At 50.1% G+C, this 57133-nt stretch carries 53 protein-coding genes, 1 tRNA gene and 16 pseudogenes (2 of these 70 only partly in view); 37 read left to right on the top strand and 33 right to left on the bottom strand.

The features are described from left to right. Positions 1-560, top strand: the end of a protein-coding gene (locus tag ACQGXV_RS33140; RefSeq protein WP_440864394.1) for an isochorismate synthase. It extends 610 nt beyond the left edge of the window; only the last 560 of its 1170 coding nucleotides appear in the window; the start codon falls outside the window, past its left edge; its stop codon occupies positions 558-560. 19 nt (positions 561-579) lie between these two features. Here the strand turns inward: ACQGXV_RS33140 and ACQGXV_RS33135 are convergent, their stop codons facing one another. Continuing rightward, entirely contained in the window at positions 580-1113 is a 534-nt protein-coding gene (locus ACQGXV_RS33135) for an IS630 family transposase (RefSeq protein ID WP_440862665.1), read from the bottom strand. Then, entirely contained in the window at positions 1037-1402 is a 366-nt protein-coding gene (locus ACQGXV_RS33130; protein ID WP_440862584.1) for an IS630 transposase-related protein, read from the bottom strand. Before ACQGXV_RS33130 ends, ACQGXV_RS33135 begins: the two co-directional genes overlap by 77 nt. 114 nt (positions 1403-1516) lie before the next feature. Here ACQGXV_RS33130 and ACQGXV_RS33125 point away from each other — a divergent pair, with 114 nt between their 5' ends. Then, positions 1517-2362, top strand: coding sequence for an alpha/beta hydrolase (locus ACQGXV_RS33125; protein ID WP_440864393.1), 846 nt, complete (start codon positions 1517-1519; stop codon positions 2360-2362). A 61-nt stretch (positions 2363-2423) separates the two neighbouring features. Continuing rightward, positions 2424-3347 (top strand): IS5 family transposase, encoded by a 924-nt coding sequence (locus ACQGXV_RS33120; protein ID WP_440864392.1) that lies wholly within the window; start codon positions 2424-2426, stop codon positions 3345-3347. Between the two features lie 74 nt (positions 3348-3421). Here the strand turns inward: ACQGXV_RS33120 and ACQGXV_RS33115 are convergent. Then, positions 3422-4085, bottom strand: a pseudogene (locus ACQGXV_RS33115) (IS3 family transposase); the annotation flags it as partial. Between the two features lie 67 nt (positions 4086-4152). Between ACQGXV_RS33115 and ACQGXV_RS33110 the strand changes: the two are divergent. Together ACQGXV_RS33110 and ACQGXV_RS33105 are read left to right on the top strand one after the other, a co-directional pair. Next, positions 4153-5127 carry an IS30 family transposase gene (locus ACQGXV_RS33110; RefSeq protein WP_440862690.1) on the top strand — a complete coding sequence of 325 codons (975 nt, stop codon included), beginning with the start codon at positions 4153-4155 and terminating at the stop codon, positions 5125-5127. A 40-nt stretch (positions 5128-5167) separates the two neighbouring features. Continuing rightward, a pseudogene (locus ACQGXV_RS33105) lies at positions 5168-5542 on the top strand (transposase); the annotation flags it as partial. Between the two features lie 461 nt (positions 5543-6003). Here the strand turns inward: ACQGXV_RS33105 and ACQGXV_RS33100 are convergent. Continuing rightward, positions 6004-6093 (bottom strand) — tRNA-Ser (locus ACQGXV_RS33100). Between the two features lie 248 nt (positions 6094-6341). Between ACQGXV_RS33100 and ACQGXV_RS33095 the strand changes: the two genes are divergently transcribed. Beyond that, complete coding sequence (locus tag ACQGXV_RS33095; protein ID WP_440864391.1) at positions 6342-7079, top strand: phosphatase; 738 nt, start codon at positions 6342-6344, stop codon at positions 7077-7079. A gap of 49 nt (positions 7080-7128) precedes the next feature. Continuing rightward, a complete protein-coding gene (locus ACQGXV_RS33090) occupies positions 7129-7707 on the top strand; it encodes a TorD/DmsD family molecular chaperone (RefSeq protein WP_440864390.1) in 579 nt (192 codons plus the stop codon). A gap of 39 nt (positions 7708-7746) precedes the next feature. Here ACQGXV_RS33090 and ACQGXV_RS33085 read toward each other — a convergent pair whose 3' ends face one another. Together ACQGXV_RS33085 and mdtH are read right to left on the bottom strand one after the other, a co-directional pair. Next, the gene (locus ACQGXV_RS33085; RefSeq protein ID WP_440864389.1) at positions 7747-8313 is read right to left on the bottom strand and encodes a lipoprotein; all 567 of its coding nucleotides are present in this window, start codon (positions 8311-8313) and stop codon (positions 7747-7749) included. A 177-nt stretch (positions 8314-8490) separates the two neighbouring features. Beyond that, entirely contained in the window at positions 8491-9696 is a 1206-nt protein-coding gene (gene mdtH / locus ACQGXV_RS33080) for a multidrug efflux MFS transporter MdtH (RefSeq protein WP_440864388.1), read from the bottom strand. Between the two features lie 354 nt (positions 9697-10050). On the opposite strand from mdtH, the gene rimJ reads away from it, so the two are divergent. The 4 genes and pseudogenes from rimJ (at position 10051) to murJ (ending at position 13927) form a co-directional block, all read left to right on the top strand. Then, entirely contained in the window at positions 10051-10635 is a 585-nt protein-coding gene (rimJ, locus tag ACQGXV_RS33075; protein ID WP_440864387.1) for a ribosomal protein S5-alanine N-acetyltransferase, read from the top strand. A gap of 11 nt (positions 10636-10646) precedes the next feature. Then, positions 10647-11300, top strand: a complete 654-nt coding sequence (locus tag ACQGXV_RS33070; protein WP_440864386.1) for a DUF480 domain-containing protein — start codon at positions 10647-10649, stop codon at positions 11298-11300. Positions 11301-11341: 41 nt separating this feature from the next. Beyond that, positions 11342-12256: pseudogene (locus ACQGXV_RS33065) on the top strand (Gfo/Idh/MocA family protein). A 135-nt stretch (positions 12257-12391) separates the two neighbouring features. Further along, positions 12392-13927: a murein biosynthesis integral membrane protein MurJ gene (murJ, locus tag ACQGXV_RS33060; RefSeq protein ID WP_440867774.1), complete on the top strand. Its 1536-nt coding sequence runs from the start codon at positions 12392-12394 to the stop codon at positions 13925-13927. Between the two features lie 25 nt (positions 13928-13952). Here murJ and argS read toward each other — a convergent pair whose 3' ends face one another. Continuing rightward, entirely contained in the window at positions 13953-15683 is a 1731-nt protein-coding gene (gene argS / locus ACQGXV_RS33055; protein WP_440864385.1) for an arginine--tRNA ligase, read from the bottom strand. A gap of 450 nt (positions 15684-16133) precedes the next feature. Here argS and ACQGXV_RS33050 point away from each other — a divergent pair, with 450 nt between their 5' ends. The 3 genes from ACQGXV_RS33050 (at position 16134) to cutC (ending at position 18994) form a co-directional block, all read left to right on the top strand. After that, positions 16134-17057 (top strand): IS5 family transposase, encoded by a 924-nt coding sequence (locus ACQGXV_RS33050; protein ID WP_440864384.1) that lies wholly within the window; start codon positions 16134-16136, stop codon positions 17055-17057. A 431-nt stretch (positions 17058-17488) separates the two neighbouring features. Further along, on the top strand, positions 17489-18031 hold the full coding sequence (locus tag ACQGXV_RS33045) for a VOC family protein (RefSeq protein WP_440867773.1): 543 nt from the start codon (positions 17489-17491) through the stop codon (positions 18029-18031). A gap of 198 nt (positions 18032-18229) precedes the next feature. Continuing rightward, positions 18230-18994 carry a copper homeostasis protein CutC gene (gene cutC / locus ACQGXV_RS33040; RefSeq protein ID WP_440864383.1) on the top strand — a complete coding sequence of 255 codons (765 nt, stop codon included), beginning with the start codon at positions 18230-18232 and terminating at the stop codon, positions 18992-18994. A 387-nt stretch (positions 18995-19381) separates the two neighbouring features. Here cutC and ACQGXV_RS33035 read toward each other — a convergent pair. Next, positions 19382-19708: pseudogene (locus ACQGXV_RS33035) on the bottom strand (transposase); the annotation flags it as partial. Positions 19709-19743: 35 nt separating this feature from the next. On the opposite strand from ACQGXV_RS33035, the gene ACQGXV_RS33030 reads away from it, so the two are divergent. Continuing rightward, positions 19744-19929, top strand: a complete 186-nt coding sequence (locus ACQGXV_RS33030; RefSeq protein ID WP_440864382.1) for an IS630 transposase-related protein — start codon at positions 19744-19746, stop codon at positions 19927-19929. Between the two features lie 19 nt (positions 19930-19948). On the opposite strand, the gene ACQGXV_RS33025 is transcribed toward ACQGXV_RS33030, so the two are convergent. Together ACQGXV_RS33025 and ACQGXV_RS33020 are read right to left on the bottom strand one after the other, a co-directional pair. Next, entirely contained in the window at positions 19949-20380 is a 432-nt protein-coding gene (locus tag ACQGXV_RS33025; RefSeq protein WP_440867772.1) for an IS630 family transposase, read from the bottom strand. A gap of 25 nt (positions 20381-20405) precedes the next feature. Next, positions 20406-20771 (bottom strand): IS630 transposase-related protein, encoded by a 366-nt coding sequence (locus ACQGXV_RS33020; RefSeq protein WP_440864381.1) that lies wholly within the window; start codon positions 20769-20771, stop codon positions 20406-20408. 34 nt (positions 20772-20805) lie between these two features. On the opposite strand from ACQGXV_RS33020, the gene ACQGXV_RS33015 reads away from it, so the two are divergent. Further along, positions 20806-20991 (top strand): IS630 transposase-related protein, encoded by a 186-nt coding sequence (locus tag ACQGXV_RS33015; protein ID WP_440867771.1) that lies wholly within the window; start codon positions 20806-20808, stop codon positions 20989-20991. Beyond that, positions 20915-21448 (top strand): IS630 family transposase, encoded by a 534-nt coding sequence (locus ACQGXV_RS33010; protein ID WP_440862665.1) that lies wholly within the window; start codon positions 20915-20917, stop codon positions 21446-21448. The genes ACQGXV_RS33015 and ACQGXV_RS33010 overlap by 77 nt, the downstream gene beginning before the upstream one ends. Before the next feature lie 189 nt (positions 21449-21637). Here ACQGXV_RS33010 and cmoB read toward each other — a convergent pair whose 3' ends face one another. The 4 genes from cmoB to ACQGXV_RS32990 form a co-directional block, all read right to left on the bottom strand. Continuing rightward, positions 21638-22609: a tRNA 5-methoxyuridine(34)/uridine 5-oxyacetic acid(34) synthase CmoB gene (gene cmoB, locus ACQGXV_RS33005; RefSeq protein WP_440864380.1), complete on the bottom strand. Its 972-nt coding sequence runs from the start codon at positions 22607-22609 to the stop codon at positions 21638-21640. Next, positions 22606-23349, bottom strand: a complete 744-nt coding sequence (gene cmoA, locus ACQGXV_RS33000; RefSeq protein WP_440864379.1) for a carboxy-S-adenosyl-L-methionine synthase CmoA — start codon at positions 23347-23349, stop codon at positions 22606-22608. Before cmoA ends, cmoB begins: the two co-directional genes overlap by 4 nt. A 124-nt stretch (positions 23350-23473) precedes the next feature. Next, the gene (locus ACQGXV_RS32995) at positions 23474-23869 is read right to left on the bottom strand and encodes an MAPEG family protein (protein ID WP_440864378.1); all 396 of its coding nucleotides are present in this window, start codon (positions 23867-23869) and stop codon (positions 23474-23476) included. A gap of 191 nt (positions 23870-24060) precedes the next feature. Beyond that, positions 24061-24873, bottom strand: coding sequence for a DUF72 domain-containing protein (locus ACQGXV_RS32990; protein ID WP_440864377.1), 813 nt, complete (start codon positions 24871-24873; stop codon positions 24061-24063). A gap of 431 nt (positions 24874-25304) precedes the next feature. Here ACQGXV_RS32990 and aspS point away from each other — a divergent pair, with 431 nt between their 5' ends. The 6 genes from aspS (at position 25305) to ruvB (ending at position 30593) form a co-directional block, all read left to right on the top strand. Beyond that, on the top strand, positions 25305-27089 hold the full coding sequence (gene aspS / locus ACQGXV_RS32985; RefSeq protein ID WP_440864375.1) for an aspartate--tRNA ligase: 1785 nt from the start codon (positions 25305-25307) through the stop codon (positions 27087-27089). 6 nt (positions 27090-27095) lie between these two features. Further along, entirely contained in the window at positions 27096-27539 is a 444-nt protein-coding gene (gene nudB / locus ACQGXV_RS32980; RefSeq protein WP_440864374.1) for a dihydroneopterin triphosphate diphosphatase, read from the top strand. Positions 27540-27562: 23 nt separating this feature from the next. Beyond that, positions 27563-28306 carry a YebC/PmpR family DNA-binding transcriptional regulator gene (locus tag ACQGXV_RS32975; protein ID WP_440864373.1) on the top strand — a complete coding sequence of 248 codons (744 nt, stop codon included), beginning with the start codon at positions 27563-27565 and terminating at the stop codon, positions 28304-28306. Between the two features lie 50 nt (positions 28307-28356). After that, positions 28357-28878, top strand: coding sequence for a crossover junction endodeoxyribonuclease RuvC (gene ruvC / locus ACQGXV_RS32970; protein WP_440864372.1), 522 nt, complete (start codon positions 28357-28359; stop codon positions 28876-28878). Between the two features lie 82 nt (positions 28879-28960). Further along, positions 28961-29581 (top strand): Holliday junction branch migration protein RuvA, encoded by a 621-nt coding sequence (ruvA, locus tag ACQGXV_RS32965; protein WP_440864371.1) that lies wholly within the window; start codon positions 28961-28963, stop codon positions 29579-29581. A 10-nt stretch (positions 29582-29591) separates the two neighbouring features. Then, positions 29592-30593 (top strand): Holliday junction branch migration DNA helicase RuvB, encoded by a 1002-nt coding sequence (ruvB, locus tag ACQGXV_RS32960; protein WP_440864370.1) that lies wholly within the window; start codon positions 29592-29594, stop codon positions 30591-30593. 7 nt (positions 30594-30600) lie between these two features. On the opposite strand, the gene znuB is transcribed toward ruvB, so the two are convergent. Both znuB and znuC read right to left on the bottom strand, forming a co-directional pair. Further along, complete coding sequence (gene znuB / locus ACQGXV_RS32955; RefSeq protein WP_440864369.1) at positions 30601-31386, bottom strand: zinc ABC transporter permease subunit ZnuB; 786 nt, start codon at positions 31384-31386, stop codon at positions 30601-30603. Continuing rightward, a pseudogene (znuC, locus tag ACQGXV_RS32950) lies at positions 31383-32140 on the bottom strand (zinc ABC transporter ATP-binding protein ZnuC). Before znuC ends, znuB begins: the two are co-directional and overlap by 4 nt. Before the next feature lie 73 nt (positions 32141-32213). Between znuC and znuA the strand changes: the two are divergent. From znuA to ACQGXV_RS32930, 4 genes and pseudogenes are all read left to right on the top strand, one after another. After that, positions 32214-33297: pseudogene (gene znuA, locus ACQGXV_RS32945) on the top strand (zinc ABC transporter substrate-binding protein ZnuA). Positions 33298-33309: 12 nt separating this feature from the next. After that, a complete protein-coding gene (gene mepM / locus ACQGXV_RS32940; protein ID WP_440864368.1) occupies positions 33310-34671 on the top strand; it encodes a murein DD-endopeptidase MepM in 1362 nt (453 codons plus the stop codon). Between the two features lie 140 nt (positions 34672-34811). After that, positions 34812-35783: a lauroyl-Kdo(2)-lipid IV(A) myristoyltransferase gene (gene lpxM, locus ACQGXV_RS32935; protein ID WP_440864367.1), complete on the top strand. Its 972-nt coding sequence runs from the start codon at positions 34812-34814 to the stop codon at positions 35781-35783. Positions 35784-36084: 301 nt separating this feature from the next. Continuing rightward, the gene (locus ACQGXV_RS32930; protein WP_440864366.1) at positions 36085-36411 is read left to right on the top strand and encodes a Tar ligand binding domain-containing protein; all 327 of its coding nucleotides are present in this window, start codon (positions 36085-36087) and stop codon (positions 36409-36411) included. A 50-nt stretch (positions 36412-36461) separates the two neighbouring features. On the opposite strand, the pseudogene ACQGXV_RS32925 reads toward ACQGXV_RS32930, so the two are convergent. Further along, positions 36462-36833: pseudogene (locus ACQGXV_RS32925) on the bottom strand (integrase core domain-containing protein); the annotation flags it as partial. Between the two features lie 89 nt (positions 36834-36922). Between ACQGXV_RS32925 and ACQGXV_RS32920 the strand changes: the two are divergent. Next, positions 36923-37897, top strand: coding sequence for an IS30 family transposase (locus ACQGXV_RS32920; RefSeq protein WP_440864365.1), 975 nt, complete (start codon positions 36923-36925; stop codon positions 37895-37897). Here ACQGXV_RS32920 and ACQGXV_RS32915 read toward each other — a convergent pair. Both ACQGXV_RS32915 and ACQGXV_RS32910 read right to left on the bottom strand, forming a co-directional pair. Beyond that, positions 37883-38593, bottom strand: a complete 711-nt coding sequence (locus tag ACQGXV_RS32915; protein ID WP_440864364.1) for a pyruvate kinase — start codon at positions 38591-38593, stop codon at positions 37883-37885. The genes ACQGXV_RS32920 and ACQGXV_RS32915 overlap by 15 nt on opposite strands. Before the next feature lie 286 nt (positions 38594-38879). Next, positions 38880-39758 (bottom strand): MurR/RpiR family transcriptional regulator, encoded by an 879-nt coding sequence (locus tag ACQGXV_RS32910; protein ID WP_440864363.1) that lies wholly within the window; start codon positions 39756-39758, stop codon positions 38880-38882. Positions 39759-40125: 367 nt separating this feature from the next. Between ACQGXV_RS32910 and zwf the strand changes: the two genes are divergently transcribed. Beyond that, complete coding sequence (gene zwf, locus ACQGXV_RS32905) at positions 40126-41601, top strand: glucose-6-phosphate dehydrogenase (protein WP_440867770.1); 1476 nt, start codon at positions 40126-40128, stop codon at positions 41599-41601. A gap of 179 nt (positions 41602-41780) precedes the next feature. After that, complete coding sequence (locus tag ACQGXV_RS32900; RefSeq protein ID WP_440864362.1) at positions 41781-42422, top strand: bifunctional 4-hydroxy-2-oxoglutarate aldolase/2-dehydro-3-deoxy-phosphogluconate aldolase; 642 nt, start codon at positions 41781-41783, stop codon at positions 42420-42422. Positions 42423-42482: 60 nt separating this feature from the next. Here the strand turns inward: ACQGXV_RS32900 and purT are convergent. Beyond that, positions 42483-43709: pseudogene (gene purT, locus ACQGXV_RS32895) on the bottom strand (formate-dependent phosphoribosylglycinamide formyltransferase). A gap of 202 nt (positions 43710-43911) precedes the next feature. Between purT and ACQGXV_RS32890 the strand changes: the two are divergent. Together ACQGXV_RS32890 and ACQGXV_RS32885 are read left to right on the top strand one after the other, a co-directional pair. Next, on the top strand, positions 43912-45954 hold the full coding sequence (locus tag ACQGXV_RS32890) for a prolyl oligopeptidase family serine peptidase (RefSeq protein ID WP_440864361.1): 2043 nt from the start codon (positions 43912-43914) through the stop codon (positions 45952-45954). 168 nt (positions 45955-46122) lie between these two features. Continuing rightward, positions 46123-46692 (top strand): annotated as a pseudogene (locus ACQGXV_RS32885) (IS256 family transposase); the annotation flags it as partial. A gap of 13 nt (positions 46693-46705) precedes the next feature. Here the strand turns inward: ACQGXV_RS32885 and ACQGXV_RS32880 are convergent. Continuing rightward, positions 46706-47038, bottom strand: a pseudogene (locus ACQGXV_RS32880) (integrase core domain-containing protein); the annotation flags it as partial. On the opposite strand from ACQGXV_RS32880, the gene ACQGXV_RS32875 reads away from it, so the two are divergent. Continuing rightward, positions 47000-47131: a hypothetical protein gene (locus ACQGXV_RS32875; protein WP_440864360.1), complete on the top strand. Its 132-nt coding sequence runs from the start codon at positions 47000-47002 to the stop codon at positions 47129-47131. The pseudogene ACQGXV_RS32880 and the gene ACQGXV_RS32875 overlap by 39 nt on opposite strands. Positions 47132-47338: 207 nt before the next feature. On the opposite strand, the pseudogene ACQGXV_RS32870 reads toward ACQGXV_RS32875, so the two are convergent. The 4 genes and pseudogenes from ACQGXV_RS32870 to ACQGXV_RS32855 all read right to left on the bottom strand — a co-directional run. Further along, positions 47339-48094 (bottom strand): annotated as a pseudogene (locus ACQGXV_RS32870) (IS256 family transposase); the annotation flags it as partial. A 180-nt stretch (positions 48095-48274) separates the two neighbouring features. Further along, positions 48275-48484, bottom strand: a complete 210-nt coding sequence (locus ACQGXV_RS32865) for a transposase (RefSeq protein WP_440867769.1) — start codon at positions 48482-48484, stop codon at positions 48275-48277. Next, positions 48477-49157 (bottom strand): IS3 family transposase, encoded by a 681-nt coding sequence (locus ACQGXV_RS32860; RefSeq protein WP_440867768.1) that lies wholly within the window; start codon positions 49155-49157, stop codon positions 48477-48479. The genes ACQGXV_RS32865 and ACQGXV_RS32860 overlap by 8 nt, the downstream gene beginning before the upstream one ends. 161 nt (positions 49158-49318) lie before the next feature. After that, entirely contained in the window at positions 49319-49564 is a 246-nt protein-coding gene (locus tag ACQGXV_RS32855) for a transposase (RefSeq protein ID WP_440864359.1), read from the bottom strand. A gap of 52 nt (positions 49565-49616) precedes the next feature. On the opposite strand from ACQGXV_RS32855, the pseudogene ACQGXV_RS32850 reads away from it, so the two are divergent. Beyond that, a pseudogene (locus ACQGXV_RS32850) lies at positions 49617-49979 on the top strand (transposase); the annotation flags it as partial. 13 nt (positions 49980-49992) lie between these two features. Here the strand turns inward: ACQGXV_RS32850 and ACQGXV_RS32845 are convergent. Both ACQGXV_RS32845 and ACQGXV_RS32840 read right to left on the bottom strand, forming a co-directional pair. Next, complete coding sequence (locus tag ACQGXV_RS32845; protein ID WP_440864358.1) at positions 49993-50118, bottom strand: hypothetical protein; 126 nt, start codon at positions 50116-50118, stop codon at positions 49993-49995. A 101-nt stretch (positions 50119-50219) separates the two neighbouring features. Beyond that, positions 50220-50450, bottom strand: a complete 231-nt coding sequence (locus ACQGXV_RS32840) for a DNA polymerase III subunit theta (RefSeq protein WP_440864357.1) — start codon at positions 50448-50450, stop codon at positions 50220-50222. Between the two features lie 365 nt (positions 50451-50815). Here ACQGXV_RS32840 and ftnA point away from each other — a divergent pair, with 365 nt between their 5' ends. Then, the gene (ftnA, locus tag ACQGXV_RS32835; RefSeq protein ID WP_440864356.1) at positions 50816-51322 is read left to right on the top strand and encodes a non-heme ferritin; all 507 of its coding nucleotides are present in this window, start codon (positions 50816-50818) and stop codon (positions 51320-51322) included. Between the two features lie 251 nt (positions 51323-51573). On the opposite strand, the gene ACQGXV_RS32830 is transcribed toward ftnA, so the two are convergent. From ACQGXV_RS32830 to ACQGXV_RS32815, 4 genes and pseudogenes are all read right to left on the bottom strand, one after another. Next, positions 51574-52341: a CAP-Gly protein gene (locus ACQGXV_RS32830; protein WP_440864355.1), complete on the bottom strand. Its 768-nt coding sequence runs from the start codon at positions 52339-52341 to the stop codon at positions 51574-51576. 1074 nt (positions 52342-53415) lie between these two features. After that, positions 53416-53604 (bottom strand): annotated as a pseudogene (locus ACQGXV_RS32825) (IS5/IS1182 family transposase); the annotation flags it as partial. Between the two features lie 195 nt (positions 53605-53799). Further along, positions 53800-54090: pseudogene (locus ACQGXV_RS32820) on the bottom strand (transposase); the annotation flags it as partial. A 147-nt stretch (positions 54091-54237) separates the two neighbouring features. Then, a pseudogene (locus tag ACQGXV_RS32815) lies at positions 54238-54735 on the bottom strand (IS5 family transposase); the annotation flags it as partial. A gap of 351 nt (positions 54736-55086) precedes the next feature. On the opposite strand from ACQGXV_RS32815, the gene ACQGXV_RS32810 reads away from it, so the two are divergent. Beyond that, positions 55087-55467 (top strand): DUF4354 family protein, encoded by a 381-nt coding sequence (locus ACQGXV_RS32810; RefSeq protein WP_440864354.1) that lies wholly within the window; start codon positions 55087-55089, stop codon positions 55465-55467. Between the two features lie 275 nt (positions 55468-55742). On the opposite strand, the gene ACQGXV_RS32805 is transcribed toward ACQGXV_RS32810, so the two are convergent. After that, on the bottom strand, positions 55743-56255 hold the full coding sequence (locus tag ACQGXV_RS32805; RefSeq protein ID WP_440864353.1) for a hypothetical protein: 513 nt from the start codon (positions 56253-56255) through the stop codon (positions 55743-55745). 80 nt (positions 56256-56335) lie between these two features. Between ACQGXV_RS32805 and ACQGXV_RS32800 the strand changes: the two are divergent. After that, positions 56336-57133, top strand: a pseudogene (locus tag ACQGXV_RS32800) (IS5 family transposase). Further along, on the bottom strand, positions 57070-57133 hold the final stretch of the coding sequence (locus ACQGXV_RS32795; RefSeq protein WP_440867845.1) for a hypothetical protein. 386 nt of this gene lie beyond the right edge of the window; the window shows 64 of its 450 coding nt (coding positions 387-450); the start codon falls outside the window, past its right edge — the gene reads right to left on this strand; the stop codon is at positions 57070-57072. The pseudogene ACQGXV_RS32800 and the gene ACQGXV_RS32795 overlap by 64 nt on opposite strands.

The following is a 57133-nucleotide window of genomic DNA, read 5'->3' as shown; positions in this document are numbered from 1 at the left end:
GTATCTGGAGTAACCCCTTGGCAGGCTCAATTTGTCGTCATCAAGACCCGCAGCACGATAAACTGCAGTGTCAGCAATTACTGGATTCACATAAAGATCAGCAGGAACACCGCATGGTAGTGGACGATATTGCCCGGCATTTACGCCCTGTGTGCCGTCAACTTATCACACCCTCTGCCCCTTCATTATTGGCAACCAACACCATGTGGCACCTTTCCTCGCCTATTGAAGGTGAACTGTACCAAACGGATAATAGTGTTATACAACTGGCTTGTTTGCTGCATCCCACGCCAGCGATGTGCGGTACGCCGACGGCAGCGGCACGACAGTTGATTGCTGAATTGGAACCCTACGATCGTGGGTTATTCAGCGGTATTGTGGGATGGAGCGATGAACACGGCGACGGTGAATGGGCTATTATCATCCGCAGTGCCATCATCCGGCAGCAGCAGGTGCGCTTTTTCGCCGGTGCTGGGATCGTAGAAGGCTCTGACGCGCAAAAAGAGTGGGAAGAGATCGCGGGGAAAATGGGGACTATGCTGCGTGCGCTGGGATTATAGCCAAGCGACTTAATTTTGATTACACCATATGGACTGAGAACAAACTCTCTGTATCGCAACCCATCTCTCTTTTTTTGCTTTTTGCTTGTGCCCATTTATGCTCAATTGGGTTAAGATCTGGCGAATATGTAGGCAAATACTCCACCATATACCCTGCATCGATGATGACTTGTTGAATATTATGTTTTTTGTGAAAAGTGGCATTGTCCATCATGATTACACTGTTTTTAGGGAGTACTGGGATAAGGACTTGTGTGACCCAGGCATAGAAAACATCGCTGTTAATATTGATATCAAATAATCCGATAGCAAACAGCGTTGTGCCTAATAAAGCGCCGATAACATTTGTTCTTCCCCTAGCTCCCCAGTTCTTCAGGCCAAAACACCGTTGACCTTTTGGGGAATAGCCGTGAGTCCGTGGGGCATCGTGTGAAAAACCACTTTCATCAATAAAAACAATAGGTTTACCTTCTTTTTCATACTGTTGTTTTTTTTGTTGAAATCCCTGCCGGGCGTTTTCGTCGGCTTTCGGATGACGTAGAGTTTTTTTTATAGGTCAATCCCAGCTTTTTAAGCGCTTGCCAAATGGCCTTCTGACAAACGCCAAAACGCTCTGCACGTTCTTTTTGGTAAGCATCTGGATATTGTTCAACATCTTTTATCAACTCGGATTTATCGATCTTTCGCTGACGCGTGGTCGATGCTTTTGACTCTATTTGATTAATCCAACGCGATACAGAGGCAGGGCCAATCCGAAATTGCTTCGCTGTTTCTCGGATACTCAACCCTTCGTTTTTCCGTGTAGATATCACTTTACGTCTAAAATCAATTGAATAGCTCATTTAAATAATGTAATCAAAATTAAGTCGTTTAGCTATACAGTTGCCGGGCTGATCTGTTTTTGCTCAGCCTCTCGGTGCCTCAGGACAGGGAACAGAACAAGAGGAGTGTCATTTTTGTATCAGCATTATCCAACGCGGAAGGAGATTTTCACTTCTTCCACCTGCGGGGACTACCAGCTGTTTATCGCCTGGCCCGATGAGCCAGCGCCTGAGCAAGGATGGCCTGTGATTTATCTGCTTGATGGAGAAGTACATTTCCCGGTGGCGGAAACCCTGATGCGTACACTGGCACGTCCGCGGTGTTGTATGACGCCGGGTGTCGTGGTGGCGATCGGTTATTTGGAAGGGACGCTGCGTGAACGGGATTATCGTCCGGCAGTGGCGCAGCGGGTTCCTGAACCAAATCCTCGCGGCGGATACTACCCGAGTGGGCTGGCAGGACAGTCAGAGGCATTTCTGGCGTTCATTCAACATGAACTGAAGCCCTATATCCGACAAGCGTTCTCTGTCGATCCCAGGAGGGAAGCCTTATTTGGCCACTCCTACGGTGGGCTGTTTACGCTTAATACCTTGTTTACCTGCCGCCATGCCTTTCAACACTACTATGCCTCCAGCCCTTCGGTGTGGTGGAACGAGGGATATATCAATGAGATTGCTACAGACTTTTTGCGGGCTGAGGTGACAGAGGGGCTCTCTGCTGTACCCGTGCTGTTTTTATCCGTGGGAGAGTGGGAACAATCGCTGGAGCGTTGGGAGTTGGCGTTGCCCGAGGTACAAAGGGAAGCGTTGCGGCAGCATCGACGCCAGCGCCGGATGGTTGATGGCGTTCGTGAGCTGTCGTGGCGATTACAGGCTGCGGGCCGCGATAAGCTCGACGTTTCGCTTTTTATTCATGCCTGGCAGTCTCATCAATCTGTGCCGCTGCTTTCCTTACAGCAGGCGTTTGGCTTTGTTGAATAAATCGAACTTTCAGGGGATCGCCGGATCAAAGCACTATCATCACTCCCGATAGCAGCTCCCCATGGCAAAGCAAAAGTTTAAAATCACCAACTGGCCCACCTACAACAAAGCACTCAGACAACGCGGCTCCCTGACGGTCTGGCTTGATGAGTCGGCCATCGCTGCATGGACTGACAGTTCTTCGCCTGAAGGTCGTGGTCGGCCGCTTTACTACACCGATATGGCTGTTACCACGGTTTTGATGATAAAGCGCGTGTTTAACCTGTCGCTCCGGGCATTACAGGGCTTTGTCGACTCGGTTTTTACACTGATGAGCCTGCCACTGCGCTGCCAGGACTACTCTCTGGTCAGTCGGCGGGCAAAAACCGTCAGTATCAGCATAAAAACGCCAACGCGTGGTGAAATCTCGCATCTGGTCATCGACAGTACCGGTCTGAAGGTCTTTGGCGAAGGTGAATGGAAAGTCAGGCAGCATGGGGCTGACAGACGAAGAGTGTGGCGCAAGCTTCATCTGGCAGCAGACAGTGCGACGCATGAGATTATCTGTGCCGACTTATCGCTCAGCGGAACGACAGATGCGCAGGCACTGCCGGGCCTGATTAACCAAACCCACCGAAAAATCAGGGAAGTGTCAGCAGACGGTGCTTATGACGGCCGTTACTGCCACGATGCGTTGCTAAGAAAGAAAATCAGGCCCCTTATCCCGCCGCGAAGCGGAGCCAAATACTGGCCGGACAAGTACCATGAACGTAACCATGCGGTGGCGAATCAGCGTCTGAGCGGGAGTAATGATATGTGGAAAAAGAAAGTGGGTTATCACCGGCGTTCAGTGGCAGAAACAGCGATGTTCCGCATAAAAACTTTGCTGGGTGGCCATCTGAGCCTGCGTGACTATGAGGCTCAAGTAGGTGAAGCCATAGCGATGGTCAAAGCGCTGAACCGTATGACGTTGTTGGGTATGCCACACAGCGTCAGGATAGGATAACAGGTGTAGCAGAGGGAGTCATCCTGTCGGCTAATTCTGATTTATTCAACAAAGCCGTGCACTGGTCAAGTAAATCAGGACACTTTTTTCTCAGCCATTTGTTCATAACGCACCGGAGACAGATCCCCGTTAGCGGCATGATGCCTGTCTAGGTTGTAGTAGCGGATATACGTCGCCACATCCTGCTCCATGTAAGCCCGTGTTGGCTGGGGTACCAGCAGCAACCATTCATGTTTCAGACTGCCCCAGAAGCGCTCCATCACCGCATTATCCCAGCAGGCACCCACGTCTCCCATACTGCTCCTCAGCCTGTAGCTGCTCAGCAGCGCCTGAAAGCGTTGTCCCGTGTACTGCGCCCCCCTGTCCGTATGCACCACCAGGCCCGGCGGGGGAGTTCGCAGGTTATATGCCTTCATCAGGGCCCCGCAGACTAGCGATGAGGTCATCCGTCTGTCCACCTGCCAGCCCACTATAGTCAACCGACTTAAAAATGATTACATCCTATGCCCTGATATGCGGCAAAGAAGCATAGCTGGCTGTTATCAAAATAATGTCGCTTGGCTATATCTGCCGGGAGTACAAATCCATAATAGCCGCCAGATACAGCCAGCCTTCACCGGTCTTCAGATACGTGATGTCACTCGCCCACACCTGATTTGGCCCCGGAGGGTTAAAATTCTGGTTCAGCAGGTTTGGGGCCACCTCTGCACCCGGGCGCCCCATTCCCACTCGAAACGCAACAAAGTGACCCACTGGCCAGAGTCGGATAAAATCACCGTTCTGGCCCTACTGGAGATCCCGTTGCATGCAGGGAAAACATCTGACTCACAAAGAGCGGTTCTACATCGAAAAACGGCGTGGTGATGGGGTTAACCAGGCCACCATCGCCCGGGAACTGGAGCTTCCTCGTTCTACCATCAGCAGGGAACTCAGACGCAATACCGACGCCGCTTTCAACGGGGTCTATTCCTGCAGAAGGGCCGAAACGTTGGCCAGAGGGCGGCGGCAGAAAACTCGGCCGGACAGCGTGATTAACCAGCTTGAACCGCACATTCAGGACTTTATCAGAACGGCGCTGTCTACCCACACCTCACCTGAGGTCATCAGTGGGCGCCTGGTCCTGGAATTTGGCCTATCCGTCAGCAAGAACTCGCTCTATCGCTATATCCAGCAGGAGCGCCGGGCCGGCGGTGAGCTGTATCAGCAGCTCCCTCATCGGGGTAAACGGTATAACTATCAGACCGATGAAAACAAACGCGGTCCTATTCCCAACCGTGTTGGCATTGAGCAGCGGCCGGCCGTTGCTGACCTCAAGCAGGAACCCGGTCATTTCGAGATTGACACCATCTTTGGCAAAGATCAGAAATCATTCCTGCTGACGGTGGTCGATAAAGCCGTCAAGCTGGTCATCATTCGCAAACTGCCCAACAAGCGAGCAGAGACAGTGGTAGCGGCCTTCAGGGACATCGTTGCCAATACCTTCTGCGAGTTTAAAACCCTGACTGCTGACAACGGTTCTGAATTTTCCCAGCACGGGGAAATTACAAAAGTCACGGGGGCACCGGTCTACTTTGCCCGGCCATATCATTCCTGGGAACGCGGGTTGAATGAGCATACCAACGGGCTGATACGGCGTTTTTACCCGAAGGGAACGGACTTCAATTATGTCACCCATCGCAAGGTTGCAGCACTCGAACACCTGCTCAATACGCGAGGCCGAAAATCGCTGGGTTATCGTTCTCCAAATGAGGTATTTTTAACGCACTTACAGGCGGCATAATGCCCTACCGTTTTGTTGCGTTTCGACTGGGAATGGGGCCCTCCGCACTATCTATAGTTCCGCAACGCTAGAGGGCGCTGAAGAGGCCCTGGATGCCTTCGCGGCCAAATGGGATGAACAGTTCCCGACGATCAGCCCACCGTGGAGAAATAATTGGGAACGTCTCATCGTCATTTTTGATTTTCCGCCGGAGATCCGCAAGGTTATCTACACCACCAACGCGATAGAGTCGTTAAATGCTTCATTGCGCAAGATAACGAAAACGCGACGAATATTTCCAACGGATGACTCGGTGCTAAAATTATTCTATCTAGCCTTGCATAATATCTCGGCTAAATGGACCCTACAAATCAGAGACTGGAAACCGGCTATGAGCCAATTCATGTTGATGTATGGAGATCGGATTTCCGGTTAAGCGATGGAGCCATTTACACGAAATTCTTTACAGACTCGGTACGCAGCCCATACTCCGGCCTTAAAGCTAAGCTACCGCCCGCTGGCTTACCGCCCCAGTCTGCGGTATAGCAATCCACGCTTTCTACACCCATACCTTTGGGGTACCACCGGGTTAGTCGCTTATGGCGCCATACATTGCACAGGGTGTGTTTGACCAGCATCACGACTCCATCGACGATACCTGCACCCGGTTGAATGAGTGAAACGAGCAATCAATGTCGTCGCAGGCGGGCGCTTGTGACACATCATCGGGCTGACTATAAGGGATTGAGGAAACGGAATGCGGGTGCATTCGTGCCTGTTTCGGCTTTTCAGCAGGCCGTTCGGCACACGAGTGACACCTCATCGTGACACGGACCTTTTCGCCTCTTCTGAAATGAAAAACCCCATTAAATTCACGGGTTTTTTTTACATTAAATTTGGCGGTGAGAGAGGGGTTCGAACCCTCGATACGCTTTCACGTATACACACTTTCCAGGCGTGCTCCTTCAGCCACTCAGACACCTCACCGGATTGTCACCCATCAGCATGCTGCGGCGACGGGCGCTAATGTAGGTAAATTGCCCGGCAGCGTCAATGAGTTTGTGCGACAAAATGCGCGTTTAGCCAAACTTAATGCAATTTGCTGATTTACTGACCTATTTTAGTTTAAATAGGGTGCGATGTGTGTGTTAAATTTTCGTTATGGCTGCGGTGCAGGCTGCCAGTGCCGGCGAGAAATGGTATGCTGACGGTGAAATACCTAGCCAGGAGAGACCATGTATCCCGTCGATTTACATATGCATACCGTCGCCAGTACTCACGCCTACAGCACCCTGCATGACTATATCGCAGAGGCTAAACGCAAGAACATCCGCCTATTTGCCATTACCGATCATGGTCCTGACATGGCAGATGCACCACACTATTGGCACTTTATGAATATGCGCGTGTGGCCGCGGTTGGTGGAGGGTGTCGGCATCCTGCGTGGTATTGAATCCAATATCAAAAACCGTCAGGGCGATATCGACTGTACCGGGATCATGCTGGAGCAAATGGACGTGGTCATTGCTGGTTTTCATGAACACGTACTGCCACCGCAGGATCTTGTTACGCACACAGAGGCGCTGATTGCCACCATGGCCAGTGGCAATGTGCATATCATCAGCCATCCCGGCAATCCCAAATATCCGATTGACATTGCCGCCGTGGCGCAAGCCGCAGCGCATTATGACGTCGCGCTTGAATTGAATAACTCGTCGTTTATGCATTCACGCAAAGGCAGTGGACCCAACTGTCGCGCCATTGCTGAGGCGGTTCGCGACGCAGGCGGAAGGCTGGCGCTTGCCTCTGATTCCCATATTGCGTTCACGTTGGGCGATTTTACCCACTGCGAACGTATTGTGCAGGAAATTGATTTTCCGCAAGAGCGTATACTCAATGTGAGTCCTCGCCGCGTTTTAGATTTTCTGGAACAACGTGGCCGCCCTGCGATAGCAGAACTGGCGGCTTTGTAATTTATTAGTGACGTTGTCACTTAATCACCATAATAACAACTGGTATGACATGAACGAATTCTCACTGGTATGCCGGCTGCTCGGTACGCTGTTTAATCGGGCCCCTGATGACACCGTGGTGACCCCGTTATTGACGATGATTGAGCAGGGTAAACTCAAGCCGAATTGGCCGCTTAATCAGGATGCTTTGTTGGAGCGCATGCAGCAGAGCGTTGATATCAACGCAATCACTGCCGATTATCACGCGCTGTTTATTGAACAAGGCGGTGCAGTTTCCCCCTGGCGCTCTTCCTATGTCGAGAATGAGCCAGAGGACGCTGTTCGTGTTTTTCTACAACAGCGCGGCATGCCGCTCAAAGAGGGCGCCGTCGACCATTTTGGCGCGTTGTTGCTGGCCGCTTCATGGCTTGAAGATCAGGCAGCGGAAGATGAAAATGCTGCGCAGTTGGCCCTGTTTGACGAATTTTTGCTGCCGTGGAGCGATCGGTTTCTTGGTAAAGTCGAAAGCCACGCCACCACGCCATTTTATCGCACGCTGGCGCTATTAACACGCGAGGCGCTGGAAGCGTTACGAGAAGATTTGCTGGAAGAAGACGACGAGCACGCGCCGTATAGCCCAGAGGCGTAAATCGGTTCGTCAGGGCGGGAAACCCGCCCTGATAACGGCTTAATCCGTCAACTGAATAGCAATTTGTCCCGGTTTTACCTCAATGCCTTTTGCCAGTTTTTTGGCTAAGGCTTCCGTTTTGCTATTTTCATCACTGAGCTCATAGGCCGGTTTTTGATCAAAATAGTTCTTCAGCGCCTGGTTCAAATAGGGTGTCAGCGTTTTGAACACGGTATCCATCTTCTCAGGCGTCACCTGATAATCCACCAACTCCATCTCTTTGAGGTAAATGGCGCTGTTAGTTTTATCAAACACCGGTTGTGCTTTCAGAGTAAGCACAGCATCCGCTGACTGGGCACCCAGTAGCGAACTGATATCCACCTTGGCATGGCCAGACAGCGTGACCTTGCCCGGTTCAGCACGTCCTATCTGGCTGCTGAGATCGTTTAACACGATGGTGGCATCAACTACGCCTGGAATGCCGATCTGTTTTTTAAAATCATTGTGTTTTTGCAGATAACGGTTTACATCTTGCTCGCTAAGCGAATATTGCGTGAGCCGATCGCAGCCACTAACAAGTAATGTCAGCGCCACTGCGGCAATGGCGGCTATCCCTGATTTTTTCATTGATGTTCCTCTGCACGTGCTGTGTTTCTAAAGTATGGCGGTTTAACGATAGAAATGTGCCCTGAGCATAGCAGAAAATCTGCGGGGCTAACGGGCGTAGAGATACAGTGCCTTATAAGCCCCGGGTTAACTATCAGATAGCGCTGAAAGCACAGAAATTGCCAGTCAGCGTTAACCTTAATGCTCTCCCAGCATCGCCGGTGTTATCTTGCGCAGATTGAACTGCCAATACAGGGTCGCCAGCGTGAGTAAACCGATAATGCCTAACATAAACCACGGCAGTTCGGGCATATGCAGCCGATGCCCGGTATCAAACAACCAACCGCCGCCGCTATAGCCCAGCGCGCCGCCCAGTGCCAGTCCCAAACGGCTGAATCCCATGTAACTACCGCGCGCACGCGCATCAGCCAATGACGCGCTCAATGTTTCACGGGCAGGCTCTGCGATAATTGATCCCATGTAAAACAGGCTGATAAGCATCAGTAGCGTCGGCAGTGTGGTTGTCATGCCGATGGGAAACAGACTGAGAGTCATAATAAATAACCCTACCATCAGACGCTGTTCCAGACGGAAGCGTTTTTCACTCCAGCGTGCAATCGGATAGAGCAAACTGAGCGATAGCGTGGCTTCAATGGCATACATCCATTTCACTGCCGAAGGGGTGCCCGCAATCTCATTGACCATGATCGGGAGCATTAACAGAACTTGCACGCCGAGCATGTAGTAGCCGGTCAACGTCAGGACATAAATCAGGAAGCGTCGATCGCGAATGACGCGCAGCAGGCCTTCTGAAATTGGCGTACGCACGGTCGAGATGCGATAGGCGGGTAACAGCCAGGCGTTTAAGGCCGCCGCCAGCACGAACAGCACAGCGCCGCCCCAGCACACGACGGTAAAGTCATATTGCAGCAGCCAACTGCCAATCAGCGCACCGATAACTGCCCCGGCACTGTCTTGCATCATCAGCAATGAGTAAAAGCGCCCGCGTTCCTGTGGACGAACCAGTTTTACCACCAGTGCGGTGCGCGGAGGATCGAACAGTGTTCCGCCAAGGCCAGACAGCGCGCAGGAGAGCCAAAGCAGCCAAGGTTCGGTGGCGATAGCCATAAACACAAAACCGGCGGCACGCAACAACATACCGGTGATGATCATCGGTTTCGCACCAAACTTGTCGGCAATGGCACCGCCAAAAACACCTAATCCCTGTTGAATAAACTGACGTAATCCGAGAGCGATGCCCACCAGCAAGGCCGCCCAACCCAAATCATCAACAAAGCGTATGGAAATAAGCGGGAATACTACAAAAAAACCCAGAACCACCAGCATATTATCTAATAACAGGAAATATTTGCCGAGACTCCGAGCTTGTGACATCAGGGGCATGTTTCACCACAAGAGAAAAAAAGAAAGAGTTACAACACGTCTATTTTGTACCCTAATCAAATGGCAGGATAGTCTTTACAGAACAATATTTTTTTATCGTCCTGAACATCAGTGGGTGCAGTTTGAATGGCTTTTTTTTAGCCAAAGAGCGGCAATATTGTAGTAATTGCGCAATAAGTCACCGCAGGAGGTTTTACGCCAGATGATTGATGCGGTTATAGTAGCAAGTATCGACGTTTTTTGTGGTTAGGGGTGTGGTTCCCTGTTGGGAAGACGGTTTTTCCCAGTTAAACCTGTAGTGCAAATTATCGCGATAAATTTTTCTTATCGAACAACGCAAAAAATGAGGCAGAGATGTTTGGCTATCCTTCAACCCCGGCACGGGTATATATGACTACAGACAGGCTGGTCGTGCGTTTAGCCCACGAACGTGATGCCTGGCGTCTGGCGGAATACTATGCGGATAATCGTGATTTTTTAAAACCCTGGGAGCCGGTGCGCGATGCCAGCCATTGTTATCCTTCCGGCTGGCAAGCGCGGCTTAGTGTGATCAACGACATGCATAAGCAAGGGGCTGCTTATTACTTCTTGCTGCTCGATCCGAATGAAAATGAGGTGCGGGGTGTTGCCAATTTCAGTAACGTCCTGCGTGGTTCCTTCCACGCGTGCTATCTGGGCTATTCGCTCGGCGAGAAATGGCAGGGGCAGGGCATGATGTATGAAGCCTTACAGCCTGCGCTGCGCTATATGCAGCGCCAACAGCACATGCACCGTATCATGGCCAACTACATGCCGCACAATCAGCGCAGCGGTAATCTGCTGACGCGACTGGGCTTTGAACGTGAGGGCTATGCTAAAAAATACTTGTTAATCGATGGCACCTGGCAGGATCACGTACTGACTGCCTTGACGAATGAACAGTGGACGCCTCAGCGATAGGAGCCCAGAGAATGAAATATCAGTTTGATGCCAAAGCGTTGCGTGTAGTGGGTTGTTTATTGGAAAAACAGGTCACCACGCCAGAACAGTACCCCATGTCGTTGAATGGCGTGGTAACAGCCTGCAATCAGAAAACCAACCGCGAGCCGGTATTGGAACTCAGTGAGAGTGAGGTTCAACAAACGCTCGATGTGCTGGTTAAAAAGCACGTTGTCAGAACTCTCAGCGGCTTTGGTAATCGCGTGATGAAGTATGAGCACCGGTTTTGCAACTCAGAGTTCGGCGATCTGAAGTTTTCCTCCGCAGAAGTTGCATTGGTCACGACGCTGTTGCTGCGCGGGGCGCAAACGCCGGGTGAATTGCGCACTCGAGCGGGGCGCTTGCATGACTTTGCGGATGTCGATGACGTTGAGCAGACGCTCACACTGCTACAAACGCGGGAGGATGGCCCCTTTGTGGTGCGTTTGGCGCGTGAGCCAGGTAAGCGGGAGCACCGTTTTATGCACCTGTTTGGCGATGATGACGCCGTTGCAACCGCCACTGACAGCGCGCAAGAGCGCATGGACGCTGCCATGCCGGATCTCGCACAGCGTGTGCGTGTGTTGGAGCAGGAGGTGGACGAATTGAAACAGCAATTGGCGCACTTGCTGTCGCAGCAATCCTGAGTATTGCCCGGGGGCATCGCCCTCTGACTGAAGGTGACACAATGAATACAGCGAAAACGGATGGAGGGCGGATCCGCATCGGCATGGTTGGGCTTGGCTCGATTGCGCAAAACGCCTATCTGCCGGTACTGAGCCGGGAAACACACTGGACGTTTGCCGGTGTTTTTTCACCGGATCAGCAAAAAATGCGCACGCTTTGCCAGCAATATCGCCTGTCAGGTTATTCATCTCTGGAGGCACTGGTGAACGTGTGTGATGCCGTGATGGTACACAGCAGCACGGCCAGCCACTACGAAGTTATCAGTACGTTACTGCATCTTGGCGTGCATGTGTATGTCGATAAGCCGTTGGCGGAAACACTGCCGCAGGCTGAAGCGCTGTTAGCGTTAGCCGAACGACAGGGAAAAACCGTGATGGTCGGATTTAACCGCCGTTTCGCCCCTGGTTATCAATCGCTGAAGTCAGCGTTACCGCATCCGGATTCGGTTCGGGTGGAAAAACACCGGGCGGATAACGTGGGTCCGCAACCAGCGCGCTTCACCCTGTTGGATGACTACCTGCACGTGGTTGACACGGCACTGTGGCTGGCGGGTGAGGGCGCGACGTTGCAAGGTGGTGTCGTTCGCAACAATACAGAGGGACAGCTTGTTTTTGCTGAACATCTGTTTAGTTCTCCAACCTGAGGGGTTGTCACCAGCATGCATCGGTGCACGGGCAGTCAGCGCGAATCGGTCCAGATGATCGGACAGGGCGCCATTCACCACGTGGATAATCTCGGTGATTGCTGGCAGGAATGCGGTGGCATTATCACGCGATCCCCAGCACCGTCCTGGCAAAGTATTTTGGAACAGCGCGGTTTTGTGGGGGCGGTTCACCATTTTGTCGACGCGCTGGAGAGAGGTATTCAACCCCAAACATCAGGCGAACAGGCGATTCTGGCGCAGCGAGTGGTTTAATCACTGCTCACATCATGCTGAATTCCTCAGTGATCTCTCATCAAGGGTGGCTATTCTGCCCCTGATGCGTAGACTGTCGCCACGCCCGGCGGGCTGCGTTCCGCCGTAACTCTCGACACAACAGAATTGAATCGGATGAACTTATTAAAATCATTGGCTGCGGTCAGTTCAATGACCATGCTATCGCGCATTTTGGGCTTTATCCGCGATGCCATTGTCGCACGGGTATTTGGTGCTGGCGTGGCGACAGACGCCTTCTTCGTCGCCTTTAAACTGCCGAATCTGCTGCGCCGTGTTTTTGCAGAGGGAGCCTTCTCGCAGGCATTTGTTCCGATACTGGCTGAATACAAAAGCCAGCAAGGGGATGAAGCAACGCGAACCTTTCTTGCCTATGTGTCAGGCATGTTGACGCTGGTGCTGGCGCTGGTGACCGTAGCGGGGATGATCGCCGCGCCCTGGGTTATCATGGTAACGGCGCCAGGATTTGCCGCCACGCTCCATCGGTTTGCACTGACTTCGGCGCTGTTGCGCATCACCTTCCCGTATATTTTGCTGATATCGCTAACCTCGATGGTAGGGTCGGTATTAAACACCTGGAACCGTTTCTCCGTGCCAGCGTTTGCGCCGACCTTTCTCAATATCAGCATGATCGGTTTTGCTTTGTTCGCTACACCCTATTTCGATCCGCCGGTATTAGCGTTGGCCTGGGCGGTGTTGCTGGGCGGGGTGCTGCAATTGGTTTACCAACTGCCTCATCTCAAGAAGATAGGGATGTTGGTCTTGCCGCGCTTTAAATGGCGTCACCCCGGCGTCGGGCGAGTGATGAAACTGATGGCCCCAGCGATTCTGGGCGTATCAGTGAGCCAAATCTCGTTGATCATAAACACTATATTTGCCTCTTTTCTCAGTGAAGGAGCGGTCTCGTGGATGTACTACGCTGACCGACTGATGGAGTTTCCGTCCGGTGTGCTGGGCGTCGCTTTAGGCACGATTTTGCTGCCTTCTCTGGCGAAAAGCGTCGCCAGCGGCGATCAGGAGGCCTATTCGCACCTGATGGATTGGGGGCTGCGTCTCTGCTTTCTGTTGGCGTTGCCAAGTGCAGTGGCATTGGGGATTTTGTCGAAGCCGTTGATTGTTGCACTGTTCCAGTATGGCAAGTTTAGCGCGCTGGATGCATTGATGACTCAGCGGGCGTTGATTGCTTACGCCATTGGATTAATGGGACTGATTGTCGTTAAAGTGTTGGTTCCGGGGTTCTATTCTCGACAGGATATCAAAACGCCGGTGAAAATTGCGCTGGTGACGTTGGCGCTGACGCAGGTCATGAACCTGATTTTTATCGGGCCGTTACAGTATGCCGGGCTGGCACTTTCCATTGGATTGGCCTCTTGCCTGAATGCCGGACTGCTTTATTGGCAGTTGCGCAAACAGCAGCTTTTCCAACCACGTCCGGGGTGGGGCGCGTTTCTGGTCAAACTGGTTATTGCCGTGCTGGCTATGTCAGCGGTATTGGTAGCGTTGTTAGCGTGGATGCCTGCTTGGGACATTGGCGGCATGACCGTGCGTATTTCGCGCCTGCTGCTGGTGGTGGTGGCTGGGGCGAGTACCTACTTTGTGATGCTTGCGCTGCTCGGCTTTCGTCCGCGCGATTTTGCGCGTCGCGGTATGTGATAGAACCCATAAAAAACGCCGTTGATTACATTTTATCGACGGTTTCAATGCCCAGAGTGCCTAACCCTTGTTTCAGCGTTTCTGCGGTTAACAGGGCCAGTTTCAGACGGCTTTGACGCACAGCATCACTGTCGGCATTCAGAATCGGGCAATGCTCGTAGAAACTGGAGAATAAGCCTGCAAGATCGTATAAGTAGGCACACATCACGTGCGGCGTCCCTTCGCGTGCCACGGTAGTGATGGTTTCTTCAAACTGCATCAGGCGGGTTGCCAGCGCCGTTTCTTTCCCATCATTCAGTACGACAGGCTGCGTCAGAGCGGCTTTATCAAGATTGGCGCGTTTGAAAATCGAGGCAACGCGCGTGTAGGCATACTGCATATAGGGAGCTGTATTCCCTTCAAACGCAAGCATGTTATCCCAGTCAAACACGTAGTCAGTGGTGCGACTTTTGGATAGATCCGCGTATTTCACTGCTCCGATGGAAACGACGCGCGCCAACTCACGCAACACGTCTTGGTCCATATCGGGGTTTTTACCTGCGATCAGCGTTAATGCACGCTCATAGGCTTCGTCTAACAGATCTACCAGTTTGATGGTGCCGCCCGCGCGGGTTTTAAACGGTTTGCCATCTTTGCCCAGCATCATGCCGAACATATGATGTTCCAGTGATACTGATTCGGGTACATAGCCCGCTTTGCGCACGATAGTCCATGCTTGCATCAAATGTTGGTGCTGGCGGGAATCAATGTAGTAAAGAACGCGATTGGCGCCCAGCGTCTCATACCGGTACTTGGCGCAGGCAATGTCAGTGGTGGTATAGAGATAGCCGCCATCTTTCTTTTGCACGATGACGCCCATCGGTTCGCCGTCCTTGTTTTTAAACTCATCAAGGAAAACCACCGTCGCCCCTTCACTTTCAACGGCCAGACCTTTTGCCTTAAGATCGGCAACAATCTCCGGCAGCATTGCGTTATAGAGGCTTTCACCCATTACATCTTTTTTGGTCAGGGTGACATTCAGACGATCGTAGGTGAGCTGGTTTTGCGTCATGGTGACATCAACCAGCTTGCTCCACAGTTCGCGGAAATAAACGTCGCCGCCCTGTAATTTCACCACGTAGTGGCGGGCGCGTTCAGCAAAGGCGGCATCTTCATCGTAACGGAGTTTCGCTTCGCGGTAGAAGGCTTCCAGATCGGGTAATACCAACTCGCCGGAGGTATCTTTCTGCACATCTTCCAGATGAGCGATCAACATACCGAACTGTGTTCCCCAGTCACCCACGTGGTTGGCGCGGATAACCTTGTGTCCGAGAAATTTAAGCGTGCGTACCGCAGCATCACCAATGATGGTGGAGCGCAGGTGGCCGACATGCATTTCTTTTGCAACGTTGGGCGCAGAATAGTCAACCACGATGGTTTGCTGTGTGACAGGTGTGATACCCAATTTGGGTGCGTTCAAAGCCCGTTCGGTTTGTTGTGCCAACCACTGCGCATCCAGAAACAGGTTGATAAACCCCGGACCAGCGATCTCTGTTTTAGCGACAATGCCTTCTAATGCCAGATGCTTAACTACCGTTTCTGCCAGTTGTCGCGGAGCAAGCCCAAGTTTTTTCGCTGCCGCCATGACACCATTGGCCTGGTAATCACCAAACTGAGCCTTGGCGGACTGGCGCACCTGCGGGTCTGTGCCGTTGGGCGCATCCGCTGCAACCAATGCCTGGCTGACTTTTTCCGAAAGAAGAGCCTGAATATTCACCTGGATACCTTTAATAAAAATTTAGCCCCCGCTTATACCATATTTGGGCTGAAACGTCAGCAGGGCGAGCCTTCCCCGCGAGAATTTTCCTGAGAAAATGCAAGGGGTATAGAGCACGAAGAGGAGGGTAACGCGTCGAAAAAGGAGGAAAAAAGTACCAGCGCTAGCGAAAAATAGTTAACGCTTTCTTCCCCGATGGTTGGTTCCGATACGTTGACTTTCCCTTATTTTAAAATGTTTAAAAATTGCATATGCCGCAATGGCAATAAGCAGAACCGATAAAATAGCTAAAATCATAATTATTTCTCTGTGTACTATTGCGATACGTTAACAAATTACCTGTTTTTGTTAGGTGTGACAATGTAGGTCAAGAGGGCTTTGTTGAATAAATCGAACTTTCAGGGGATCGCCGGATCAAAGCACTATCATCGCTCCCGATAGCAGCTCCCCATGGCAAAGCAAAAGTTTAAAATCACCAACTGGCCCACCTACAACAAAGCACTCAGACAACGCGGCTCCCTGACGGTCTGGCTTGATGAGTCGGCCATCGCTGCATGGACTGACAGTTCTTCGCCTGAAGGTCGTGGTCGGCCGCTTTACTACACCGATATGGCTGTTACCACGGTTTTGATGATAAAGCGCGTGTTTAACCTGTCGCTCCGGGCATTACAGGGCTTTGTCGACTCGGTTTTTACACTGATGAGCCTGCCACTGCGCTGCCCGGACTACTCTCTGGTCAGTCGGCGGGCAAAAACCGTCAGTATCAGCATAAAAACGCCAACGCGTGGTGAAATATCGCATCTGGTCATCGACAGTACCGGTCTGAAGGTCTTTGGCGAAGGTGAATGGAAAGTCAGGCAGCATGGGGCTGACAGACGAAGAGTGTGGCGCAAGCTTCATCTGGCAGCAGACAGTGCGACGCATGAGATTATCTGTGCCGACTTATCGCTCAGCGGAACGACAGATGCGCAGGCACTGCCGTGCCTGATTAACCAAACCCACCGAAAAATCAGGGAAGTGTCAGCAGACGGTGCTTATGACGCCCGTTACTGCCACGATGCGTTGCTAAGAAAGAAAATCAGGCCCCTTATCCCGCCGCGAAGCGGAGCCAAATACTGGCCGGACAAGTACCATGAACGTAACCATGCGGTGGCGAATCAGCGTCTGAGCGGGAGTAATGATATGTGGAAAAAGAAAGTGGGTTATCACCGGCGTTCAGTGGCAGAAACAGCGATGTTCCGCATAAAAACTTTGCTGGGTGGCCATCTGAGCCTGCGTGACTATGAGGCTCAAGTAGGTGAAGCCATAGCGATGGTCAAAGCGCTGAACCGTATGACGTTGTTGGGTATGCCACACGGCGTCAGGATAGGATAACAGGTGTAGCAGAGGGAGTCATCCTGTCGGCTAATTCTGATTTATTCAACAAAGCCGGTCAAGAGGTTTAAGATTAATCTTTTCTTTTGAGAATATTCCCTAAATCAGTATAATTTACGTATGAATTAGGCGTAGTAGGTTATTGTGCACCATTTGCGTGTTGTGCTTATAAATTCCGCTGCCGTTCGATATCCTTATCAAACACGCTGATGTGATTAACAATGAAGGGATATTGCATAGGGTGATTTTTATCACGTTATGTTTCAGAATATTACAGTATCGGTTGCATAAACCCGTAAGCATTTTGTGCTGTGGACGATGATCCAGAGCGCGCTACACCTGACGTGTGTCGCAATGGTATTCAAAACGCGTGCATAGCGTTACTATTTGAAGGTTAATTATTATTAATATTAGGAAATGCAATGTCCGGAATGCTTACCCCTGCGCTTCAACACGATTTGGCCCGTTTTGAGCGTGCGTTGTTACAGTTAGCGGAGACGCTGTCATTAGATTTGTCGCAATTCGAAGCCGATCATATTGCATTGCGCTGCAACCAAAATACGACAGCTGCGCACTGGAAAGAAACGTTATTAACGCTAGGGGTATTAATTTCTGAAAATCAAATTAACGGACGTCCTATTTGCCTTTTTTCGCTTAACGAAAAAATAACCCTCGGTCCGTTGAATATTGATTGTATTGAACTACCTTGGCCTGGTGAGCGTTTTTATCCCAATGAAGGTTGGGAGCATATTGAATTAGTGTTAGCTGGCAATCCAGAGACCTTGCATGCTCGCGCTTTGGCTTGTCTTTCTGATAGCGCGCTGGCCTCACCGCGCATTACCCTTAAATTCAGCCAACCCGGCAGCGATAAAGAACGTTTGCCCAATCCCACGTTAGCCGTGAGCGATGGGACAACCACTATCAAGTTTCATCCGTATTCGATCCGTGAAGTCATCGCCAGCGAGCAGGAATAAGCCTGTCCCCGATCGCTGTTGACGGCTTTTGGTAAAATTTGTGTGACGCGTAATGGATAGCCTTGGGGCAATCCTGCCCTCTGTGACTCGGCTCTTCTTTGCATTTTTATTCAGATGCCATATTTATCCTAAAGCTATAGCGTGCTAGTTGATGGTGCAATGGTCACAGCGCAATGTGACGCAGGCGGGAGAGATTACATGTCAAAGTTGGAAGTATGCTGTTACAGCGTTGATTGCGCGCTCACGGCGGAACTGGCGGGAGCAGACAGGATTGAGCTCTGTGCTGGCCAGCGTGAAGGCGGTCTGACACCAAGCTATGGTGTTCTGGCCGAGGCGAGAAGCAGGGTGCGGCTACCGGTTCATCCTATCGTACGCCCGCGCGGCGGGGATTTCTGCTACAGCGACAGTGAGTTTCGCACCATTCAGTACGATATTCAGCGCATTAAAGAAATGGGTTTTCCCGGCGTAGTGGTTGGTGTGCTGGATGAAGAAGGGCATATCGATCTGCTGCGCATGAAAGTGTTGATGGCACTGTGTGAAGGGATGGCAGTGACATTTCATCGTGCCTTCGATCTGTGCCTCAATCCGCATATGGCGTTGCAACAGCTCACCGATTTGGGCGTGGCGCGCGTGTTAACATCCGGTCAGCAGCAGCAAGCGGAAAACGGCTTAACATTATTGCGTGAACTAATTCGGGCAAGCCGTGGTCCAATTATTATGGCGGGAGCAGGTGTGCGTTTGACCAACCTGCATAAATTTCAGCGAAGCGGTATTCAGGAATTGCACAGTTCAGCCGGACACTGGCTGCCTTCGGCGATGCGGTTTCGCAAAGTGGGTGTCTCGATGTGTTCAGACGCGGAAAGCGATCTGGACGAATTCAGCCACTATTGCGTCGACGGCGACATCGTTGCTGAAATGAAGCGAGTGCTGAATGCGGGGTGCCAGACAGTCCCTGTCCCCTGATGACGCGGAAAATTCGCCCAACGAGTCCTTTACCGCGCAGCATCGCTTCGGGTTTGCTTGCGAGTACCAAGCCCCGGCGTGTTGCCGGGGCTTTTTTTCTGATACATTGCCTCTACCCCTCATGCAGTGGAGCAAAAGAGATAAGATAAATAATGAGCAACATTTTCGTCTGCTAACGTGCAAACAAACAGGGCAACGAGGATCAGGTTTTTTACGGGCTGGAGTGCGAAAACACATTTAATAGACACCCATAACGAAGTGTTTATTCTTAAACTATCCCATTGAGTATACAATTATTGGTCCTGAATAATCAGTATTTTTCTCGGCGAGGGGCTTTGTTGAATAAATCAGAATTAGCCGACAGGATGACTCCCTCTGCTACACCTGTTATCCTATCCTGACGCTGTGTGGCATACCCAACAACGTCATACGGTTCAGCGCTTTGACCATCGCTATGGCTTCACCTACTTGAGCCTCATAGTCACGCAGGCTCAGATGGCCACCCAGCAAAGTTTTTATGCGGAACATCGCTGTTTCTGCCACTGAACGCCGGTGATAACCCACTTTCTTTTTCCACATATCATTACTCCCGCTCAGACGCTGATTCGCCACCGCATGGTTACGTTCATGGTACTTGTCCGGCCAGTATTTGGCTCCGCTTCGCGGCGGGATAAGGGGCCTGATTTTCTTTCTTAGCAACGCATCGTGGCAGTATAGCTAAACGACTTAATTTTGATTACATTATTTAAATGAGCTATTCAATTGATTTTAGACGTAAAGTGATATCTACACGGAAAAACGAAGGGTTGAGTATCCGAGAAACAGCGAAGCAATTTCGGATTGGCCCTGCCTCTGTATCGCGTTGGATTAATCAAATAGAGTCAAAAGCATCGACCACGCGTCAGCGAAAGATCGATAAATCCGAGTTGATATAGCCAAGCGACTTAATTTTGATTACACCATATGGACTGAGAACAAACTCTCTGTATCGCAACCCATCTCTCTTTTTTTGCTTTTTGCTTGTGCCCATTTATGCTCAATTGGGTTAAGATCTGGCGAATATGTAGGCAAATACTCCACCATATACCCTGCATCGATGATGACTTGTTGAATATTATGTTTTTTGTGAAAAGTGGCATTGTCCATCATGATTACACTGTTTTTAGGGGGTACTGGGATAAGGACTTGTGTGACCCAGGCATAGAAAACATCGCTGTTAATATTGATATCAAATAATCCGATAGCAAACAGCGTTGTGCCTAATAAAGCGCCGATAACATTTGTTCTTCCCCTAGCTCCCCAGTTCTTCAGGCCAAAACACCGTTGACCTTTTGGGGAATAGCCGTGAGTCCGTGGGGCATCGTGTGAAAAACCACTTTCATCAATAAAAACAATAGGTTTACCTTCTTTTTCATACTGTTGTTTTTTTTGTTGAAATCCCTACCGGGCGTTTTCGTCGGCTTTCGGATGACGTAGAGTTTTTTTTATAGGTCAATCCCAGCTTTTTAAGCGCTTGCCAAATGGCCTTCTGACAAACGCCAAAACGCTCTGCACGTTCTTTTTGGTAAGCATCTGGATATTGTTCAACATCTTTTATCAACTCGGATTTATCGATCTTTCGCTGACGCGTGGTCGATGCTTTTGACTCTATTTGATTAATCCAACGCGATACAGAGGCAGGGCCAATCCGAAATTGCTTCGCTGTTTCTCGGATACTCAACCCTTCGTTTTTCCGTGTAGATATCACTTTACGTCTAAAATCAATTGAATAGCTCATTTAAATAATGTAATCAAAATTAAGTCGTTTAGCTATAAAAGATGTTGAACAATATCCAGATGCTTACCAAAAAGAACGTGCAGAGCGTTTTGGCGTTTGTCAGAAGGCCATTTGGCAAGCGCTTAAAAAGCTGGGATTGACCTATAAAAAAAACTCTACGTCATCCGAAAGCCGACGAAAACGCCCGGCAGGGATTTCAACAAAAAAAACAACAGTATGAAAAAGAAGGTAAACCTATTGTTTTTATTGATGAAAGTGGTTTTTCACACGATGCCCCACGGACTCACGGCTATTCCCCAAAAGGTCAACGGTGTTTTGGCCTGAAGAACTGGGGAGCTAGGGGAAGAACAAATGTTATCGGCGCTTTATTAGGCACAACGCTGTTTGCTATCGGATTATTTGATATCAATATTAACAGCGATGTTTTCTATGCCTGGGTCACACAAGTCCTTATCCCAGTACTCCCTAAAAACAGTGTAATCATGATGGACAATGCCACTTTTCACAAAAAACATAATATTCAACAAGTCATCATCGATGCAGGGTATATGGTGGAGTATTTGCCTACATATTCGCCAGATCTTAACCCAATTGAGCATAAATGGGCACAAGCAAAAAGCAAAAAAAGAGAGATGGGTTGCGATACAGAGAGTTTGTTCTCAGTCCATATGGTGTAATCAAAATTAAGTCGCTTGGCTATATCAGATTATCGCCTTGTTTCATGTAACGCATTTATAAGCTATGAAATGACTCGAAAGTAACTATCACGCTCCGTCGGGAATACCAATGAGTAGATATTCTGTAGCGAGAATCTGCTGTCGCGATAAACCGAGAGTATAACCCCGGCATGGCGCCGGGGCGAGGTACTAAGGATTACGAGCCACAATCACCGCACGCAGTGGCGCGGGGTAACCTTCGCAGGTTTTGCTGTGATCGTTAGGATCGAGGAAATAGGCCAGTGATTTCGTGGTCATCCATGAGGTCCTGCGCTGTTCCTCGAGGGTAGTGACGCAATGATCGACGATACGCACGTCGACAAAACCGCATTTTTCCAACCAGCGTACCAGCGCAGGGGCTGAGGGAATAAAGTAAACATTGCGCATCTGCGCGTAACGTTCGCCCGGCACCAGCACGGCATTCTCATCGCCCTCGATAACCAGCGTCTCCAACACCAGTTCTCCGCCTGACACTAACTGGTTTTTCAACTGCCAAAGATGATCGAGCGGCGAGCGGCGATGGTAAAGCACGCCCATGGAGAACACGGTATCAAAGGCAGCGTGTTCCGGCAGCTGTTCGATGCCAAGCGGTAATACATGCGCTCGTTGATCGTTACCCAGCAGTTTGCGAACGGCTTCAAATTGGCAGACGAAAAGCTGCATCGGGTCGATGCCCACGGCCAGATGCGCACCGGCACCAATCATGCGCCACAGGTGATAACCGCTGCCGCAGCCGACATCCAATACCAGACGGCCTGCTAAGGGGCTGATATGGGGCGTCAGACGTTCCCATTTCCAGTCAGAGCGCCATTCGGTATCGATATTGACACCGTAAAGGGAATAGGGACCTTTACGCCACGGCATCAGTTGACGCAGACGCACTTCCAGCCCTTCACGTTGACCCTCGCTGAGGCCCGGCAGTGAGGCGGCAGTGACGCTGTGTTGCACATCTAACTGGGAGGGTGTTAATTCGGGCAAGGCTTCAACGGCATTGAACCATTGTTTAAATTTGCCGTGCAAGGATTCCCGTTGCCAGGCACTCAGTTGGGCCGGCAGCATATTTAACCAATGGCTTAATGGACCTTTCGCGATAAGCTGATAAAAATTGCCGAAATCGATCACGCCTTATCCTCAGCTTTTAACGCCAGTAACGAACCAAAATTAAAGCACTGGAACCACACTTCGCTGTGTTGAAATCCGGCGTGTGCCAGACGAGATTTATGGGTTTCCACCGAATCGGTCAGCATGACGTTTTCCAGCATGTTACGTTTTTGGCTGATCTCTAATTCGCTGTAGCCATTTGCCCGCTTGAAATCGTGGTGCATGTTAAATAACAGTTCACCTACCTTGTTATCTTCAAAGCTGAACTTCTCCGATAACACCAGCGCACCACCGGGATTCAAGCCTTGATAGATACGTGTTAACAGCGTTTGCCGTTCTTCCGGTGCCAGGAATTGCAAGGTGAAATTGAGCACCACCAGGGAGGCATTCTCGATGACGATATCGCGGATATCCGCTTCGATCACCTGGACGGGGGTGGCAGCGCGAAAAGCATCAATGTGGCGGCGACAGCGTTCAATCATCGCAGGTGAGTTGTCAACGGCGATAATGTTGCAGCCCGTGGCCTGAATATTACGCCGCATCGACAGCGTAGCGGCTCCGAGCGAGCAGCCCAGATCGTAAATCTGCGTATCGGGTTTGGCGAAACGTTCGGCCAACATGCCGATCATGGAAATTATATTCGAATAGCCGGGGACGGAGCGCTGAACCATATCGGGAAAGACTTCAGCGACGCGTTCGTCAAAAGTCCAGTCACCGAGGTGGGCTATGGGAACAGAAAAAAGCGTATCGCGATTTGGCATGATGGACACTAAATTACAGTGAGGTTAATAAAAAAGGTTGCACAGTTTAGCAAATACCAATAAGAAAGTCTGTTTCCTTGCGGCGCGCCATAATACGTACGGCGCACCAACTTCACAGGCGCGGTTAATACAGGGTGAGTACCAATTCCCAGGGAAGGTAGTAAAGATTGAACAGCGACATCAATACCAGTGAAGCGTAGGTAGCGGACATGCCGGTTCGGCGCCAGCGGAATTCACGTTGACGCAAGCCTACGTAGTGAAAGAGTCGGCCAACAATTAGCAAGATACCGCACAGATGAATCATGACGATCAACGCACCGTTCATTTCCATCAGCACCAGAAGAATAGCGCCGATGGGGAGGTATTCTACGGCATTGCCGTGAACCCGAATGGCGGTCTGTAATTCATAAAAACCACCGTCTCCGTAGGCCACGCGGTATTGCATACGCAGTTTCACCACATCGAGAGACAGTTTTACCAGCAACAATGCGCCAAGCACCACATAGAGCGCGCTTACCATGTTCCACTCCATTGTCGGGCAAACATTGCCTGACAGAAAATATTAACCGACTTCGGCTGGCAGAATGATAACTGTCTGCTGTCAGACTGTCGCCTGTAATGTCTGCTTTTAAAAAAAAGCAGTTCAAAACCTGAACTTATAATAAAAAATGCTAAAAAAAACCTTTTAATACGTTGCTGTTTTATATTTGTTTAAAATAAGGCGTCTTGTTGCGGCCAGTCAGGGCGCGGCGGACAGGCAGTGATAACCGGTTCTAACAACGGCCATAGTGCTTGTGCCAGCGGGAGCACATTGCCAATGTCAGGCGTATGGATAAACAGATACGGAGAATGCTCCTGCCAGAGTTTCAGTTTATCAATCCAGGGTGCAAACCAGCGCAAATTGTCTGCAATATCTTCGTTGCCAATGAAACGGATGGCGGGTCGCTGTGCGGTCAGCAGTGCATGAACCGGCAAACGCGGTTTTTTCCGTTGGGCTTCCCGCAGGGCGGGCGTATCTGGCGGTGCGTGGTGTACCGGGCGGCTGTCGAGCATGATCCTGTCGATAGCGCGCTGTGAAAGCCCTTGGTTCAGTTGGCGTTCATCCTCACCTTTGGCAAAAAATGCAAGGTGGCGAACTTCCACCCCGTAGCTGAATTCCTGAGTCAGTGTATCGATAAAACGCCATAAATCGGGGAGTTGCTCGGGCGAAAAAGCCGCAGGAAGCTGTAACCAGAATTGTCCGACACGCGAGGCGAGCGGTTGCAGGCAATGAAAGAACTGACGCGTTTCCTCTTCACAGTGGCGCAATCCCGCATGATGACTGATGGTGGCAGGAAATTTGAAACAGAAACGGAAACTGTCAGTGGTCATGTCCCGCCAACGCAATACGCTATCGGCGCTGGGCAGCGCATAAAACGTAGTGTTGCCTTCCACACAGTTGAAATACCGCGCGTAGTCAGCCAGCGTGCGCAGTCCGAACTTGTGCCAGGCGGGATGTTGCCATTGTGGTAAGCCGATAAACATTCCGTTGCAACCCATTAACAGAGTGAGAGACAGTAAAACATTTTTTTAACCGAGAGGGAATTCTCACAATTCTTGCGACATATCACTGCCCTGAAACCGCTTCACTCTTATCGTTCCGGGGAATATCCTTTATAATAGCAACCTTTTTTTACTGAACAGCAATCCAGAACAACCATTCCGCGCAAAAAAAACACCGTTGTGATCGGGTGCGTGGGGAAACGCCGCTGTGTTTGTGGAACCTGTGTGTTTTGTAGCATCGATGCGTTTTATGAAACCGGTGTGTTTTGTGAAACCGATATGTTTTATAAAACCAGCGTTTCGTACTCACTGTGACGATGCGGTTTGGCCGGTGCGCTCAGGCGTGGTTGTTGTAGGTGTGATTATATCTCGTTGAGATGGTTTCTAGCGTGATTGCTCAAAAGGACATCGTAATGCGTACTGAATATTGTGGACAACTAAACGCGTCCCATGTGGGCCAGGAAGTGACATTGTGCGGTTGGGTTAACCGTCGCCGCGATCTGGGTGGTTTGATTTTTATCGATATGCGTGACCGCGACGGCGTGGTCCAGGTGTTTTTCGACCCCGATCGGCAGGATGCTTTCACTTTGGCGTCAGAACTGCGTAACGAATTCTGCATTCAACTGACCGGTGTGGTGCGTGCGCGCCCTGAAAGCCAGGTGAATAAAGATATGTCTACGGGTGAAGTGGAAGTGTTTGCGACCGCGTTGACGATTATAAACCGCTCAGAGCCGTTGCCGCTGGACGCCAATCAAACCAACACCGAAGAAGCGCGCTTGAAATACCGCTATCTCGATTTGCGTCGCCCTGAAATGGCGACGCGGTTAAAAACGCGTGCGCGTATTACCAGCTTTGTGCGTCGCTTTATGGACAGCCACGACTTTCTGGATATTGAAACGCCGATGCTGACCAAAGCGACACCGGAAGGGGCGCGCGATTACCTGGTGCCAAGCCGAGTGCACAAGGGCAAATTCTATGCGCTGCCGCAATCGCCGCAGTTGTTCAAGCAATTGCTGATGATGTCCGGCTTCGACCGTTACTACCAGATTGTTAAATGCTTCCGTGATGAAGACCTGCGTGCGGATCGCCAGCCGGAATTTACCCAGATTGACGTCGAAACCTCCTTCATGACGGCACCGCAGGTGCGTGAAGTGATGGAAAAACTGGTGCGTGAACTGTGGCAAGAGATTTTGAGCGTCGATTTGGGGGATTTCCCGATCATGACGTTTGCTGAAGCCATGCGCCGTTTTGGCTCCGACAAACCTGATCTGCGTAACCCGCTGGAACTGGTGGATGTCGCCGATCTGCTCAAAACGATCGATTTTAAAGTGTTCTCCGGCCCGGCGAACGATGCCAAAGGCCGTGTAGCAGTGATTCGCGTACCGGGTGGTGCACAGCTGAGCCGCAAACAGATTGATGAATACGGCAAGTTTATCGAGATCTACGGTGCCAAGGAACTCGCTTATATTAAAGTGAACGAGAAGGCGAAAGGGCTCGAAGGAATTTCCAGTCCGGTTGCTAAATTCCTGAACGAGACACTGCTGGCAGCGCTGTTAGAACGCACTGCGGCTGAAGACGGCGACATTCTGTTCTTTGGCGCGGACAGCGCGAAAGTGGTAACGGATGCATTGGGTGCGCTGCGCCTTAAACTGGGACGCGATCTCGGCCTGACCAATCTGGCAAGCTGGAAACCGCTGTGGGTCATCGATTTCCCGATGTTTGAAGACGATGGCGAAGGTGGGCTGGCCGCAATGCACCATCCGTTTACTTCACCGCGTGATATGACGCCTGAAGCACTGGAAAGTAACCCGGTTTCCGCCATCGCTAACGCGTACGATATGGTACTGAACGGCTATGAAGTGGGCGGTGGTTCCGTGCGTATTCACAGCAGCGTAATGCAACAAACGGTGTTCCGTATTCTGGGCATTAACGAGCAAGAACAACGCGAAAAATTTGGCTTCTTGCTGGATGCCCTGAAATACGGTACACCGCCGCATGCTGGCCTGGCGTTCGGGCTGGATCGGCTGGTGATGTTGTTGACCGGTACGGAAAACATTCGTGACGTGATCGCCTTCCCGAAAACGACCGCAGCAGCCTGCCTGATGACGGAGGCGCCGAGTTACGCCAATCCGGCATCGTTAGCAGAACTGTCTATTGCTGTGGTGGCGAAAGCGAAACCTGCGCAGGATGCGGAGTAACCGCCGATGGCTTATAAGCGTCCCGTTTCGGCCCTGATCGTTATCTATGCGCAGGACACCGGGCGGGTGCTGATGCTTCAGCGTCGCGACGATCCCGATTTTTGGCAGTCGGTTACCGGCAGCCTTGAGGAGGGCGAAACCGCGGCGCTTACCGCACAGCGCGAAGTGAAAGAAGAAGTTAACATCGATATCGCCGCTGAGGGGTTATCACTGTTTGACTGTCAGCGCTGTGTCGAGTTTGAGCTTTTTGCTCATTTGAGACGTCGCTATGCCCCTGGCATCACGCACAATATGGAACACTGGTTCTGTCTGGCGTTGCCACGTGAACGCGCGGTGGTTCTCACCGAGCACCTTGCCTACCGTTGGTTAGCGGTGCCCGAGGCGGCACAACTTACCAAATCGTGGAGCAACCGGCAGGCGATTGAAGAATTTGTTATTTATCCGGCCTGAAGAGGCTTTTTTCGGAGATTTTTATGGCAGGTCATAGTAAGTGGGCCAACACAAAACATCGTAAAGCGGCGCAGGATGCAAAACGCGGCAAGATCTTTACCAAAATTATCCGCGAACTGGTGACGGCCGCGCGTTTGGGCGGCGGCGATCCGGGCTCCAACCCGCGTCTACGTGCGGCTATTGATAAAGCGCTCTCCAACAACATGACGCGCGATACCCTGAACCGTGCTATTGCGCGTGGTGTCGGTGGTGATGAAGATAACAACATGGAAACCATCATTTATGAAGGTTATGGTCCTGGCGGCACGGCGGTGATGGTGGAATGTCTGAGTGACAACCGTAACCGTACCGTATCCGAAGTGCGCCATGCATTCACTAAATGCGGTGGCAATCTGGGCACCGATGGTTCTGTTGCCTACCTGTTCACTAAAAAAGGCGTTATCTCTTATGCGCCTGGCTTGGATGAAGATCAGGTGATGGATGCGGCGCTGGAAGCCGGTGCTGATGACGTGATGACCTATGACGACGGTGCGATTGATGTCTTTACGCCGTGGGAAACCTTCGGTCAGGTGAAAGATGCGCTGGATGCTACCGGTTTGAAAGCCGAATCCGCAGAAGTCTCCATGATCCCGTCGACCAATGCCGACATGGATGTAGACACTGCACCAAAACTGATGCGTCTCATCGATATGCTTGAAGACTGTGATGATGTGCAGGAAGTGTATCATAACGGTGAAATTTCCGACGAGGTAGCGGCGACACTGTAATGGTGTTTTCGCGGCTTGCGGTTAACGCGTTTACAGGGGGGCGATGCGCTATGACGCTAATTCTAGGCATCGACCCCGGTTCTCGTATTACCGGCTATGGCATTATCCGCCAGCAAGGGCGTCAGCTCAGCTATGTAGGCAGCGGCTGTATTCGCACCGGGGTGGATGATCTCCCCACACGATTGAAACTGATTTATGCTGGGGTGAGCGAGATAATCACCCAGTTTCAGCCCGACTGTCTGGCAATAGAACAAGTTTTTATGGCCAAAAATGCGGATTCAGCCCTGAAGTTGGGGCAGGCGCGCGGTGTGGCGATTGTGGCAGGTGTCAATCGAGGGTTACCCATTTTTGAATACGCTGCCCGACAAGTAAAACAAACGGTGGTTGGCACCGGTGCGGCAGAAAAAAGTCAGGTGCAACACATGGTGCGTACCTTGCTGAAACTGTCGGCGAATCCGCAGGCGGATGCTGCCGACGCGCTCGCCATTGCCATTACGCACTGTCATTTGAGTCAGAATCTGACACGCATCGGCCCCGACAGGTTGAATTTAGCACGTGGGCGACTGCGTTGAACATCAGGCTGGATATTCATCCAGCCTTTTTTATGCTATAAACTAGCGAAAAGGTTTTAACGTAACGAAAAGGAAGGTCAACGTGATTGGTCGTCTCAGAGGCATAATTCTGGAAAAACAACCGCCGCAGGTGCTGATCGAAGTCAACGGGGTTGGCTATGAAGTCCACATGCCGATGACCTGCTTTTATGAACTGCCTGATTTGAACCAGGAAGCGGTCATTTTCACCCAGTTTGTGGTGCGGGAAGATGCACAGTTACTGTTTGGTTTTAACAACAAGCAAGAACGCGCGTTATTTCGTGAGTTGATCAAAACCAACGGCGTTGGGCCGAAACTGGCGCTGGCTATTCTCTCAGGGATGTCCGCGCAGCAGTTTGTGAGCGCCGTTGAGCGCGAAGAGATCGCTACGTTGATCAAATTGCCGGGGGTCGGTAAGAAAACGGCAGAACGGTTGGTGGTAGAAATGAAGGACCGCTTTAAAGGGATGAGCGGAGACCTGTTTAATCCCGCCGCCCTCGATGTCCCTCTCAGCAGTTCAGCACCCACCGCGGCGCCCGAAGATGATCAGGAAAGTGAAGCGGCCTCAGCGCTGGTGGCTTTGGGATACAAACCGCAGGAAGCCAGCCGGATGGTATCCAAAATTGCCCGACCCGGTGCCGATTGTGAAACACTGATCCGCGAAGCGCTGCGCGCGGCACTGTAAGGGGATTGCCATGATTGAAGCCGACCGCCTGATCTCCGCGCAAGAAATACCTGAAGAAGAGATCATTGACCGTGCGATCCGCCCACGCATGCTGGCGGAATATGTCGGGCAACCCGTGGTGTGCGAACAGATGGAAATCTTTATTGAGGCCGCGCGCAAACGGGGTGATGCGCTGGATCATCTACTGATTTTTGGCCCGCCCGGTTTAGGGAAAACCACGCTTGCCAATATCGTCGCCAATGAGATGAACGTGAACCTGCGTAACACGTCAGGTCCGGTGTTGGAGAAGGCTGGCGATTTGGCCGCATTGTTAACCAACCTCGAACCGCATGACGTGCTGTTTATCGATGAGATCCACCGTTTGTCGCCCGTGGTGGAGGAAGTGCTCTATCCCGCGATGGAAGATTACCAGCTGGATATCATGATCGGTGAAGGGCCTGCCGCGCGTTCTATCAAACTTGACCTTCCTCCGTTTACCCTGATTGGCGCGACGACCCGTGCGGGTTCTTTGACCTCACCACTGCGCGATCGTTTTGGCATCGTACAACGACTCGAATTCTACAAGGTCGAAGATTTACAGCATATTGTCGGTCGCAGTGCAGCTTGCCTTGGGTTGGAGCTTACCGATGAGGGCGCGCTGGAAGTCGCTCGACGTTCTCGCGGCACGCCGCGTATTGCCAATCGTTTGCTGCGCCGAGTCCGTGATTACTCGGAGGTAAAATCGAGTGGCGCTATCAATGCCGAGACGGCGAGGCTGGCGCTGGACATGCTGGCGGTAGACACGGAAGGCTTTGATTACATGGATCGTAAATTGCTGTTAGCCATCATCGATAAATTTACCGGTGGGCCGGTAGGTCTGGATAACTTGGCGGCGGCCATCGGTGAAGAGCGGGAAACTATTGAGGATGTGCTGGAGCCTTACCTGATTCAGCAAGGGTTTATTCAGCGCACGCCGCGCGGACGTATTGCCACCGCGCACGCGTATCGCCATTTCGGTATAGACAGAACCTGACCCGCCTTCAGGCGGGTTGTTTGCGAATTAGACTCAGCATAAACAGAAACGAGGCGCTGAGTACCACGGAAGGGCCAGCAGGGGTGTTGTACAAGGCGGAGAAAATCAGGCCGCCAGTCACGGCGAGCATCCCCAGCACCACGGCCAAACCCGCCATCTGCTCCGGCGTGCGCGCAAAACGGCGCGCGGTGGCGGCAGGAATGATCAGCAGTGAGGTGATGATCAGTGCACCGACAAATTTCATTGCCAGCCCGATGGTCAACGCAGTTACCAGCATCAGGATCAAACGGGTGCGCTGTAAATTGACGCCGTCCACGTGTGCCAATTCCTGGCTGATGGTCATGTAAAGCAATGAACGCCATTGCCAGCACATGATGGCGATCACCACCAGCACGCCCGGCCCAATCAACCATAAATCCTGCGTCGTTACCGACAGCAAATCACCAAACAGGTAGGCCATCAAATCAACACGAATGTTGTTCATCAGGCTAACAACTACCAGTGCTAACGACAGCGCGCTGTGCGCCATGATGCCAAGCAGAGTGTCAATGGCAAGATAGGGTCGACGTTCAAGCCACACTAAGCCCAGCGCCAACAGCAATGTGACCAGAATAACGGCGTAATAGACGTTGATGTCCAGCAGAAAACCGATAGCAACACCCAGCAGAGAGGCATGGGCCAGGGTATCACCGAAGTAAGACATCCGTCGCGAGACTACGAATGAACCGATCGGACCCGCCGCGCACGCGAGAAACATACCGGCCAGCCAACCGGGAAGCAAAATGTCAATCATGCGTCGTTGCCGCCCTGTCGTTTTAAAGTAATGCGTCCGTTTAAATCGTGACGATGATTATGGTGGTGGCGATACACCGCCAATTGTTCTGCGCCACGCGGGCCGAACATGGCGATAAATTGAGGATGCAGAGAGACGACCTCTGGTGCACCCGAACAGCACACATGTTGATTCGGGCACAGCACTTCATCAGTCTTAGCCATCACCAGGTGCAAGTCGTGCGAGACCATCAACACGCCGCAATCAAACTCCTGCCGCAGTTGGTTGATAAGGTCGTACAGCGCCAGCTGTCCGTTGACATCCCCCCCTGCGTGGGCTTATCCAACACCAGCAATTGAGGCTGATTGAGCAGTGCGCGTGCCAACAGCACCCGCTGTGTCTCGCCACCCGAGAGCTTTTGCATTGGTTGATCCAACAAATGGGCGTCCTGCACCCGCTTGAGCGCGGGCAGGATATCCTGTTGCTTGACGCTGGGACGTAACCGCATAAAGCGACCCACGGTCAATGGCAGGGTAGCATCCAGGTGCAGTTTTTGCGGCACGTAGCCAATACGTAAATTCGGCTGTTTGTGCAGGGTGCCTGCCGTGGGCGACAGCAGTCCAAGCACCACGCGTACCAGCGTGGATTTTCCTGCGTCATTGGGCCCAAGCAGCGTGAGAATGCGGCCCGATTGCAGGTTCAGCGAAATGTCGCTAAGCACGTTACGTTCACCAAAGGCGACGGATATGCGATCGAGCGAAACGAGTGTAGACATAAAATTCAGTTTGCAGAGTGTCTGTGACGTTATAATATTACAAAATTAACGGTAAATGAATGAGAAAACACACATGTCAGCCAACTTCACACCGAAAAAATCGCCAAATGAACAAAAAATGAAAGCCCTACTTGTCGCGGGTGCACTATGCATTGCGGGTATGACTGTCGAAAGTGCCCAAGCAGCGGTCGTCAGTTCTGTTCGTCCTCTCGGGTTTATCGCGGCCGCCATCGCTGATGGGGTAACGTCCACGGAGGTGCTATTGCCGGATGGCGCATCGCCGCACGATTATGCCCTGCGCCCGAGAGATGTCCAGCGTTTACAGTCGGCAGAGCTGGTTGTATGGGTTGGGCCGGAAATGGAAGCGTTTTTAACTAAACCGCTGGCATCCCATGCCACATCACCACAGATTTCATTGGCAAGTTTGCCTGCCATTAAGAACGCGCTGATAAAAGAAAATGGGCATCATGATGATGAGCATGCTGAAGCAGCAGAACACGAACATCATGAGGCCGCTGGTCATGATGACGCCGATCACCAGCATGAGCATGAATACGCGCATGAAAGTGCTGATGCGCACCACGATCACGGTGCCGATGAGGTCGCAGATGCCCATGAAGGGCACCACCATGGCGAGTACAATATGCACATTTGGCTGTCACCAGCGATGGCAAAACAGACAGCAATCGCAATTCATGCAAAATTATTGGAACTAATGCCACAAAAGAAAGACAAACTAGACGCGAATCTGCTTAATTTTACAGATCAACTCGCGCAGACAGAAGAAAAAGTTGTTAATATGCTGGCACCTGTCAAGGGGAAGGGCTACTTCGTGTTTCACGATGCCTATGGTTATTTTGAAAAGCGTTTCGGGTTAAGCCCGCTAGGCTATTTCACTATCAACCCTGCCATTCAACCCGGTGCACAGCGTTTACACCAGATACGAACACAACTGGTTGAGCAGAAGGCCGTATGTGTCTTTGCTGAGCCACAATTCAGGCCAGCGGTTATCAACGCTGTTGCCAAAGGAACGGATGTACGCATTGGCGTACTGGATCCATTGGGAAGCAACATTGCGCTAAGTAAGGACAGTTATGACGATTTTTTTATTACAGCTGTCCGATCAGTATAGCCGCTGCCTGGAGAAGAGATCATGAGGATGCCGATAAGTGCAGCAGATAGTCCGAACTATCGCTATAGCGTATAACAACTTGCAGCGACCCCATCGCATAATGCTGGGGTCGTTGAGTGTCATCACCCTGGCCGTCGCCGTTTGGCGGCCCGTTGTCTATCCCCCCGCCGATGATACGCCTGTTACTGTCAAAGAAGCCCCGATTAGCACCGCTCCTACGCCAAATCAAACCATTATGTCACCGCAGACGATCGCGCCTGAGGCCAGTGAGCCGATGGATAGCGAAAGCATCGAGCAACCGACGCCGCCGGTAGCAATCCCGGCGGATGAGTTGGGTACCACCGGCAGTGATGACAGCAGTGTGCATGAGTATGTGGTTTCGACGGGCGATACGCTGAGCAGTATTTTAACCCAGTACGGCATTGATATGGTTGATGTGGCGCTGCTGGCAGATAAACACGACGACTTACGAAATCTCAAAATCGGGCAGCAGCTCTCCTGGGCGGTCAACGATGACGGTGAGTTGCAAAGCCTGACATGGCAGATGTCGCGCCGTGAAACCCGAATCTATGAACGCGGCGATAACGGTTTTAAAGAACGCGTTGAGATGCAGAAGGGTGAATGGCACAACCGCGTTATCAACGGTCGCCTGAGTGGCAGTTTTGTGCAGAGTGCCAAAGCGGCGGGTCTGACGGACAGTGAAGTGAGTGCGGTGATCAAGGCACTGCAATGGCAGCTCGATTTCCGAAAATTGCGCAAAGACGATAATTTCTCGGTATTGCTGTCTCGCGAAATTCTCGATGGCCGCAGTGAACAGAGCGAATTGATCGGTGTTCGTCTTAACACCGGTGATAAAGATTACTTTGCTATCCGCGCAGCGGACGGCAAGTTCTACGATCGGGAAGGCTCCGGGTTAACCCGTGGCTTCATGCGTTTCCCTACCATGAAGCAATTCCGTGTCTCTTCGAATTTTAATCCGCGTCGCCTCAATCCGGTCACCGGTAGAGTGACATCGCACCGCGGTGTGGATTTCTCCATGCCAGTCGGGACCCCAGTGCTTTCAGTCGGGGACGGTGAAGTGGTGGCCGCATCGCGTGGGCCGGATACGGGTAACTTCGTTGAGATCCGCCACGGGCGCCAATATACCACGCGCTATATGCACTTAAATCGACTGCTGGTGAAACCTGGGCAGAAAGTGAAACGCGGCGATCGTATTGCTCTCTCCGGCAATACCGGGCGCTCAACTGGCCCGCATTTGCACTATGAGTTCTGGATCAATCAACAAGCAGTGAACCCGTTGACGGCGAAACTACCGCGTTCGGAAGGGTTGGCTGGGCATGATCGTCGCGAGTATCTGGCGCAGGTCAGAGAAGTGACACCGCAACTCAAGTTTGATTAATATCCGGTACAGTTCATCTTCAGCCGACAGCTTGCTGTCGGCTGTTTTATTTATACCGATCATGCGTTTATCGGGAATATGATTGCAAAACCTGAGCGGACAATTATCATTACCCTATGTTGTATATGAAGAGTTAAGGCATGAATACAGAGAAAAAAAATAGCGCCGAGTTTATCCCCGAGTTCAAACGCGAGTTTTATCTACCGCGTTATTGGGGGGTCTGGCTAGCCGCAGGAGCCATGGCGGCCACTACCTACGTACCTGCCCGCTGGCGCGACCCGGTGTTGGGCCAGTTGGGCAAACTGGTAGGACGGTTTGCCAAAGGCGCGAGAAGACGAGCCAGAATCAATCTGCTCTATTGTTTTCCTGAACTGTCGGAATCAAAGCGGGAAGCGATTATTGACAGGATGTTTGCTACCGCACCCCAGGCAATGGTGATGATGGCTGAGGTGGCGGTTCGCGGTCCGGCACATGTGCAGAAAAAACTGCGCTGGCATGGCTGGGAAACCGTCGAAGCGCTTCAGCAGCAACAACGCAATAGCATCTTTTTGGTACCTCATGGGTGGGGCGTCGATATTCCTGCCATGTTGATCTCTGCCAAAGGCCAAAAAATTGCGGCAATGATGCACAATCAAAAAAATCCGCTGGTGGATTATCTGTGGAACAGCGCACGCCTTTGCACTAATGGTCGCGTTCATGCCCGAAATGATGGTATCAAGCCCTTTGTGAGCTCAATCCGTAATGGTTATTGGGGCTATTATCTGCCCGATCAGGATCATGGCCCTGAGCACAGTGAATTTGTTGATTTCTTTGCCACTTATAAAGCAACCTTACCTGCCATCGGTCGTTTGATGAAGGTCTGTAAAGCCTCCGTGGTGCCGTTGTTCCCAGTGTATAACGCCGCAGAAGGGGTACTGGATGTGGTGATACGTCCACCGATGGATGATTTACTTGAGGCGGATGACACCCAGATTGCGCGACGGATGAATGAGGAAGTCGAACAACTGGTTAGCCCAAATCCAGAGCAGTACACCTGGATTTTGAAGTTGCTGAAAACCCGCAAACCGGGTGAGACCGAGCCCTACTGCCGGGACGATCTGTTCCGCGACTAAGTTGCTCCCTTGCCAACGCGGCGGTAACAGGCGCAAGCCTGTTACCACATATTCTGCATTGCCCTCTGCTGTCCCTCAGTGTAGCTACCGCTAAATTGCATGTTTTTTTTAATTACAAAAAAATATTTTAATATACACCTCAAGTGTATCAATAACATGCCGATAACTTTAACGCATTGAGCGTTACACAACTATGGACAATCACGGCCCGCAGGTAGACTTGCGCGCTTTCCACGCAAGGAAGCATGGATTTGGTTCACTCCGATGAACCCCTAATCATTACCTTCCCAGGGCAGATATTATGAATTTTATCCGCGATACCAAAATAAGAACCATGCTGGTGCTTATCCTGATCCTGTTTTCTTTGCTGTGGGGCGGCGTTTCGGCGTTCGCACTCTACTCGCTTAGTCAGCTTAACGATGAAATTGATCTCACCAACGTACAGCAAATTAATGGCGACATTATCAACGGCGCCAGTGGTCAATATTACCGTGCGAAAAGTGCATTGGATCGTGCTGCTGAAGCGAAAACCAGTAACAACTCAACGTTACTCGCTACTGAATTACGCACGGCAGAGGAAGAGTTGGCCCGTTTAAAACAAGGGCTGGACACGTTTAAGGTGTACTAGCTCAGACATTATCTGACAGTTACCGGTTATTTATACAGGTGTCTGTCAGATCACATCCGGTTCAGATCCTTTTCTGCCCAGACCCGTTTTCCATCAAGTAACGTGGCCATTGGCGTTCGCCCGCAGCACATTTTTCCCTGATGAGTTCGCTCATTATTGTAATGCCACAACCAGTTGTCCAGATCTGCCTGCAGGCTCTCCAGGTACCCATATAACTTCTTGCGGAACGTAACCTGATAAAAATCCTGCAAAATCGTTTTATGGAAGCGCTCGCAGATGCCGTTCGTCTGCGGAGACATCGCCTTCGTTTTTGTATGGTCGATATCGTTGATGGCCAGATACAGCTGGTAATCATGCCGCTCCACCTTACCACAGTACTCCGTTCCCCTGTCTGTCAGTATTCTCAGCATCGGCAGTCCCTGGCCCCATTCCCACTCGAAACGCAACAAAGTGACCCACTTGCCAGAGTCGGATAAAATCACCGTTCTGGCCATACTGGAGAGCCTGTTGCATGCAGGGAAAACATCTGACTCAGAAAGAACGGTTCTACATCGAAAAGCGGCGTGGTGAAGGTGTCAACCAAGCTACCATCGCCAGAGAGCTTGCTCTGCCTCGCTCTACCATCAGCAGGGAACTCAGACGCAATACCGACCCTACTTTCAATGGTGTCTACTGCTGTAGAAGGGCGGACACTCTGGCCCGGGAACGCCGTCATAAGCCTCTGCCAAACAATGCTTTTTACCCGTTGGAGCCACACATTCAGAACTTCATCAGGCAGGCGCTTTCCACGCACTCTTCACCTGAAATCATCAGTGGCCGTTTGCACCTGGAATTCGGTATATCTGTCAGCAAGAATACGCTATATCGCTATATCCTGCAGGAGAGACAGGCTGGCGGGGAGCTATATCAGCAACTTCCTCATCGGGGAAAACGTTACAGGTACAATGCCGAAAACCTCAAATCAGGCCCTATTCCCAACCGTGTTGGTATTGAGTATCGCCCAGCTCAAGCCGAGCTTAAACAGGAGCCTGGCCACTTCGAAATTGACACTATTTTTGGCAAAGACCAGAAGTCATTCTTGTTAACCATCGTAGATAACGCATTGAAAACCGTCATCATTCGCAAACTGCCTAATAAGCGTGCGGAGACTGTGGTTGCTGCTTTCAGGGACATTGAAGCTAATACCTTTTGCAAGTTTAAGACCCTAACAGCTGATAACGGCCCTGAATTCGCTCTGCACGAGCAAATTACTCAAATCACAGGGGCGCAGGTCTACTTTGCCCATCCTTATCATTCCTGGGAGAGGGGCTTGAATGAGCACACCAACGGGCTGATACGACGTTTTTACCCAAAGGGAACAGACTTCAGTCAGGTCAGTCATCGTAAGATTGCCGAACTCGAACACATACTCAATACAAGGGGCAGAAAATCGCTGGGCTATCGTTCCCCCAATGAGGTATTTTTAACGCACTTACTGGTGGCATAAGCCTCTACCGTTTTGTTGCGTTTCGAGTGGGAATGGGGCCTTTGCCTGGCTGCCAGCATCGCGTGCCAGTCGGCGTTCGTAATTGAGGTCTTCTCCACAGCGCGGGAAAGACACGGCCAGATAATCGACGCTAATTTTGGCCGCTGTGATTATATCGGCTTTGTCTTTCTCGGTTAAGGCTTCGGCAGAAAGACCGCCACCGAGCTTGTTAATCCCTTTATTATTGGACAGTGGGCCGCCAACGGTCACTTCGGTAAACACCTTCATGCCATCCACGCGCAACACTTTTAACTGTACGCGACCATCGTCAAGCAACAAGATGTCACCCGGAACCACATCGGCTGGCAAGCCTTTGTAGTCGATGCCCACTTTTTCTTTATCGCCTTCGCCTTTGCCCAGGTTGGCATACAGCAGGAATTTGTCGCCAACGTTCAGGAAAACTTTGCCTTCCTTGAAGGTTGAAACGCGAATTTTTGGCCCCTGAAGGTCGCCCAGAATTGCCACATGACGGCCCAATTTTGCTGCGATTTCCCGCACTTTGTCCGCACGCAACTGATGGTCTTCAGGCGTACCGTGCGAAAAATTCAGGCGGACTACGTTTGCGCCTGCGGCAATAACCTTTTCCAGATTATTGTCGCGGTCGGTAGCTGGCCCCAGCGTAGTGACGATTTTGGTTCTTCTGAGCCGTCTGGACATGTATAACTCCGTTGACTTGTGAAGCAATAGTGAAGTGAGTAGTGCCGAACCACGCTTTCGCATCAGGTAAAGCGCAAACGCGGCCCGCCTCCGTGGTTAAGTTCGGGTGGCTGTACCGGGCAATGGTCATGTATAGCAGCCATTATTCCTTAAGGATAGCCAACCCTTCCCCTTGTTATGGTTATGGTGTTGGGTAAATCGTTAAATACAAACGCATTGTACTAACAAAAACAATATGTTAGTAAAAACACCTGTTTATATAAACACAAAATTATAAAACAAATGCTCAGTGTTCGTTACCGTAGGAACCCCCAAATCGGTCGCTTTTGTCAAAGCGCGACTCCCGTAAGGCTTCTTTGACGCGCTTGAGGTTATCCCTGAATTTGGCACCGCGCCGCAGCGTAAAGCCGGTCGCCAATACGTCAATCAGCGTTAACTGCGCGATACGGGATACCATCGGCATATAAACATCCGTGTCCTCGGGCACATCGACTCGTAGCGTCAACGACGCTTCATGGGCGAGGGGACTGGCGTCTGAGGTGATGGCGATAACCGTTGCATCGTTTTCCCGCGCTAACTGGGCCATTTCAACCAGACTTTTGGTCCTGCCGGTATGGGAGATCAGCACCACAACATCCCCATCGCTGGAGTTCATGCAACTCATACGCTGCATAACAATGTCATCAAAGTAGACGACAGGAATATTAAAGCGGAAGAATTTATTCATCGCATCGTGCGCGACGGCGGCAGAAGCACCAAAGCCGAAAAACGAAATTTTCTTCGCTTGCGTCAGCAGATCGACGGCGCGGTTGACCGCGGTGATGTCCAGATTTGATTTAGCGTGCTCCAGACCAGCCATCGTGGATTCAAAAATTTTGCTGGTATAGGAATCGACGCTGTCATCTTCATCGACGTTACGGTTAACATACGGCGTGCCATTGGCAATGCTTTGCGCCAGGTGCAGTTTAAAATCGGGAAAGCCTTTGGTTTCCAAACGACGGCAGAATCGGTTGACGGTGGGCTCACTGACCTCCGCCATGCCAGCCAGTGTGGCAATACTGGAGTGGATGGCGGTGTGTGGTGCCGCCAAAATAACCTCTGCAACTTTTCGTTCTGACTTGCTGAGGAGCTCAAGGTGGCTCAGAATTTTGTCCAGCATTTTCATATAATGAGACCATGTGCGGTTTTATCGATTTCAACCAGAGGGAAACCGATGCAGAATTCATGGGAATATACTACGCCCCATGTCGGGTTGGCAGGGAAAACTGCGTAAGCCTGCGCATTTTTTTTCTGAGAACATGACGTGAGTCTAACTTTCAAAAAAGTAACCGACTGTCAGAAAAGACAGAAAATTTCTCTTTTGGAGGAACGCCTAAACCGTTTCAGTCATTCATACAGTGGATTTTTTTCATCATTACGTGATGCACATTATGAAACTTAATGACATTTATTGACGGGTTTACGGGGCCTAGCCAAAAAGAGTACATTATTGCTGTAATAAAATTACAGCATCCTGCAGCGAGGAGATGAACATGGCGGTAACTTCAACAGCCCAGGCGTGTGATCTGGTTATTTTCGGTGCGAAAGGCGATTTGGCGCGCCGAAAATTGCTGCCGTCTCTGTATCAATTGGAAAAAGCCGGTCACATTCATCCGGACACGCGCATCATCGGCGTGGGACGTGCAGAGTGGGATAAGGAAAAATACGTTAGCGTAGTCCGTGAAGCATTGGACACCTTCATGAAGGTGTCTATCGATGACGGACTGTGGCAAACGCTGAGTGGTCGGCTGGATTTTTGCAATCTCGATGTACAGGATACTGCCGGTTTCAAACGTCTGGGCAAAATGCTCGATCAAAAGAACCGTACCACCATCAACTATTTTGCCATGCCGCCCAGCACCTTCGGCGCAATCTGTCGCGGGTTGGGTGAAGCGAGGCTTAACAAGTCGCCGTCGCGCGTGGTGATGGAAAAACCGCTGGGTTCGGATCTGGCGTCTTCTCGCGAGATCAACAATCAGGTCGCCGAATATTTCGACGAGTGTCAGGTATACCGCATCGACCATTATCTGGGTAAAGAGACGGTACTCAACTTGTTGGCACTGCGTTTTGCCAACTCGTTGTTCTCTGCCAACTGGGATCACCGCACCATCGATCATGTGCAGATCACCGTTGCGGAAGAGGTCGGTATTGAAGGGCGTTGGGGCTATTTCGACCAGGCTGGGCAGATGCGCGACATGATTCAGAACCATCTGTTGCAGATCCTGACCATGATTGCCATGTCCCCGCCGTCGGATCTGAGCACCGATCGCATTCGTGACGAAAAAGTGAAGGTACTGCGTTCACTGCGTCGCATCGATCGTTCCAACGTCCATGAAACCACCGTGCGTGGCCAATATACTGGCGGCTTTGTTCAGGGCCATAAAGTGCCGGGCTATCTGGAAGAAGAGGGCGCCAACAAAAAGAGCAACACGGAGACCTTTGTTGCCATCCGCATGGATATTGACGACTGGCGTTGGGCGGGCGTGCCGTTCTATCTGCGCACCGGCAAGCGTTTGCCAACCAAGTGCTCGGAAGTGGTGGTGTATTTCAAAAACCCGGCGTTGAACCTGTTCCACGATTCTTACCAGCAACTGCCGCAGAATAAATTGATCATCCGCTTGCAGCCCGACGAAGGCGTTGAAATTCAAATTTTGAACAAAATTCCCGGGTTGGAGCATAAACACCGTCTGCAAACCGTGAAGTTGGACTTGAGCTTCTCGGAAACCTTTAACCAGCAGCATTTGGCCGATGCCTACGAACGCCTGTTGCTGGAAACCATGCGCGGTATCCAGGCCCTGTTCGTGCGCCGTGATGAGACGGAAGAGGCGTGGAAATGGGTTGACTCCATCATGGAAGCCTGGGCGATGGACAACGATGCGCCGAAGCCGTATCAGGCAGGTACCTGGGGGCCGGTGGCCTCTGTCGCCATGATTACCCGGGATGGCCGTTCCTGGAACGAAGTGGAATGAGTGATTGGTTTCTGCCGTGTGTGGCGACATGTGGCAGTGACCGGTAATCGATTGAATTTTTGTTTGTAATGTTTGGCTAAAACTCGGTGCGGTCGGACGTCTGCTTTTGGCAGATCACTGTGGCAGGGGCGCGCTATATGACTAATGATGCCTCCGGGCATGACAGGAGAAGATGACGAATGAAAAACTGGAAAACGAGCGCAGAGCAAATTTTGACCACAGGTCCTGTGGTTCCAGTGATTGTAGTGAACAAACTGGAGCACGCGGTGCCGATGGCGAAAGCCCTGGTAGCGGGTGGCGTTCGCGTTCTGGAAGTCACGTTGCGTACCGACTGCGCAGTAGAAGCGATCCGTGCCATTGCCAAAGAAGTACCTGACGCGATTGTCGGTGCTGGCACAGTAACCAATCCGCAGCAGTTGGCGGATGTGATTGCTGCTGGCGCACAGTTCGCTATCAGCCCCGGCTTGACAGAGCCTTTGCTGAAAGCTGCCGTGGAAGGCCCGATTGCGTTGATTCCGGGTATCAGTACCGTTTCTGAACTGATGCTGGGCATGGACTACGGTTTGCGTGAGTTCAAATTCTTCCCAGCGGAAGCGAACGGCGGCGTAAAAGCGCTGCAAGCGATTGCAGGTCCGTTCTCCCAGATCCGTTTCTGCCCGACTGGCGGTATCTCACTGAAAAACTACCGCGATTACCTGGCACTGAAAAGCGTGCTGTGCGTGGGCGGTTCTTGGCTGGTGCCGAACGATGCGCTGGAAAGCGGTGACTACGCGCGCATTACCGAACTGGCGCGTGAAGCAGTTGCAGGCGCAACAGCCTAAAACGCGGTTACTACAAAAAAGCCACGCGTTGCGTGGCTTTTTTTTTGGGGATGAAGGCGGTTATCCGGTCACTTTTACAGCACTGGCGACGGAGACAGCCAATCCTACGGCATCATCGATATTACCCGCCACAGCCAGCGCCACGCCCATTCTGCGCTTACCTTCGATACTCGGTTTGGCGAACAGGCGAACTTGCGTACAGGGGCGCAGAGCATGTTCTAATCCACTGCAGCTGACATTATAGCCAAGCGACATTATTTTGATAACAGCCAGCTATGCTTCTTTGCCGCATATCAGGGCATAGGATGTAATCATTTTTAAGTCGGTTGGCTATATCACTCACCAACTCAGGCAAATAACGGCAGAGGCGGCAGGGCAGTATTGGCGTACAGCACCGACAGGCAAGCCTAAAAAAGCGCGTACGTGTAGGGCAAACTCAGAAAGGTCTTGCGAGATCAACGTGACCATGCCGGTATCATGTGGGCGCGGAGAAACCTCGCTGAAGATGACCTCATCGCCGCATACAAACAGCTCTACGCCAAACAGACCATATCCCCCCAGCGCACTGACGACATCGCGGGCGATCTGTTGTGCACGCGCCAAAGCCAGTTCGCTCATCTGCTGCGGTTGCCATGATTCGCGATAGTCGCCGTCCTCCTGACGGTGGACGATGGGCGCGCAGAAGTGGATACCGTCGTTGGCGCTGACCGTTAATAACGTGATTTCGAAATCAAAGTTGACCAGACCTTCCACGATGACCTGACCGCCGCCCGCACGTCCACCTTCTTGTGCGTATTTCCAGGCTTGATCCCGTTGTTCTTCCCGACGGATAAAACTCTGCCCTTTTCCTGATGAACTCATCACCGGTTTAACGATACAGGGGTAACCGATTTCGGCAATGGCCTGTTGAAAAGTATCCTCGCTGGCGGCAAAACGGTAGGACGAGGTGGGCAAATTCAGGGTTTCCGCTGCCAGACGACGAATGCCTTCGCGGTTCATGGTCAGACGCGTGGCTTTGGCACAGGGCACCACATGGTGGCCTTCCTGCTCTAACGTCTCTAGCATCTAGGTAGCAATGGCTTCAATTTCCGGCACAATGTAATCGGGGCGCTCAAGTTCGATAACGGCACGCAACGCTGCACCATCCAGCATGTTAATGACGTGGCTGCGGTGAGCGATATGCATGGCGGGAGCATTGGCATAACGATCGACACCGATCACTTCGACGCCCAGCCGCTGGCATTCTATCGCCACTTCTTTACCCAGTTCTCCGCAACCTAATAACATGACGCGCGTAGCGCTGTTCCAACCATTAACATTCTGCTTTCCCGCTCTGTATTGACATGGCGCTCAGTATAAAGGAAAACGTTTGCGTACGCATCAGCGACGAGAATATCGAAGTCAACATGCTCTACCTACAAACAGCACCGCTTGGCTTTCTCAGAGAATCGTGCCACGATTTTCTTTCCAGAAAACATGATGGCACGCAATGAAAGCACCTCAGGCAGAAAAACGTCCGCACTCCCTCACGACCCACGGTGATACCCGCCTTGATCATTACTACTGGCTACGCGACGATACGCGGGAAGATCCGGCCGTGTTGTCGTACCTGCAAGCAGAAAACGCGTATTGCGCTTCCCATATGCAACCCTGCGATGCGGTGAAAGAAACGCTGTATCAGGAGATGGTGGCGAGGATCCCGGCGCAGGATGTCTCAGTGCCCTATGTTAAACGGGGCTATCGCTATCAGACGCGCTACGAATCGGGGAAAGAGTACGCGCGCTATGTGCGGCAGCCTGCCTCAGAAACAGAACAGTGGCAACTGTTGCTGGATGAGGATGAGCGTGCCGCAGACAGCGAGTTCTATAATCTGGGGGCGTTATCCGTTAGCCCGGACAACCGACTGTTGGCGCTGGCTGAGGATAAAATTTCCCGCCGTCAGTATGACATCCGGTTTCGCAACCTGGAGAGCGGGGAGTGGTTACCGGACGTCATTGAGCACGTCTCGGCAAACATGCAGTGGAATGCCGATTCCACCGCAATCTACTACGTGCGCAAGCATACGCAGACGCTGCTTCCCTATCAGGTGTTCTTGCACCGTCTCGGCGATGATGTCAGCCAGGATCGGTTGGTCTATGAAGAGCAGGACGATACTTACTATGTCAGTCTGGGGGAAACCACCGCTGAAGCGTATATCGTTATCTTTCTGAGCAGTACCACCAACACGGAAGTTCGCTTACTGGATGCGCACCACAGTGACGCCGTGCCCCAAGTGTGTATTCCGCGCCGCAAAGATCATGAGTATGGCGTGGACCACTATCAGGGGGCGTTTTATCTGCGCTCGAACCGTGAGGGCAAAAACTTCGGCCTGTATCGCACTACCGACTGGGATGAATCCGCGTTGGAAACGCTCATCGCGCCGCACAGCAGTCGCGTGCTGGAAAGCTTTGAGCTGTTCCGCGATTGGCTGGTGCTGGAAGAACGCGAGAAAGGCTTAACCTCGCTGCGGCAGGTGCATTGGCAGACCGGTACCGAAAAAAACATCAGCTTTAACGATCCCAGCTACGTTACCTGGCTCGCTTACAATCCGACGCCTGAGACGTCACTGCTGCGTTTTGGTTATTCATCAATGACCACGCCGACCTCGCTGTACGAGATTAATCTGGACAGCGGCGAACAGAGCCTGCTCAAACAGGCGGAGGTCAAACACTTCTCCGCTTCGGATTATTGCAGCGAACGCCTGTGGATCACCGTGCGCGATGGCGTTGAGGTGCCGGTGTCGCTGGTGTACCGCCGTGACTGCTACCAGCCCGGCAATAATCCGTTACTGGTGTACGGCTATGGTGCCTACGGTAGCAGTATGGAACCGGATTTTAGCGTGAGTCGTCTTAGCCTGCTCGATCGAGGGTTTGTATTTGCGTTGACGCACATTCGCGGCGGCGGGGAATTGGGGCAGCAATGGTACGATGGCGGGCGTTTGCTCAATAAGATGCACTCCTTTACTGATTTTATTGATATCTCTCGAGCATTGGTGGCGCAGGAATATGGTAATGAAAAGCAGCTTTATGCCATGGGCGGCAGCGCCGGAGGTTTGTTGATGGGCGCGGTCGTCAATCTGGCCCCTGAGTTGTTCAAAGGTGTGGTCGCGCAGGTCCGAGAGTGTAAAAAGATCTGTGTAAATGGCATTTTGAGGAAAACCTTCAGAGGACAAAAAATGCCTATCAGCAACGAACTTATTGACCAACTGCTTCAGGATTGCCACTCCCCTCAGGAGCTTCTGGGTGAATCAGGCCTACTCAAGGAGCTGACTAAAAGACTGGCGGAACGGGTTCTTCAAGCTGAGATGGAGATACACCTTGGGTATGCTAAGCATGACCCGGCTGGTAATAATTCAGGCAACTCCCGCAATGGCAAGACATCCAAGAGCTTACGTAGCCAAAATGGGGCGCTCGAGCTCGATATTCCGCGCGACCGCAACAGTACCTTCGAGCCGACACTGATCGGTAAGCACGAAAAGGGCTTTGTTGAATAAATTAACCGTTTGATTTACATCTTCTTTAGTTAGAATGCATTTACAGAGAATGTATTTTGTTAGAACGACAAATCAAATAGTTAGCACAATAAAAAGCATTCCGAGAGGAAAAATTAGTCGTTGAAATTTTATAATGCTTATATAAATCAGTATCTTAAATTATTCAACAAAGCCCACGAAAAGCAGCTTAACGGCTTCGATGACCGCATTATTTCTCTCTATTCCAGAGGGCTATCAACCCGTGATATTCAGGCTCACTTTAAAGAAGTCTACGGGGTCGATGTTTCCGCTGGCTTCATTTCTCAAGTGACCAATGCCGTGATGGATGACGTTAAGCGCTGGCAGCAACGGCCGCTTGATGCGTTTTATCCCATTGTTTACCTTGACTGTATTGTGGTCAAAAGCCAGGACGGCGGAGCCGTGGCCAACAAGTCTGTTTACTTGGCTCTAGGCATCAACGGCCAGGTCGAAAAAGAGCTGCTGGGGCTATGGATAGCCAAAACCGAGGGGGCCAAGTTCTGGTTATCTGTAATGACAGAACTGAAAAATCGTGGGCTACAGGACATCTTCATCGCCTGCTGCGATGGCCTGAAGGGCTTTCCTGATGCCATTGAAGCTGTTTACCCGCATACGAGGGTACAGCTCTGCATCGTGCATCAGGTGCGGAACTCGCTGCGCTACGTCGGCTGGAAAGAGCGTAAAGCCGTTGCTGCTGACCTCCGCACTATCTATAGTGCACTGGTCAAGTAAATCAGGACACTTTTTTCTCAGCTATTTGTTCATAACGCACCGGAGACAGATCCCCGTTAGCGGCATGATGCCTGTCTAGGTTGTAGTAGCGGATATACGTCGCCACATCCTGCTCCATGTAAGCCCGTGTTGGCTGGGGTACCAGCAGCAACCATTCATGTTTCAGACTGCCCCAGAAGCGCTCCATCACCGCATTATCCCAGCAGGCACCCACGTCTCCCATACTGCTCCTCAGCCTGTAGCTGCTCAGCAGCGCCTGAAAGCGTTGTCCCGTGTACTGCGCCCCCCTGTCCGTATGCACCACCAGGCCCGGCGGGGGAGTTCGCAGGTTATAGCCAACCGACTTAAAAATGATTACATCCTATGCCCTGATATGCGGCAAAGAAGCATAGCTGGCTGTTATCAAAATAATGTCGCTTGGCTATAACAGTGAATGACCTGAAGGGGGAGGTGAGTGCTCGATTAGAGTTAGCTGCATATTGCCTGCTTTAGCGCTTCGTAATCATCCTTTTTGTCTACCAGTACGTCTGCATCAGTTGTTGCTACAAAATGATTGGTTTACCTCTTCATTAAGCTACGTATTTTGCATTTCAGATAGAGTCTGTAAAGAATTTTGTGTAAATGGCTCCATCGCTTAACCGGAAATCCGATCTCCATACATCAACATGAATTGGCTCATAGCCGGTTTCAAGTCTCTGATTGGTAGGGTCCATTTAGCCGAGATATTATGCAAGGCTAGATAGAATAATTTTAGCACTGAGTCATCCGTTGGAAATATTCGTCGCGTTTTTGTTATCTTGCGCAATGAAGCATTTAACGACTCTATCGCGTTGGTGGTGTAGATAACCTTGCGAATCTCCGGCGGAAAATCAAAAATGACGATGAGACGTTCCCAATTATTTCTCCACGATGGGCTGATCGTCGGGAACTGCTCATCCCATTTGGCCGCGAAGGCATCCAGGGCCTCTTCAGCGCCCTCTAGCGTTGGGAGGTCAGCAGCAACGGCTTTACGCTCTTTCCAGCCGACGTAGCGCAGCGAGTTCCGCACCTGATGCACGATGCAGAGCTGTACCCGCGTATGCGGGTAAACAGCTTCAATGGCATCAGGAAAGCCCTTCAGGCCATCGCAGCAGGCGATGAAGATGTCCTGTAGCCCACGATTTTTCAGTTCTGTCATTACAGATAACCAGAACTTGGCCCCCTCGGTTTTGGCTATCCATAGCCCCAGCAGCTCTTTTTCGCCCTGGCCGTTGATGCCTAGAGCCAAGTAAACAGACTTGTTGGTCACGGCTCCGCCGTCCTGGCTTTTGACCACAATACAGTCAAGGTAAACAATGGGATAAAACGCATCCAGCGGCCGTTGCTGCCAGCGCTTAACGTCATCCATCAAGGGGCTTTGTTGAATAATTTAAGATACTGATTTATATAAGCATTATAAAATTTCAACGACTAATTTTTCCTCTCGGAATGCTTTTTATTGTGCTAACTATTTGATTTGTCGTTCTAACAAAATACATTCTCTGTAAATGCATTCTAACTAAAGAAGATGTAAATCAAACGGTTAAATTATTCAACAAAGCCCCATCACGGCATTGGTCACTTGAGAAATGAAGCCAGCGGAAACATCGACCCCGTAGACTTCTTTAAAGTGAGCCTGAATATCACGGGTTGATAGCCCTCTGGAATAGAGAGAAATAATGCGGTCATCGAAGCCGTTAAGCTGCTTTTCGTGCTTACCGATCAGTGTCGGCTCGAAGGTATAGCCAACCGACTTAAAAATGATTACATCCTATGCCCTGATATGCGGCAAAGAAGCATAGCTGGCTGTTATCAAAATAATGTCGCTTGGCTATATATGCCTTCATCAGGGCCCCGCAGACCAGCGATGAGGTCATCCGTCGGTCCACCTGCCAGCCCACTATCTGCCGGGAGTACAAATCCATAATAGCCGCCAGATACAGCCAGCCTTCACTGGTCTTCAGATACGTGATGTCACTCGCCCACACCTGATTTGGCCCCGGCGGGTTAAAATTCTGGTTCAGCAGGTTTGGGGCCACCTCTGCACCCGGGCGGGGTTTTGTCGTGACCTTATAAGTCCGGCGCTGTCGGCAGACCAGCCCCTCTTCCTGCATGAGTTTCCTCACCCGCCAGCGGCTGATTATGATGCCTTCTCCACGAGGCCTTTTGACCAGCGTCCGGCTTCCTGCTCCCTGCCTGCTGGCGGCGAACAGCGCCTTTAACCTGACCCGGACCTCCACGTCTTTTTGCAGCGGTTCGGCGGGCTTTTTTCGCCATGCATACCAGGCAGAGGCGGTCACACGCATGACCCGACAGAGTGTACGAACGCTGAAGTCAGTGGCATTGTCGAGAATGAACCGGTATCTCACGACATATGTTTCGCGAAGAAGGCACTCGCCTTTTTTAGTATCTCCTTCTCTGTGGCTTTGTTGAATAATTTAACCGTTTGATTTACATCTTCTTTAGGTAGAATGCATGTACAGAGACTGTATTTTGTTAGAACGACAAATCAAGTAGTTAGCACAATAAAAAGCATTACGGCTGGAAAACTTAGTTGTTGAAGTGTTATAATAATTATGTAAATCTGCATGTTAAATTATTCAACAAAGCCCTTCTCTGTACGTAACTCTTTGTTTTCCTTTTGTAACCGTTTTAACTCTGCACGTTCATCATCGCTGAGTACGCCGTTGCTCTGCTCGCGTGCCAGCGAGACCCATGTATGCAGGGTTTTGTTGCTTATGCCCAGCGATGCTGCTGCCCTGGCTATCGTATAGCCCTGCTCTGTTACCAGGGCAACGGCTTCCTTTTTAAACTCAGGGGTAAATTGTCGTTTATGGTTCACTAAACACCTCCGTTTTGGATGTAAGTTTAGTGTCCTGATTATTCAACCACTACATAGTTCCGCAACGCTAGAGGGCGCTGAAGAGGCCCTGGATGCCTTCGCGGCCAAATGGGATGAGCAGTTCCCGACGATCAGCCCATCGTGGAGAAATAATTGGGAACGTCTCATCGTCATTTTTGATTTTCCGCCGGAGATTCGCAAGGTTATCTACACCACCAACGCGATAGAGTCGTTAAATGCTTCATTGCGCAAGATAACGAAAACGCGACGAATATTTCCAACGGATGACTCGGTGCTAAAATTATTCTATCTAGCCTTGCATAATATCTCGGCTAAATGGACCCTACCAATCAGAGACTGGAAACCGGCTATGAGCCAATTCATGTTGATGTATGGAGATCGGATTTCCGGTTAAGCGATGGAGCCATTTACACGAAATTCTTTACAGACTCGGTTTGCTGGGCACGTTTTGACCGTTTATCCGCCCGTTTTTCTGCTGCGGTCTTTGCCGGTTTTTTCTTGCTGTTCTTCTTGCTGTCCATACCTTTACTCATTTGATTTGCCTCTTTTGGTAAAAGGTGGTGTGCCTTACCATTAACCGCTTGTTGGGCATAACATGCAAGCAAAAAAAGTGTTTTGGACAGCAGATTCCAGACTATTTCGCCTTGGGTTCGTAGGGAAGGCGGGAGAACTGCAACGAACGTTGGCGGTAGAAAGCGACGCGTTCACGAAAATAGTCACGCAGATGCTCAGGTTGCTCTCTTTCAACCACTTCTGGGATAACTGGCATGTTGTACCGTTCCTTGAACGCCACGCCAGAGGCCGCGAGATCAACATTCACTTTATCCATCTCTTGCGCAGGAAGGTTAGCCAGATTATACGCCATTATTCTTATCCTTAGAGCCGTCGGTAACGCGTGCATGATAGCATTTTTTTCCTTGCTGGGCATACGCGGGTATTACTGCATAATCTGATGCTAAAAAAGAATGATTATTTTTTAGGTTATTAAATTGAGGTGGTGATTTTTATAAATATCCAGCAGGTTGTTTTTATTAAATAAAAACCATTCTCAAATGGATGAGGTAAATAACTCATTCATGAAATTGAAAATCGTTATCATTTAATTTATTTCATTGATTAATAACAGTTTATTTTGATGTTAATTATATTGATAATAAAATGTTTTTTATTTTTTAACAGCAAGGCATAATGGAAAAAATTGACTCACCTGCCAATCAGAAGGAATGAAAGATGCTTAAAAAAGAGATGATTCAACAATTAAACGATCAGCTAAACCTAGAATTCTATTCTGCTAATTTGTATCTACAAATGAGCGCATGGTGTGGTGATAAAGGGTTTGAAGGTGCGTCAGCATTCCTGAAAACGCATTCTCAAGAAGAGATGGAGCATATGCAACGGCTCTTCAATTATCTGGATGACACCGGCAGCATGCCCGTACTGGGGGCTATCGCTGCGCCACCGGTCAATTTCGCATCTCTGGCTGATGTGTTTGAGCAAACCTATGATCATGAGCAATTAATTACTCGGAAAATCAATGGACTGGCTCATGCGGCAATGACACAGCAGGATTATTCAACGTTCAACTTCTTGCAATGGTATGTGGCTGAACAACATGAAGAAGAGAAATTGTTTAAGTCCATTCTCGACAAGTTGGCATTGGTGAGTCCCGCGCAAGGGGGTCTGTTCTTTATCGATCAAGACCTGAAGAAAATGACGACTGCAACGACGCAACAGTAATGCTTTACTACATACCCTTCAGGTTAAGCCTGAAGGGTATGTGTATTTAACACACGCCGAAATCGCCTTCCTCGCGGTAAAGCGAGACGCTATCAACGCTGATTTCTACTTCTTTCTCAATAGGATCGTCAATTCTCGCACAGTAAAGCCTATCGTCCTCTACGCTAAGAACCCGCATGCGTAGCCGCCCGTTTTACTTTGAACGATATCCCCAGGTTTAAACATCGCAGCCACCTCTTGCCTGACTCATACTACACATGACGTTTACTCTTCGCGCCCCAAGCACCCGCAAGAGTACTGATTACGGCACCGATCAGCAGTGCGAAAAAGGACCATAACGCTGCTTTTGCCGCTGCTTTTGACATCTGATCAGCTTGTTCAACCGCCTGTTTTTTCCAGTCCTCATAACGCTGCTGAGCCTGCTGTATATTTTGTTGTGCTTCGCTGAGGCGCTCGCTTACTTCTTTCACCATGCGATCACGAGTACTGATAATGTTTTCGACCGTCCGGTCTGCTTCAACGGGAGTCAGGTCGGTGTTTTGCGCTAACGCCCGCTTGATATCATCGCGGTTAATACCGGCCGCAATCGCCTTACTCCGTTGAGCAAGTTTCTCGGTTAATTGGGTTGCGACCTGTTCACTCGATTCAGTACCCACCGCCATGCGGCGCGCAGCCAGTATGATATCCTGTTTGGCACCTTGTAATTGTCGTTTGAGATAATCAGGTTGTAATGTGGGAATACCCGATTTCACTAGCGCATTTTCTACTTCACTCTGCAAGCCATCACTTGAAAGGTGCGTATCAAGCATGATCTCCTCAAACCAATTTTGCCCTGCATCCCTCACGCGAGAAAGTCCGTTGCCCAGAGATTCACCACCGCTGGATATCATCGAGCCTGTGGCTGATGCGATAGAGCCAAGCGCACTTCCCGCTGTTTTTATTGATGAACTCACCAGCATGGCTCCCAACACTGAAGCAACCAGTAACGCGCTAGCCCAATTTAAAAAGCCGTGAATCATGCCATCTTAACCCGCCAACCGGCCAGCGATAAACGATCCCGAAAATAAACTAATAACAATGGAGAACACGGTCCATAGGCCGACAGCCATTCCCACGCCATTTACCGGATCGTCTGACTTCGGCTCGACCATTGCGAAACGGCTTTGTTGAATAATTTAAGATACTGATTTATGGCTTTGTTGAATAATTTAACATGCTGATTTACATAATTATTATAACACTTCAACAACTAAGTTTTCCAGCCGTAATGCTTTTTATTGTGCTAACTACTTGATTTGTCGTTCTAACAAAATACAGTCTCTGTACATGCATTCTACCTAAAGAAGATGTAAATCAAACGGTTAAATTATTCAACAAAGCCCTGATTTATATAAGCATTATAAAATTTCAACGACTAATTTTTCCTCTCGGAATGCTTTTTATTGTGCTAACTATTTGATTTGTCGTTCTAACAAAATACATTCTCTGTAAATGCATTCTAACTAAAGAAGATGTAAATCAAACGGTTAAATTATTCAACAAAGCCTTGCGAAACCTAAGCTGCTGCCCAGGGTAGATAATAATATAGACACGGCCATCACCGTCACTATACCTGCAATGATACTGCCCCATGATATTGTCTTAATATCTTTCGCTTCATATGCAACGCTCATGTTTTCTCCAGCTTATTGATGACGATTTATGGATAAATATCAACGAGTATAGGTGAGCGGCGATGAAGGCTAACGGTTTGGATTGAAATATGAAACTTGAACATAAGAAGACAATTAGTTGCTATTTGGGTTAACAGATAATGATGTATAACTAGTGTTGGTATTACCCCAGTCTATTCATTAATTGCTATTTAATTTTCAGTATCCTTATCTATCTTATCTGGTAAGGTAAGAACAGTGATGTTAATCAAATGATAAATAAAAACCTGCGTTAACTAACGAAACAGAGAGGGAAGGGCACAACCCCTTGGCCAACGCTAATGCCAATCGCCATCAAAAGTTCGGTGATAGTCTCGTCAAACATGGCTTTGTTGAATAAATCAGAATTAGCCGACAGGATGACTCCCTCTGCTACACCTGTTATCCTATCCTGACGCTGTGTGGCATACCCAACAACGTCATACGGTTCAGCGCTTTGACCATCGCTATGGCTTCACCTACTTGAGCCTCATAGTCACGCAGGCTCAGATGGCCACCCAGCAAAGTTTTTATGCGGAACATCGCTGTTTCTGCCACTGAACGCCGGTGATAACCCACTTTCTTTTTCCACATATCAGGCTTTGTTGAATAATTTAAGATACTGATTTATATAAACATTATAAAATTTCAACGACTAATTTTTCCTCTCGGAATGCTTTTTATTGTGCTAACTATTTGATTTGTCGTTCTAACAAAATACATTCTCTGTAAATGCATTCTAACTAAAGAAGATGTAAATCAAACGGTTAAATTATTAAACAAAGCCCACATATCATTACTCCCGCTCAGACGCTGATTCGCCACCGCATGGTTACGTTCATGGTACTTGTCCGGCCAGTATTTGGCTCCGCTTCGCGGCGGGATAAGGGGCCTGATTTTCTTTCTTAGCAACGCATCGTGGCAGTAACGGGCGTCATAAGCACCGTCTGCTGACACTTCCCTGATTTTTCGGTGGGTTTGGTTAATCAGGCCCGGCAGTGCCTGCGCATCTGTCGTTCCGCTGAGCGATAAGTCGGCACAGATAATCGGCTTTGTTGAATAATTTAACCGTTTGATTTACATCTTCTTTAGTTAGAATGCATTTACAGAGAATGTATTTTGTTAGAACGACAAATCAAATAGTTAGCACAATAAAAAGCATTCCGAGAGGAAAAATTAGTCGTTGAAATTTTATAATGCTTATATAAATCAGTATCTTAAATTATTCAACAAAGCCCAGATAATCTCATGCGTCGCACTGTCTGCTGCCAGATGAAGCTTGCGCCACACTCTTCGTCTGTCAGCCCCATGCTGCCTGACTTTCCATTCACCTTCGCCAAAGACCTTCAGACCGGTACTGTCGATGACCAGATGCGAGATTTCACCACGCGTTGGCGTTTTTATGCTGATACTGACGGTTTTTGCCCGCCGACTGACCAGAGAGTAGTCCGGGCAGCGCAGTGGCAGGCTCATCAGTGTAAAAACCGAGTCGACAAAGCCCTGTAATGCCCGGAGCGACAGGTTAAACACGCGCTTTATCATCAAAACCGTGGTAACAGCCATATCGGTGTAGTAAAGCGGCCGACCACGACCTTCAGGCGAAGCACTGTCAGTCCATGCAGCGATGGCGGACTCATCAAGCCAGACCGTCAGGGAGCCGCGTTGTCTGAGTGCTTTGTTGTAGGTGGGCCAGTTGGTGATTTTAAACTTTTGCTTTGCCATGGGGAGCTGCTATCGGGAGCGATGATAGTGCTTTGATCCGGCGATCCCCTGAAAGTTCGATTTATTCAACAAAGCCGTCAAACATGTGACGAAGGCCTTAGCGCCCTGAGCGTAAACTGACACGCTACGTTAAGCCTAGGTCGCCCAGATTATGACTGTAAGACATAACCGGCACCCGTAAGCTTTCCTATTTTTCCTTAACAATTAACCCGTTAGATTCTAAAACCAACGATCTTTAAATAGCAAAACATCCCTTTAATAATGGTTTAGGTTAGCTGATGTACTATTTCAATATTCTGTATCTTGTATATATACAGTAATCAAGACTAAAACCTACTGAAAGGAATGGATATGAAAGTTTCGATGATCGTTGCCACTATGGTTCTGGCTGGTTTTAGTTTTGCTGCAAATGCGTCGATGCCGGATAATATAGCGGTATACGCTACAGCACAATCTAACGGCTCAATCTCTATTGGAAGCAAAATGGTTTACACCAAAAGTTTCGAGGTGGCAGTGGTTAAGCTATCTGGTGATGACGTCAATTTGTCTACGCTATGTTTAAAGGCGTACTCTCCTGATAATAAAGCGTTCAGGCTTGATACAGTGGATGAGGCATTGACCACCGGTATCTTGAAAGAGGGAAAACCTGTCAAAGGCATTGCCATGTTTGCCTCTGAAAATGCTACTGTGCTCGATGCCGCCGTTGTGAAAATAACTGATGATTGTAAATGACCTGCGAAGATGGTTGTATAATAATCGCACTTAACGGCTTTGTTGAATAATTTAAGATACTGATTTATATAAGCATTATAAAATTTCAACGACTAATTTTTCCTCTCGGAATGCTTTTTATTGTGCTAACTATTTGATTTGTCGTTCTAACAAAATACATTCTCTGTAAATGCATTCTAACTAAAGAAGATGTAAATCAAACGGTTAAATTATTCAACAAAGCCGCACTTAACTATCCCCCCACCTTGTTATTACAAGTGGGGGGAAGCTAATATTTATGTTTTAATTTCAGGGCCATTATAGTGTTCATTCGCCTGCAAATTGATTATTTTTGATTTTTCTTTTTCAGATAATTTGTTATTCCTTAAGTCAATTTCCATTCCATCATTGAAACTGGGTGATTTTCCTAAAATTGCCGTAATATTGTTGTTTAATTTTAAATGAGTAATGGCTTGTGGTAGGTTATCGGGGAAGGATTCTATTTTATTAAAACTAAAATCTGTAATGCGAATGTCTTTTGGTAATTTGTAAGGAATGCAAGTCAACTTATTATTGCTTGATTGAAGGTTGTCAAGGGTGTGGGGTAACTTATTTGGGAGTTTGTTTAATTTGTTATGATGAACCATCAAAAGATCGATGGAGTCTGGTAACTTGTCGGGCAGATTGGTTAGTTTGTTATGACTTACGTCAAAAACCTCAAGGGAATCTGGTAACTCATTGGGAAAAAATGTTAATTTGTTATGGCTTGTGTCTAGAACTTTAATTGAATCGGGTAATATTCTGGGCAAAGCGGTTAATTTGTTATGACTAAGAACCTATCCCAAAAGGAATTGTCAGTTAATAAGTAATGGCAATTTCTGAGGGAAGTATGGCAAGCAATAAGTGGCAGATCAGCGATGAACTCTGGGGGAAAATGGTTCCGTTGCTCGCGGAACACAAAACCCACCATCCGCTGGGTACGCATCGCAGGCGGGTTGATAATCGTGCCGCAATGAACGCCATTCTCTTTGTGCTCAGAACGGGTTGCCAGTGGAATGCCCTGAATGCCACCGGGATATGCTCGTCAAGCTCCGCTCACCGCCGCTTCCAGGAGTGGCAGGATGCAGGAGTTTTTGAACGGTTCTGGCAGAACGGGTTGCTGGCCTGCGAGCAGCTGGATGCTATCGACTGGTCATGGCTGTCGATGGATGGTTGTATGACGAAGTCACCGCTGGCAGGCTCAAAAAAACAGGACGGAATCCCACAGATCGGGGGAAACAGGGTGTAAAGCGTAGCCTGATGACCGATGCGAACGGGCTTCCCCTCTCTCTGTTTGTCTCAGGGGCAAATACCCACGACATAAAGCTGGTTGCTGATACTCTCGACGCACTTCAGACCCTGCAGAAAGCTCCGCCTCTGTCTGGACAAAGGCTATGAAGCCGGATGGCTGGAGGCCTGTCTGAAAAGTCGTCGTTACGAACCTCATATCCAGTCAAGGAAAGAGGAGTCGGAAGCCATCAAAAACACGGATTTTAAAGCTCACCGCTGGGTAGTGGAGAGAACGCACAGCTGGATGAATCGCTTTCGTCGGGTTCTGACTCGCTGGGAGAAGAAAGTCGAAAATTATGAGGCGATGCTGCATTTTACCTGCGGCATCATTGTCTGGAATAAAATCCTTTTGGGATAG

Origin of the sequence: Symbiopectobacterium purcellii (assembly GCF_052050035.1) — a bacterium.
GTDB classification, from domain to species: domain Bacteria; phylum Pseudomonadota; class Gammaproteobacteria; order Enterobacterales; family Enterobacteriaceae; genus Symbiopectobacterium; species Symbiopectobacterium purcellii_A.
This window is presented reverse-complemented; position numbering and strand designations above follow the sequence as displayed.

Excerpts from the sequence above, each read along its gene's own strand:
- ACQGXV_RS33130 (WP_440862584.1), bottom strand. The coding sequence starts at position 1,402 with ATGAGCTATTCAATTGATTTTAGACGTAAAGTGATATCTACACGGAAA.
- ACQGXV_RS33120 (WP_440864392.1), top strand. The coding sequence starts at position 2,424 with ATGGCAAAGCAAAAGTTTAAAATCACCAACTGGCCCACCTACAACAAA.
- ACQGXV_RS33110 (WP_440862690.1), top strand. The coding sequence starts at position 4,153 with ATGCAGGGAAAACATCTGACTCACAAAGAGCGGTTCTACATCGAAAAA.
- ACQGXV_RS33095 (WP_440864391.1), top strand. The coding sequence starts at position 6,342 with ATGTATCCCGTCGATTTACATATGCATACCGTCGCCAGTACTCACGCC.
- ACQGXV_RS33090 (WP_440864390.1), top strand. The coding sequence starts at position 7,129 with ATGAACGAATTCTCACTGGTATGCCGGCTGCTCGGTACGCTGTTTAAT.
- ACQGXV_RS33085 (WP_440864389.1), bottom strand. The coding sequence starts at position 8,313 with ATGAAAAAATCAGGGATAGCCGCCATTGCCGCAGTGGCGCTGACATTA.
- mdtH (WP_440864388.1), bottom strand. The coding sequence starts at position 9,696 with ATGCCCCTGATGTCACAAGCTCGGAGTCTCGGCAAATATTTCCTGTTA.
- rimJ (WP_440864387.1), top strand. The coding sequence starts at position 10,051 with ATGTTTGGCTATCCTTCAACCCCGGCACGGGTATATATGACTACAGAC.
- ACQGXV_RS33070 (WP_440864386.1), top strand. The coding sequence starts at position 10,647 with ATGAAATATCAGTTTGATGCCAAAGCGTTGCGTGTAGTGGGTTGTTTA.
- murJ (WP_440867774.1), top strand. The coding sequence starts at position 12,392 with ATGAACTTATTAAAATCATTGGCTGCGGTCAGTTCAATGACCATGCTA.
- ACQGXV_RS33050 (WP_440864384.1), top strand. The coding sequence starts at position 16,134 with ATGGCAAAGCAAAAGTTTAAAATCACCAACTGGCCCACCTACAACAAA.
- ACQGXV_RS33045 (WP_440867773.1), top strand. The coding sequence starts at position 17,489 with ATGCTTACCCCTGCGCTTCAACACGATTTGGCCCGTTTTGAGCGTGCG.
- cutC (WP_440864383.1), top strand. The coding sequence starts at position 18,230 with ATGTCAAAGTTGGAAGTATGCTGTTACAGCGTTGATTGCGCGCTCACG.
- ACQGXV_RS33030 (WP_440864382.1), top strand. The coding sequence starts at position 19,744 with ATGAGCTATTCAATTGATTTTAGACGTAAAGTGATATCTACACGGAAA.
- ACQGXV_RS33020 (WP_440864381.1), bottom strand. The coding sequence starts at position 20,771 with ATGAGCTATTCAATTGATTTTAGACGTAAAGTGATATCTACACGGAAA.
- cmoA (WP_440864379.1), bottom strand. The coding sequence starts at position 23,349 with ATGCCAAATCGCGATACGCTTTTTTCTGTTCCCATAGCCCACCTCGGT.
- ACQGXV_RS32995 (WP_440864378.1), bottom strand. The coding sequence starts at position 23,869 with ATGGTAAGCGCGCTCTATGTGGTGCTTGGCGCATTGTTGCTGGTAAAA.
- ACQGXV_RS32990 (WP_440864377.1), bottom strand. The coding sequence starts at position 24,873 with ATGTTTATCGGCTTACCACAATGGCAACATCCCGCCTGGCACAAGTTC.
- aspS (WP_440864375.1), top strand. The coding sequence starts at position 25,305 with ATGCGTACTGAATATTGTGGACAACTAAACGCGTCCCATGTGGGCCAG.
- nudB (WP_440864374.1), top strand. The coding sequence starts at position 27,096 with ATGGCTTATAAGCGTCCCGTTTCGGCCCTGATCGTTATCTATGCGCAG.
- ACQGXV_RS32975 (WP_440864373.1), top strand. The coding sequence starts at position 27,563 with ATGGCAGGTCATAGTAAGTGGGCCAACACAAAACATCGTAAAGCGGCG.
- ruvC (WP_440864372.1), top strand. The coding sequence starts at position 28,357 with ATGACGCTAATTCTAGGCATCGACCCCGGTTCTCGTATTACCGGCTAT.
- ruvB (WP_440864370.1), top strand. The coding sequence starts at position 29,592 with ATGATTGAAGCCGACCGCCTGATCTCCGCGCAAGAAATACCTGAAGAA.
- znuB (WP_440864369.1), bottom strand. The coding sequence starts at position 31,386 with ATGATTGACATTTTGCTTCCCGGTTGGCTGGCCGGTATGTTTCTCGCG.
- lpxM (WP_440864367.1), top strand. The coding sequence starts at position 34,812 with ATGAATACAGAGAAAAAAAATAGCGCCGAGTTTATCCCCGAGTTCAAA.
- ACQGXV_RS32930 (WP_440864366.1), top strand. The coding sequence starts at position 36,085 with ATGAATTTTATCCGCGATACCAAAATAAGAACCATGCTGGTGCTTATC.
- ACQGXV_RS32920 (WP_440864365.1), top strand. The coding sequence starts at position 36,923 with ATGCAGGGAAAACATCTGACTCAGAAAGAACGGTTCTACATCGAAAAG.
- ACQGXV_RS32915 (WP_440864364.1), bottom strand. The coding sequence starts at position 38,593 with ATGTCCAGACGGCTCAGAAGAACCAAAATCGTCACTACGCTGGGGCCA.
- ACQGXV_RS32910 (WP_440864363.1), bottom strand. The coding sequence starts at position 39,758 with ATGAAAATGCTGGACAAAATTCTGAGCCACCTTGAGCTCCTCAGCAAG.
- zwf (WP_440867770.1), top strand. The coding sequence starts at position 40,126 with ATGGCGGTAACTTCAACAGCCCAGGCGTGTGATCTGGTTATTTTCGGT.
- ACQGXV_RS32900 (WP_440864362.1), top strand. The coding sequence starts at position 41,781 with ATGAAAAACTGGAAAACGAGCGCAGAGCAAATTTTGACCACAGGTCCT.
- ACQGXV_RS32890 (WP_440864361.1), top strand. The coding sequence starts at position 43,912 with ATGAAAGCACCTCAGGCAGAAAAACGTCCGCACTCCCTCACGACCCAC.
- ACQGXV_RS32875 (WP_440864360.1), top strand. The coding sequence starts at position 47,000 with ATGCACCACCAGGCCCGGCGGGGGAGTTCGCAGGTTATAGCCAACCGA.
- ACQGXV_RS32845 (WP_440864358.1), bottom strand. The coding sequence starts at position 50,118 with ATGAGTAAAGGTATGGACAGCAAGAAGAACAGCAAGAAAAAACCGGCA.
- ACQGXV_RS32840 (WP_440864357.1), bottom strand. The coding sequence starts at position 50,450 with ATGGCGTATAATCTGGCTAACCTTCCTGCGCAAGAGATGGATAAAGTG.
- ftnA (WP_440864356.1), top strand. The coding sequence starts at position 50,816 with ATGCTTAAAAAAGAGATGATTCAACAATTAAACGATCAGCTAAACCTA.
- ACQGXV_RS32830 (WP_440864355.1), bottom strand. The coding sequence starts at position 52,341 with ATGATTCACGGCTTTTTAAATTGGGCTAGCGCGTTACTGGTTGCTTCA.
- ACQGXV_RS32810 (WP_440864354.1), top strand. The coding sequence starts at position 55,087 with ATGAAAGTTTCGATGATCGTTGCCACTATGGTTCTGGCTGGTTTTAGT.